Raw genomic sequence first — 55590 nt, 5'->3', positions numbered from 1 at the left:
TATGAAAATTCCTGGCAGCGGGCGACGTTCGACGCGTTGGCCGATTCCGATTGGTTTTGTTCCGGCGGCTTCGAGGCCGTATAGGCTTCCCTGTCCGTCAAAGGGATCGAGTCAGCTGGATCTGAGTGCGCCACGCCTTTGCGCGCAACAGGTTCGCGTACTTGCCACCGCGCCGTCCAGCAGATCGCTTGAGCGCTGCAGACTGCGTTCGAGTGACGGCATTCGGCGAACACGGCCATTCGACGGTTCGAACCTGAGCGACCGCACCCGGTCTGAAGCGGAAGCTCCCCCCAACAGCCGCTCAGTAGTATCGAACGCGCCGTGGTTCGCCGCAAAGACGAATGGTGTCGTCCCGAAGGGGGTCTGGCTTCAACAAGCCCTCGATTTTTTGACACTCTGTTAGGAACGCATCACGACGAAATCTGATGGCGCTTTCAGATTTAACACTCTGCAATCAAGGGCCACTGGTCGGAAGGGCGCCAAACCCAATAGAAACGTCGATTTTTTTAACACTCTGTTAGGGATCACTACCCTGCCAAAGTCCCGAAACTGCCTGTGCCCACCGCGCTCACCGCGTTCCGTGCAGCTCAGCGCGCGGACTCCACATCGTCCTCGACCATCTCCACGAGCCTCGGCGCCGGCATCGGCCGGCCCAGCAGGAAGCCCTGCACCTCGGCGCAGTGGTCCTCGATCAGCGTCTGCAGCTGCCCGTCGGTCTCCACGCCCTCGGCCGTGACCGACAGCCCCAGCGCCTTGCCCAGCGCCAGGATCGCCTTGACCACGTCGCGGCTGCCGTCGCGCAGCTCGATGTCGGCAATGAACTGCCGGTCGATCTTGATGACGTCGAACGGAAAGCTGCGCAGCGAGCTGAGCGACGCATAGCCGGTGCCGAAATCGTCGATGGCCAGCTTCACGCCCATCGCCTTGAGTTCGCGCAGCACGATGCCCGCGCCCTCGGCGTCGTCCATCAGCACGCCTTCGGTGATCTCGATCTCCAGCCGCTCGGGCGCCAGGCCGGCGCCGGCCAGCACCTCCCTCACGCGCTGCACCAGCCGGCCGTCGCGAAACTGCACCGGCGACACGTTGACCGACACGCCGATCTCCGGCCACTGCACCGCGGCCTCGCAGGCGGTCTGCAGCACCCAGTCGCCCAGCGGCAGGATCAGGCCGCTCTTTTCGGCCAGCGGAATGAAGTCGTCCGGCCCGATGCGCCCGCGCTGCGGATGCGCCCAGCGCACCAGCGCCTCGGCGCTGCGGATCGATTGCGTGCGCGCGTCGAAGCGCGGCTGGAAGTCCAGGTAGAACTCGCCGGCCGCGATGCCGCGGCGCATCTCCTCGATCATGCGGCGGCTGGCCGTCACGCGGTCGTTCATCTCGTTGGCGAAGAAGCAGTAGGTGCCGCGGCCGTTGTGCTTGGAACGGTAGAGCGCCGTGTCGGCCGATCGCAGCAGCTCGTCGGGCGTGGTGCCGTCGGCCGGCGACACCGCCACGCCGATCGACACGCCGACCTCCAGCAGGCCCACGTCGTTGCGGATGGGCTCGGCGATCGCCTCCAGCAGGTGCTGGCAGTAGGCGTCGATCTCCTCGTCCGCCAGGTTGGGCGCGGCAATCACGAACTCGTCGCCGCCGATGCGCGCGGCCAGCTGGTCGCTCTTGAGCGAGCGGCGCAGCCGGTCGGCTATTTCGCCCAGCACCTTGTCGCCCACCGGATGGCCGTAGGTGTCGTTGATGGGCTTGAAGCGGTCCAGGTCCAGGTACAGCACCACCAGCCGCGCCTGCGGATGCGTGAGCGCCGCGGCCATGAAGGCCGACAGCCGCGTGCGGTTGGGCAGCGAGGTGGCCGCGTCGTGCTGCGCCTGGCGCTGCGCGTCCTCGAACGCCTGGGCCAGCGCCACGTCGGAGGTGACGTCGCTCGCGAACTTGATGATCCTCGTGAGCTGGCCGTTCAGGTCGTACACCGGGTTGTAGGAGGCCTGCAGCCACAGCTCGCGGCCGTCCTTGCCGATGCGCTTGTGGCGCCCCGACACGAACATGCCCGCGCGCAGCGTCTGCCAGAACTGCGCGTACGACTCGGTCCCGGCCACGCCGGGCTCCATCAGCATGCGGTGGTGGCGGCCCACCACCTCGTCCAGCCCGTAGCCCAGGGTCGCGAGAAAGTTCGGGTTGGCGTCGAGGATGGTGCCGTCGGTGGCGAAGGTGATCACGCCCTGCGACTTGTTGATGGCCTCGATCTGGCTCTGGAAGTCGGCCTGGCGCAGCTTCTCCTGCGTGATGTCGGTGGCGTACTTGACCACCTTCCGCACGCGCCCCGTGGGGTCGAAGATCGGGTTGTAGGTGGCCTGCAGCCAGACCTCGCGGCCGTCCTTGCCCAGACGCCGGTACTCCGCCGCATGGTGGTTGCCGCCGGCCAGCGCCACCCAGAAGGCGGCGTACTCCGCGCTGGCGGCATGGGCCGCGTCGACGAACATGCGGTGGTGCCGCCCGACCACCTCGGCCAGCTCGTAGCCCATGGCCTCGAGGAAGCGCGCGTTGGCATCGAGCACCGTGCCGTCGAGCGCGAACTCGACCACCGCCTGCGACACGTTGATGGCCTGGATCTGCCCGCGGTCGTCGGCGGCCTTGAGCACGCGCGAGGAAATGTCGCTGGAGATCTCCACCACCTGCCGCACCACGCCGTCCGCATCGGCCAGCGCCGTGTAGAAAGCCTGGACCCAGCGCCGGGCGCCGTCCTTGTGCAGGCGCATGCGCTCGACCACGCGCTGCTCGCCGCGCAGCACGCTGTCCCAGATGTCGGACGGGCTGGCCGCCAGGCCGTCGCCGGGGCTGATGTCGAGAAAGTCGCGCCCTTCGAGTTCGCCGGGCTCGTAGCCCCAGGCACGCACGAAATGGTTGTTGGCCCGCAACACGCGGCCCCGCGCGTCGAGCGTCAGCGTGGCGAAAGCGCTGTTGAGCGCCTGCAATTCCACCGGCATGGGCGGCGTCGGCGACACCTGCCCTGCGTCTTCAGGCACTGCGAAGGCAGTGCCACTCTCCCCATCCATCCACGCGTCTTGCATCTTGCACACCGGCATTCATCGAACAGAAGAACTGCACAGAGAGTCATCCCCCCTCGACGCGCGCTCTGATGTTGCTTTGTCGATGCTTGAAGCGATTTACGGATGTTTTACTCAGAAATGCAGGGTAAACCGCAATGATCATACGGCAGCTTGAAACAAAAGTTAACCGTTTCAGTGCTTGTCGAAGTACGGAATGAAGATGTCGTTGGCGCCCACGCCCACCTGCTTGACCCAGTCCAGCGAGAAATGCTCGCCCAGGCGGCGCAGGTCGCGGCTGAAGAGGTAGGGCACCGGCTCGGTCTTCACGCCGTTGCGCCGCAGCTCGTCCATCGAGCGGGCCGCGGCCGTGGCGCTGGCGGCCCAGCCGCGCAGTTCGGCGGCGGTGGCCGCCTTGCCCAGCGCGTCGCGCGACGGCGCCGCCAATGCGTCCCAGGCCTGGGCGTTCGCGAACACGAGGTTCTTGGGGAACCAGGCGTTGACCTCGTAGAAGTAGCGCATCGACTGCCACACGCGGCTTTCGACGCCGGTCACGGCCGAGGTCATCATGCAATCGATGCGCCCGTCCGCCAGCGCCTTGTCGAGCTCGGTGGCTGGCACGTCGACCGGCACCGCGCCCATCAGCGTGGCAATGCGCGCGGTGGTGGCGTTGTAGGCGCGCATGCGCATGCCGCGCAGGTCGGCCATGGCGCCGAGCGGCCGGTTCGCATACAGGCCCTGCGGCGGCCACGCCACCGCGTAGAGCACGCGCAGCCCGCGCTGCGCGAACGCCTTCTCGATCAGCGGCCGCTGGATGCGCCACAGCCGCTGCGCGTCGTCGTAGCTGCCGGTGATGAAGGGCACCGAGTCGGCGCCCGCGATCGGCACGTCGGCGACCAGGCTGCTCATGATGGCTTCGCCGGCCTCGACCTTGCCTTCCTGCACCGCCGCGCGAATGGCGTTCAGCGCGAACAGCGCGCCGCCCGGGCGCACCTCGATGCGCAGCTGTCCGCCGGTGGCCAGCTCGGCCTCGCGCGCCATGGCCACGAGGTTGACCGTGTGGAAGTTCTCCGCGGGGTAGCCGGTGGCCAGCCGCCACACGGTGGCGCCGGGCGCCGAGAAGGCCGAAGGCGCGGCGGACCACGCCGCCGCGCCGCAAGCCAGCGATGCGAACGTCCGGCGGCTGAAAGCTCGGCGGTCGGTGGTGGCGCGGTCCATGCGCGTCAGCCGATGGTCGCGAGCGCCGCGCCCGCGGCCACGTAGCCGCCCGCCGCCACGGCGAAGGCGATGCGCCCGGCGCGGTGCGCGACGACCTGCATTTCCATCTTCATCGCCTCCATCACGGCGACGACGGCGCCCTCGGCAACCTCGTCGCCATCGGCCACCTTCCAGCCCTGCAGCGTGCCCGAGACCGGCGCGGCCACGGCGGCGGCATCGGCCACCGCAGCTTCGGCCCGCGCAATGCCACCGCCAGCCACCACCGACGACAGCCCGCTGAGCAGCACGCCCGGCAGGCCCAGCGCCAGGCGCCGGCCGTCCACTTCGATCGCCGTGCGCACCAGCGCCGCATCGGGCAGCAGGTCGGGGCGCATGGCCGGGGCCTCGCCGTTGGCGAAGTCGGTCTCGATCCAGCGCGTGTGCACCTTGAAGGCGTCGCCCGACACGAAGTCCGGGTGCGCCATCACGGCGCGGTGGAACGGCAGCACCGTGGGCAGGCCCTCGATGCGGAATTCCTTCAGCGCGCGGCGCGCCCGCGCAATCGCCTGCGCGCGCGTGGCGCCGGTGACGATGAGCTTGGCCATCAGCGAGTCGAAGGTGCCCGGCACCTGCGAGCCCGCGTCCACGCCCGTGTCCACGCGCACGCCGGGGCCCGAGGGCGCGTCGAACACGTTCACCGGCCCGGGCGACGGCAGGAAGCCGCGCCCCACGTCTTCCGCATTGATGCGGAACTCGAACGCATGGCCGCGCGGCGCGGGCGTCTGCGTGATCGACAGCGGCAGGCCTTCGGCAATGCGCAGCTGCTCGATCACCAGGTCGATGCCCGTGGTTTCCTCGGTCACCGGGTGCTCCACCTGCAGCCGCGTGTTCACCTCGAGGAAGGAGATCGCGCCGCCCGCGCTCAGCATGAACTCGACCGTGCCGGCGCCGGTGTAGCCGGCTTCGGCGCAGATGTCGCGCGCCGACCGGTGGATGCGCTCGCGCTGCTCGTCGCTCAGGAAGGGCGCGGGCGCCTCTTCCACCAGCTTCTGGTTGCGCCGCTGCAGCGAACAGTCGCGCGTGCCGAGCACCACCACGTTGCCGTGCGTGTCGGCCAGCACCTGCGCCTCGACGTGGCGCGGGCGGTCGAGGAACTGCTCGACGTAGCACTCGCCGCGTCCGAAGGCCGTCACGGCCTCGCGCACCGCCGATTCGTAGAGGCCTTCGACCTCGTCGAGCCGCCACGCCACCTTGATGCCGCGCCCGCCGCCGCCGAACGCGGCCTTGATCGCGACCGGCAGGCCGTGCTGCTCGGCAAAGGCGAGCACCTCGGCCGCGCTGTTCACCGGGTCGGCCGTGCCCGCGACCAATGGCGCGCCGACCTTCAGCGCGAGCTTGCGGGCCTGCACCTTGTCGCCCAGCGTCGCGATGGCCGCGGGAGAAGGGCCGACCCAGGTCAGGCCCGCGTCGATCACGGCCTGCGCGAACGCGGCGCTCTCGGACAGGAAGCCATAGCCCGGATGCACCGCGTCGGCACCGGCGCGTTTGGCCACCGCGAGCAGCTTGGCGATGTTCAGGTAGGTGTCGGCGGGCTTGTTGCCTTCGAGCCCGTAGGCCTCGTCGGCCATGCGCACGTGGAGCGCGTTCAGGTCGGCGTCGGCATACACGGCGACCGACTGCACGCCGTGATCGGCACAGGCGCGCGCGATGCGCACGGCGATTTCGCCGCGGTTGGCGATCAGGAGTTTTTTCATCGGAGGGCTTTCACTGTGTGCGGGGTGCGTTGGGTGCGCTGGGTGCACTGGGAGCGACGGGGCCGGGAGCGGCGATCGGGTTGAAGCGGACGCGGGCGTTCACGGGGATCTGCCCCGCGCGGTCCAGGTGGTGGGTGGCGACGGAGGCGATCACGGGATAGCCGCCGGTCAGCGGGTGGTCGGCCAGGAACAGCACGGGCTGGCCGCTGGGCGGCACCTGGAGCGCGCCGTAGGCCGTGCCCTCGCTCGGCAGCTCGGCATGGTTGGCGCGGGCCAGCGGCACCTCGCCCGCCAGGCGGATGCCCACGCGGTTCGACTGCGGCGTGACCGCCCACGACTGGCTGCACAGCAGCGCAACGGCCTCTGGCGTGAACCAGTCGGTGCGCGGGCCGAGCACGATGTCGAGCACCACCTCCTGCTGCACGGTGGGCAGGCCGGCTGGCGCTGCTTCGGCGCCGCCCACCAAGGCGCCTGCGCTCACGGCACGCACGGGCAGCACGTCGCCCGTGGCCACCGCGGGCGGGCCGATGCGTGCGAGCGTGTCGGTCGACAGGCTGCCGAGCACCGGCGCCACGTCGAAGCCGCCGCGCACGGCCAGGTAGCTGCGAATGCCGGCCTGCGGCTCGCCGAGCGAAAGCACGTCGCCGTCGGCCAGCGCGACGGGCTGGTAGCGCGGCAGCGGCCACGCCGCGCCGTCGGCACGCGTGAGCGTGACGGGGCCGTCGGCGCCGGTGACGGCCACCACCGCGTCGCCGCGGCAGGCGAGCTGGAAGCCGCCGTAGGCGATCTCGATGCAGGCCGCGTCCGAGGCGTTGCCGACCAGCCGGTTGGCCGCCTGCAGCGAGCGCCGGTCCATCGCGCCGGAGGCGGACACGCCCTGCTTCGCCTGGCCGTGGCGGCCGCCGTCCTGCAGCAGCGCCTGGAGCCCGGCCGCGCGAATCTCGAAAGCGCAACCACCTGGCGCTGCGGCAGGCTGCGAAGGCGCAGCAGTCGCGGCCACGGGCGCTGCGTGCGGCTGCGCCGTGACATCCACGAAGCGCACCGTGTCGCCCGGCTGCAGCAGCGCGGGCAACGCGGGGGCCGCGCGCGACAGGTCCCACATCGGCGCGTCGGTGATGCCGATGATCTGCCAGCCGCCCGGGCTGGCCTGCGGGTACACGCCGCTGAAGCTGCCCGCGAGCCCCACGGCGCCCGCCGGGATGCGCGTGCGCGGCACCTTGCGGCGCGGCACGTTCAGGCTCGGGTGGCCGCCGGAGAGGTAGGCGAAGCCGGGCGCGAAGCCGGTGAAGGCCACCGTGTAGTCGCTGCCGGTGTGGCGGCGCACCACTTCGTCGGGCGTGATGCCCAACAGCCCGGCCACCTCGGCCAGGTCTTCGCCGTCGTAGCGCACCGGAATCTCGATGCGCTTGTCGATGCGCGTCTCGCGGGCGTCCAGGCTGCGCTGGCCGATGCGGCGCACCAGTTCGTCCGCCGCGATGGCGGCCGGGCGGAAGCTCACGAGCAGGGTGCGCGCGGCGGGCACCAGCTCCTCGATGCCCGCGATGGGGTCGGCGCGCAGCGAGGCCAGCAGCGCCAGCGTCTGCGGCAGGTCGTCGAGCTCGACCAGCACCGCGTTCAGGTTGACCGGCAGGAAGCGCATCGGCATGGTCATGCGGCGTCCACGAAGGAACGGATCGTCACGCCCGCCTGCTCCAGCCGCGCGCGCACCTGCCGCGCCATCTCGACCGCGCCCGGGCTGTCGCCGTGCACGCAGACCGACTCGGCCTCGATGCGCACCGTGCTGCCGTCGATGGCCGTGACCACGCCGTCGGTGGCCAGCCGCAGCATGCGCCCGGCCACTTCATGCGCGTCGTGCAGCACCGCGCCGGGCTCGCGGCGCGACACCAGCGTGCCCTGGGGCGTGTAGGCACGGTCGGCAAAGGCTTCGGCCACCGCGCGCAGGCCTTCGCCGCGCGCCCAGCCCAGCAGGGACGAGCCCGCCAGCGCCACCAGGCACAGGCCGGGGTCGGTCTCGCGGATGGCGGCGATCACGTCGCGCGCCTGGCGCTCGTCGTGGGCGATGGTGTTGTACAGCGCGCCGTGCGGCTTCACGTAGCGCACGGTGGTGCCGGCGGCCGCGGCCAGGCCCTTGAGCGCGCCGATCTGGTAGATCACGTCGGCGCGCAGGTCGGCGCTGTCCACGTCCATGTTGCGGCGCCCGAAGCCCACCAGGTCGCGGTACGCCACGTGGGCGCCGACCGCCACGCCGCGCTCCCTGGCCTGGCGCAGCGTGCGCAGGATGCCGGCCGGGTCGCCCGCATGGAAGCCGCAGGCCACGTTGGCGCTGCTCACCAGCGACAGCATGGCGGCGTCGTCGCCCATGCGCCATACGCCCAGGCTCTCGCCGAGGTCACTGTTCAAGTCGATGTTCATCGTGTTCTCCGGCGTGCGCGGGCGCACGCCTCAAGGGTCAATGCGGGATCAGTGCAGCCGCCCGGCGGTCTCTCGCACGTCGTCGCGCACGGTCAGCGCGGTGCGTATCGCCACGCGGAAAGCCTCCACCTGCGCGGCCAGCGCCATGCTCGCCACGCCCGGCTTCGGCGCGGCCTGCTCGGGCAGGTAGGGCACGTGCACGAAGCCGCCGCGCGTGTGCGCGAGCGCGGGCCGCGTGGCGAGCCGGTGCATCAGCGCATAGAAGATGTGGTTGCACACGAAGGTGCCGGCCGTGTTCGACACCGCCGCCGGCAGGCCCGCGGCGCGCATGTCGCGCACCATGGCCTTGATGGGCAGCGTCGAGAAATACGCCGCCGGCCCGCCGGCCACCACCTCGGTGTCGATGGGCTGGTAGCCGGCGTTGTCGGGAATGCGCGCGTCGTCCACGTTCAGCGCGGCACGCTCCATCGAGATCTCGGTGCGCCCGCCCGCCGCGCCCACGCACAGCACCAGCCGGGGCGCGGGCCCCACCAGCGCGGCGTCGAGGGTGTCGATGGCGCGGCCGAACACGCAAGGCAGCTGCACCGCCTGCACCACCGCGCCCTCGCAGGCCCAGCCGTCGAGCGCGCGCGCGATCTCCCAGGCGGGGTTGACGGGGTCGTTCTCGAAGGGCTCGAAGCCCGCGACCAGCACGCGCGGTGCGTGCGGCGCGCGGGCCTGGGTGGCATCTGTGGTCACGCGCGGCACCTCAACGGAACATCAGGAAGTACAGCAGGAAGATGTTGACCACCAGCAAGGCGGCGGCGGTCGGCACCTGGACCTTGATCACCGCATTCTTATCGGGCAGCTCCAGCAGCGCCGCCGGCACGATGTTGAAGTTGGCCGCCATCGGCGTCATCAGCGTGCCGCAGTAGCCCGAGAACATGCCGATGGCCGCCATCACGGCCGGGTCGCCGTGGTACACGCCCACCAGCACCGGCACGCCCACGCCGCCCGTCATCACCGGGAAGGCCGCGAAGCCGTTGCCCATGATGATGGTGAACAGCGCCATGCCCAGCACGTAGACCACCACCGCCACGAAGCGGATGTCCATGTTGATGTAGCTGGTGGTGATGTACGCCACGGCCTTGCCCACGCCCGCGTCGGAGAACACCAGGCCCAGCATGCCCAGCATCTGCGGCAGCACCACGGCCCAGCCCAGCGCGTCGGTCAGGCGGCGCGACTCGCGCATGCCCTGCACCGGCGTCTCGCGCGTCAGCCAGCAGGCCAGCGCCAGCGCCACCACGCAGCCCACGCCCAGGCTCACCAGCGTCGTGTTCTTGGGGTCGAGCAGGAAGGCGTCGCCGATCTTCACCTTGCTCATGAGCACGGTGCCGATCACGGTGACCAGCGGAATGGCCAGCGCGGGCATGAACAGCTTGTTGCCCAGGCGCTTGGCGCTGGCGGCGTACTCGGCGACCGAGGGCTCGCGGTGCTTGCCCGCACCCACGCCGCGCAGGCCGGCAATGACGGCCATGGCGATGGCGCCCACGCCGACCCAGGCCGGCGGCAGCTTGTCGCCGACCAGGAAGACCATGGCGTAGAGCGCCCAGAACAGGCCGCTGGTGTAGCGCTTGGGGTGCTGGCGGTCGGTCAGGGTCATGATGGCCGTGATCGCGAGGATCAGGCCCACCAGGATGTAGAGGTGCTGGATCGAGAGAATCATGATCAGCGGCCCTCCTGCGCGGCGACGGCGGGCACGGCCGGCTCTTCCTTGGCGCCTTGCATTTCACGGGCGATCGACTGGTCGAGGCGGCGCAGGCGCCAGGCGTGGATGACGAAGGCGGCGATCGCGGTCGGGATGCCCCACAGCGCGATGTGCAGCGGCTCCACGTCGATGCCGGCCTCGTGCAGGAAGGTGCTCATCAGCACGATGGCGCCGAAGGCCACGAAGATGTCTTCGCCGAAGAACAGGCCCACGTTGTCGGTGGCCGCGGCATAGGCGCGCAGCTTGTGGCGCAGGCGCTCGGGCAGCTTGCCGTAGCGGGTCTCGGTGGCGCCTTCGGCCATCGGTGCCAGCAGCGGGCGAACCATCTGCGGGTGGCCGCCCAGGCTGGTGAGGCCCACGGCGGCCGTGAGCTCGCGCGCGGCCAGGTAGACGATCAGCAGGCGCCCGGCGGTGGCCGACTTGATGCGGCTGATCCAGTTCTGCGCGTGCTGGCGCAGGCCGTGGCGCTCGAGCAGGCCGATGACGGCCAGCGGCAGAAGAATGATCAGCGGCAGGTTGCGCGTCTTGATGAACCCGGTGCCGATGGCCGTGAGGATGGCCATGGGGCCGAAGCCCGCGGCGGCCGCCGTCACGATGGCCGTGACGATCACCACCAGCATCGGATTGAAGCGCAGGATGAAGCCCGCAATGATCACGGCCACGCCGATCAGCGGCCACAAATGAGGGATGTCAGGAGTCATGTTGGTCTTTCGTTTTGGGATTCAGAGACACCTTGCGCGGGGGCGCCGGTCATTCGCTTGATGCAAACCTCGTGCCAATGAATGAGCAATCGATTTCTTCTGAATCACTCATTTGTCCACGATTGTTGAACAATTGTGGTGAGTGTGCCCAACAACAGTGCCTGGCCAACCCCATGGAAACCCTGAGCGCGGGCGCCTTTGGTGCGCGCGCAAGCGGGGTGGCAAGCGCGGCGATAAACGGGGGGGAAACGGCGACCCGGCGGGCGGAATCTGCTAAAAACGCGCGGCTTTCCCCGCTCCTTCGGCTTTTCCCATCCCCCTTCCCGGCATGACCTCACTGGCTTCCCCGACCTCCCCTGCCGCGCCGGCCGCCGGCACGCAGACGCTCAACGACCGGGTCGCCGAGCTGATCCGCCAGAAGATCGTGAAGGGCGAGTTCTCGCCCGGGCAGCGGCTGTCGGAGGCGGCGCTGGCCGACAGCTTCGAGATTTCGCGCAACACCCTGCGCGAGGTGTTCCGCACGCTGACCAAGGAAGGGCTGCTCAAGCACGCGCCCAACCGCGGCGTGTTCGTGGCGGTGCCCAGCATCGCGTCGATCATCGACATCTACCGCGTGCGCCGGCTCATCGAATGCCAGGCGCTGGCGCAGGCCTACCCGCGCCACCCGGCCAAGAAGCACATGCGCGAAGCCGTGGAAATGGCCCTGAAGTGCCGCGACGCCGGCGACTGGCTGGGCGTGGGCACGGCCAACATGGAGTTCCACAAGGGCATCGTGGAGCTGGCGGACAGCGAGCGGCTGAACATTTTGTTCGCCCACATCCTGGTCGAGCTGCGGCTGGCCTTCGGCCTGCTCAAGGACCCGGAGTTCCTGCACGCGCCCTACGTGGACATGAACACGAAGCTGCTCGAGCTCATCGAGGCCGGCAAGTTCACCGAGGGCTCGGCGTCGCTCAACGAGTACCTGATCCACTCCGAACGCATCGTGCTCGCCGTGTATGCGCGGCAGATGCCCGAAAGCGGCATCGACAACTGAGCGGGCCGGGGGCGAGACGCCTCGCCCCCTCACCCCCTTCGCCCTTCCCCCCTTCCTGCCTCACCACTTCACGCGCATGCCCAGGCTGGCGTCGATGCCGCTCTTGACGCGCGCGCCGCCGCCCGACGCGAACAGCTTCCCCAACTCGGCGTACACGCTGGTGCGCTCGCCGAGCGCCAGGGTCGCACCGCCCACCAACCCGGTGCTTGTCCCGCCGGTGCGGCTGCCGATGGCGCTCGATCCGGCCGGGCCCACGAAGGTCGCCGTGTCGGTGCCGCCGGTCGTGCGGTAGACGTTCAGGCGTGCATACGGCTGGAGCATGCCCGCCGCGGTGACCAGTTGCCCGCGCAGGCGCAAGCCCGCGCGCACGGTCCAGCCGCTGTCGCCGTCCTGCGATACGCGGGCGCCGACGATGTTCACGTCGTCGATCGCCAGGCTCTGGCGCACCAACTGCAGCTGCGGCTCGATCGTCCAGCGACCGCCCAGCGCGAAGCTCTGGCCCACTTCCAGCGACACCAGCGTGCTGCGCCCCTTGCCCGAGGCGCCGCCCGCGCTGTCGAGCAGTTCCGCCGTGTAGCGATGCCGTCCGCCCTGCAGCACCGCATCGGCATGGAACCCGGTGTCGTTCATGAAGGCGCCATACGCGCCGAGGTAGTCGCCGCGCAGCGAGTTGCGCCCCACGCCCAGGTCGAGCACGCCGCGCGCGAAACCGCGTGTCCTGGCATCGCCCTCGAGCCAGCCGGCGTACACGCCGGCGCGCCAGTTGCGGTTCGCCCACAGGTCGGTGCCGGCCTGCAGGCCCGCCATGCGCCCGCTGCTGCTCTGGCTCACGGTGCCTGCCTGGCGGATGTCCAGTTGGCTGCCGATGACGCGCCCCCAGGCGCTGCGCCGGGACAGATCGTCGGCATCGCCGGCATCGTTGCGGCCGGCACCCGCATCGTCGTCGCCCATGCGCACCCGCAGGCCGCCCAGCATCGCGAGATTGCCCTGGCGCAACTGCTCGGGCAGCGCGGCGAGCAGCGGCACCTCCGCGCGGTAGGCGGGGACTTGCAGGGGCGCCGGCCCGGCAGGTGTCGGCACCCCTGCAGATGTCGGCGCCCCGGCAGGTGCCGGCGGCGCCACCGCCACCGTGGAGCGCAGGTACCAGTTCTCGCCCGCGCCGTTGGCATCGGCCGCGTGCAGGCGGTACTCGTACGCCCCTGCATCGACGTGGCCGCCCGCGAGCGCGAAGGCGTCCCTGGTGCCTTGCGCCGTGGTCGTCGCGCCGTTGAGCCCGCTGACGAGCTCGATGCCGCTGCCCGCGGTCAAGGCGCCGAGGCCGCCGAGGTTGGCCACCTGCACCGTGGTGCGTCCGCTGGCGTTCGCACCCGCGCCGTCGAGCACCAGCCGGTCGCTCGCGCTGCCGCTGTCGCCGAGCGCGGTGCCCAGGCGAAGGGTGCCGTTGTCGCCCACGTAGGCCCCGGTGACGGTGAGCGCGGTCCCCGGCACCGTGCCCGCCAGCGAAACCAGGCCGCTGTTCCTGAGCGAGGGCAGCCTCTGGCCGAAGCCCGCAAGGTCGAGCGTGCCGCCCGCACCCACGATGTGGGCCGACGAGCCGCTGAACGCATGGGCGGCACCCGCCCTGAGCGTGCCGCCATGGACGGCGGTGTTGCCCGTGTAGCTGTTCTGGCCGCTCAGGGTGAGCGTGCCGGCGCCGCGTTTCTCCAGGCTGCCTTCATAGACCCGGGCGCCGCGCGCGGCTTCGCGGGCCACGCCGGTGGCGTACTCGCTGCGGTCGGCGTCGCTGGCGCCGGCCGGCAGGCCCGCGGTCCAGCCCTTGGCCTGCCGGGTCGCGCCCCAGGCCACGGCCTCATTGGCGTCCTCGGTCCTGCGCGCCTTGAGCGCGATGTCGGAGATGCTGTTCGACCAGGTGTCGCTGCGGCCCTGCGTGTCGACCGCGAAGGGCCCCAGCAACTGGCCCGGGCCGTTCATCGCGCGGCGCAGGCTCGGCGTGCCCCAGCCGTTGACCACGTCGGGCACCTTGACCTGCTGGCCGGCCTCGGGGTTGGCGAGCGTGCCCGGCCCGGCCGGATTGGGGATGGTGGCGTTCTGCGTCGCCGTGGTCTTCAGCACCGTGAGCACCTGCTCGTTCGTCAGGTAGCTGAAGCGCTCCATGACCAGGGCCAGCGCGCCGGACGCGTGGGGCGCGGCCATCGAGGTGCCCGACAGCGACGCGTAGCCGCCGGCCAGCACGGTGCCGTTGACGCCTACGCCCGGCGCCGTGACGCAGGACCACTTCGCCACGCCGCACTTGTTGAAGTTCTGCGTGCCCGGCACGTTGACCGAGCCGTCGGCGTTGAGGGTCTGCCCCGCGGTGCTCAGGGCCGACACGGCGAGCCAGTTGGCTTCGAGCTTGGGGTCGAAGTACGGCGCCGCGGCGCGCGCGCTGGGATTGAGCCAGCCGCCATTGCCCGCGCTGAAGACCATCAGCGTGCCGGTCTTCGCGGCGTCGAACGCGCCCTGCATCCAGGTGGTGTTGGCAACGTAGTAGCCGTTGGCGGCATGGAGCTGCGCCATGGTGTCGTAGCGCTCGCCGGCCGGCGGGCTGCCCCAGCTGGTGCTGATGATGCGCACGCCCTGCGCGTTCGCCTGCCGGTAGGCATCGGCGATGTGCCGGTCGTCGGCCGTGAGGGCCACCGACTGGCCGGGGGGCGGCCGGCCGAAGTTGGCGCTGTCGCTCCTTGCGGTGTTGACGACATGGAGGTCCGCGTTGAATGCCACGCCGTGCATGTTGGCCGTGGCGCTGCCGCCGTCGCGGCTGGCGGCGATGCTGCCGCCGACGTGCGTGCCATGGCGGTCGTTGTAGACGCCGTTGTAGGCGCCGGGCACCGTGCCCACCAGGACACCGTGGAAGCGCGAGACCGGAAACTCGGGATGCGATGCGTCGTAGCCCGAGTCGACCTCCCCCACCTTGAGTCCCATGCCGCTGAAGCCCGCCGCATAGGCGTACTCGGCGCCCATGGCGCGCAGGCCCCAGTCGCGCACGAACTCCGGCGTGCGCCAGCTCGCCGGCGAACCGAGCATGCCCGGATCTCCCGCGTAGCTCTGAATGGCCCATGCCTGGTGTGTCGCAAGGCCGGCGAGTGCCATGGCCAGTGCGAATTTCTTCATCCTTTTCGAAGTCATGATTCGACCTTCCTCCCTGTTGATTTGTTGTTCGAACAGACAGCGGCAAGCCGCAACGGCCCGTGTGCAAGACGCGAGCCAAAAGGCGAAACATGAACAACTGTTTCCCACGGCAGCGCGGTGGAGATACCGGTGCCAGGCGAAGTAGTCGAGGAAGCATTGCCCATGGCGGCAGCTGCTCATGTCCCCGACAGGAAATGCCGCACGCCACGCGACAGCATGTGCACGCAAGCTCTCGAGCTAATGCACTGATGTTGCGTTTGTTTGCCTTCGTCAACGTGCGGGGCGTGCTGCGGATAATGGCGAACCTTCTTGGTCCCTTCCGTCATCTCAGAGCCTGGATGCCCCCATGACCCTGTCTGCCTACCTGCTGTTCCTGCCGGCCTGCTTCGCCATCAACATGGCCTTCGGCCCCAACAACCTGCTGTCGGTGACCAACGGCGCGAAGCACGGCGTGTCGCCGGCCGTGATCGCGGCCGGCGGCCGGCTCGTGGCCTTCGCGATCATGATCGCCATCGCGGGGCTGGGCATGGGCGCGGTGCTGGTCGCGTCGGAGCTGGCCTTCGACGTCATCAAGTACATCGGCGCGGCCTACCTGGTGTGGATCGGCGTTCGCCTGCTGCGCGCACCGGCGCCCATGGCCGAAGTGCAGCAACGCGACGCCGGCGCACCGCCCTCGCTGCGCGCGCTGGCGCGGCAGGAGTTCACCGTGGCGGCCGGCAACCCGAAGGCCATCCTGGTGTTCACCGCCTTCTTTCCGCAGTTCGTGGTGCCGGGCGCCTACGCCTCCAGCTACCTGCTGCTGGGCGTGACCTTCCTGGTGTTCGAGCTGGTGGCGATCGCGCTGTACGCCATGCTCGGCGCGCGCATGCGCCGGCTGGCCGACGGCAGCCGCGCGATGCGCTGGTTCAACCGCGTGAGCGGCAGCATGATGGTCGGCTTCGGGCTGGTCCTTGCGTTCACGCGCCGGCCCGCGGGCTGACACGCCTTCCGGCTTGGCTGAGCGTTCTCAGGCCTTGAGGTACTCGGCCTTGGTGCCGAGCCAGCGGTCGATGTGCCGCTGCGCCAGCTCGGGGTGCTTCTCGAGCATGACCGGTGCCAGCTCGCGCGCCCAGTCGAGCAGCAAGGTGTCGGTCGCGAGGTCGGCGAAGCGCAGCAGCGGCGCGCCCGACTGGCGCGCGCCCAGGAACTCGCCGGGCCCGCGAATCTCGAGGTCGCGCCGCGCGATCTCGAAGCCGTCGCCGGTCTCGGCCATGGCTTTCAATCGCGCGCGCGCCGCCTCGCCCACGCGCCCGCTGTCGCCCGGCGCATAGAGCAGCACGCAGGCCGAGGCCGCCGCGCCGCGCCCCACGCGCCCGCGCAACTGGTGCAGCTGCGAGAGGCCGAAGCGCTCGGCATGCTCGATCACCATGAGCGAGGCATTGGGCACGTCGACGCCCACTTCGATCACGGTCGTGCTCACCAGCACCTGGATCTCGTTGGCGGTGAACGCGGCCATCACCGCCTGCTTCTCGGCCGTGGGCATGCGCGAATGCAGCAGGCCGACCTGGATCGGCTCGCCCAGCGTGCCGGCCAGTTCCTCGCGCGTCTCGGTCGCGTTGCGCAGGTCGACCGCCTCGCTCTCCTCGATCAGCGGGCACACCCAGTACACCTGCCGGCCCTGCGCGATCTGCGAATGGATGCGGTCGATGACCTCGTCGCGCCGGTGGTCGGCCACCAGCTTGGTGACGATGGGCGTGCGTCCCGGCGGCAACTCGTCGAGCGTGGACACGTCCAGGTCGGCGTAGTAGCTCATCGCCAGCGTGCGCGGAATGGGGGTGGCGCTCATCATCAGCAGGTGCGGCTCCAGGTCGCCGACAGCCTTGCCGCGCAGTGCCAGGCGCTGCGCGACGCCGAAGCGGTGCTGCTCGTCGATGATGGCCAGCGCGAGGTTCTTGAAGCGCACCTTCTCCGAGATGACCGCGTGCGTGCCGATGACCAGCGCGGCCTGGCCGCTCTCCACCGCCGCCGACATCTCGTCGCGCTCCTTCTTCTTCTGGCTGCCCGTGAGCCACGCCACGCGCTGGCCGCGCGCGGCCAGCAGAGGGTCGAGCCAGCCGACCAGCTTGCCGAAGTGCTGGCCCGCGAGGATTTCGGTGGGCGCCATCAGCGCGCACTGGAAGCCCGCGTCGATGCAGCGCGCCGCCGCCAGCGCGGCCACCACGGTCTTGCCGGAGCCGACGTCGCCCTGCAGCAGGCGGTGCATCGGGATCGCGCGGTGCAGGTCGGCCGTGATTTCTTCGCCCACGCGCTGCTGCGCGCCGGTCAGGCCGAAGGGCAGCACCGCGAGCAGTTGCGCATGCAGCGAGGTGGCCACCGGCTCGGCGGTCGAGGGCAGCACCGGCGCGCGTTGCGCCGCGCGCTCCAGCCGCGCCTGCAACTGCGACAGCTGCTGCGCGAGCAGTTCCTCGGCCTTGATGCGCTGCCACGCCGGGTGGCTGTGGTCTTCGAGCGCGGCAATGGACACGTCGGGCGTCGGGTAATGCAGGAAGCTCAGCGAGGCGCGCAGGTCCCATGCGCCGCGCAGGCCGATCTGCACCGGAATCGTTTCGTCGAGCACCGCGCGCGCCAGCCCCGAGCGCACCTCGCGCCGCAGCACCGGCTGCGCCAGCCCGGCCACGGTCGAGTAGACCGGCGTGAGCGCATTGGGCAGCGCGGTGCCTGCCGCCTTCACCGTGGGATGCATGATCTGCCGGCCCACGAAGCCGCCGCGCATCTCGCCGCGCACGCGCACGCTGGCACCCACGGCCAACTGCTTCTGCTGCGACGGATAGAAATTGAAGAAGCGCAGCTGGCAGGTGTCGCTGCCGTCGTCGATGGTGGCAATCAGCTGGCGGCGCGGTCGGTAGACCACCTCGCATTCGGTGACCACGCCCTCGACCTGCGCCATGTCGCCGTCGCGCGTGTCGGCCAGTCGCACGATGCGCGTCTCGTCCTCGTAGCGCATCGGCAGGTAGAGCGCGAAGTCGATGTCGCGCACCAGGCCGAGCTTGCGCAGCGCGCGCTGCACGAGGCTCAGGCCGCTGCCGGGCGGGCCCGCGGGCGCAGGCACGGCGGCGATCGCGGCATTCGCTGCAGTAGCGGCCTTGGCAGGGGACGGGGTTTTCTTGGCGGGCACGAACTGGGCTTCTAGCGCGGGCGGCAGAGGTCCGTCAAGGCGCTGCGCGCATCGGGGAACAGGAAGCTGAAGCCGGTGCGCAGCAACTGCGCGGGCACCACGCGCTGGCCTTCGAGCAGCAGGTCGGCCTGTTCGCCGAGCAGCAGCTTGACGGGCGCGGCCGGCGTGGGCATCCAGCAGGGGCGGTGCAGCACGCTGGCGGCGACGCGGGTGAATTCCTCCTGGCTCAGCGCGCCGGGCGCGGTGAAGTTGAAGGCCTGCACCGTCGCGGGGGCCGCGGCCTGCTCGGTCACGCTCCACACATGCGCCATGGCGCGCACCAGGTCGTGCACATGCACCCACGACAACCACTGCCGCCCGCTGCCCAGCCGTCCGCCCATGCCGAGCTGGACCGGCATCAGCAACTGCGGCAGCGAGCCCTGGTGGCCCAGCACGAAGCCGAAGCGCATGCAGGCCACGTGCACGCCGTGCGCCACCGCCGCATGCGCCGCCTGCTCCCAGCGCTGGCACAGCTGAGACATGAAGATGGCTTGCGGCGGCGCGTCTTCGGCGAGCTCGGCGGCATCGCCCTGCGGCTGCACGCCGTAGTAGCCGATGGCCGAGCCCGACAGCAGCAGCCAGGGCTCGCGCGGCCGCGCGGCGATCCACGCCACAAGCTGCTGCGTGAGCCCTTCGCGGCTCTTGAGCAACTGCTGCTGGCGCCGCTCGCTCCAGCGCATGCCCAGGATGCGCGCGCCCGCGAGGTTGATGACCACGTCGATGTCGTCGGCCGCCGGCACCTGGTCGAGCGACTGCACGCAGCGCACCGCGCCGCCGAAGCCCCAGGCGGCGGCGCGCGCGTCGCGCGTCCACACCGTCACCGCATGGCCGTCGGCCAGCAGCTGGCGCACCAGCAGCTGGCCGATGAAGCCGGTGCCGCCCGTGACCAGCACGCGCTGCGGCTTCGTGCCGAAACGCACCGGCGCCTGGGCGTCGCGCACCTGCGCCTGCTTGCGCTGCTTGAACAACGCGCGCGCCGCGAAGCCGTCGCGCAGCCCCGACACCCCCACGCCCACGCCGCACAGCGCCAGGAAGGCACTGAGCCATCCGTACGGCTGCCACACCATCGCGGTCGGCTGCGCGGCCCAGTCCACCGCGTTCATCGCCAGCAGCGCGATGAACGCGCCGGCGTTGATGGCCAGCACCGTGTGCGTGACGCGCTCGGTGGGCGGCAGCAGGCGGCTGTTGTCCTCGACCACGAAGTCCCACAGCGTGAGCACGATCTCGACGCCGAACACCGCCAGCAGCACCCAGGCCCATGCGCCGTGCCAGGCCCAGGCCGACAGCCCGATGAACATGGCGCAATAGATCGACGAGCGCGTCGCGTGGATCGACAGCTCCAGCCCCGCCGCGCCGCGCCGCGGCAGCGCCTCGGTGCCTTCGTGGTGGTAGAGCGTGTCGAACGCGCCGAGCGCGCCCTGGGCGGCCATGAGCTGCAGGGCCAGCAGGTGGGTGTCGAGCGTCATGCGGCCACCGTCTTCGGATCGGTCACTTCCTCGAACACGCCGACCTGCGTGAAGGTCGTGCCCATCAGCCAGTGCCGGATCTCGATGCGGATGTTGAAGCGCTCGGGCGTCTCGTTGTGGTGCCAGAGAAAAGTCTTGCCCGGCGTGAACAGGCCGGGCAGCGGAATGCGCCAGCCGAACACGTCCCAGAAATAGCCGTCGCTCTCGAAATGCAGGCTGCCGTTTTCCACGCTCAGCACCAGCTTCATGCCCAGGCCCATGCCGACGTACTCGAGCACCTCGCCGCGTTCGCTCTCGCGCATGAAGCTGGTGAACTGGATGGGCTTGCGGCCGTGCAGGCGGTAGATGCGCTGCTTGTAGATGGCCGGGTCCTGCGGCTTGGCGTAGACCTGGATCTCGACCGGGAAGTTGCTGTCGCTGTACGGAATCAGCGCGCCCTGGATCATCGGCTGCGTCAGGTGGCCCAGCAGCTTGCCGAAGCGCGAGCAGCGCAGTTCGCTGAGCGCGCCCAGGTAGTGCAGTGCCTTGCCCGGCGAAGGGTTCTTCTCGAAGCGGCGGCGGATGTCGGGGTGCAGGCCGAGCCAGGTGTTGCCCATGATCTTCTTGAAGAGCTCGCCTTCGGAGGGACCGGGTGGAACGCCGGCTTCGGGCCCCGGTGAAACGCGTGCTGCTTGTGAATCGACCATGCGCCGATTCTGCCTTGGCAACTCGTGCGCAACCTCACGCAGCGAGGCGGTTTTCGTGGCGTGGGACAATCCCGGCCGTCTTCCTTGGAACGGGCCCGTCCGGCCCTCAAGCACACGGGCCGTCCGGCCCCCAAGCACCATGCGCGCTTTCACGCTCTCCGATTTCGATTTTCTCTTGCCACCCGACCTGGTGGCACAACACCCGGCCACCGAACGCACCTCCTCCCGTCTGCTCGACGGCACAGGCCCCGCCCCGGTCGACCGCATCTTCAAGAGCCTGCCCTCGCTGCTGCGCGAAGGCGACCTGCTGGTCTTCAACGACACGCGCGTGGTCAAGGCGCGCCTGTTCGGCGAGAAGCCGACCGGCGGCAAGCTCGAACTGCTGGTCGAGCGCGTGCTGCAGGGCCAGGAGGTCGTGGCCCACATGAAGGTCAGCAAGAAGCCGCCTGTCGGCACCACGCTGCAGATGGTCGGCGGCTTCCGCGCCACGCTGCTGGGCCGCTGGCCCGAGGAAGACGGCGCACTGTTCCGCTTCGGCTTCGAGAGCGACGCGGGCGAGAACCCCTACATGCTGATGGAGCGCTGCGGCCACGTGCCGCTGCCGCCCTACATCACGCACACCGATTCGGCCGACGACGAGAGCCGCTACCAGACCGTGTTCGCGCGCGTGCCCGGCGCGGTGGCCGCACCCACCGCCGCGTTGCATTTCGACGAAGGCCTGCTGGCAGAGCTCGAAGCGCGCGGCGTGCAGCGCGCCAGCGTCACGCTGCATGTGGGCGCCGGCACCTTCCAGCCGGTGAAGACCGAGAACATCGCGGAGCACACGATGCACGCCGAGCGCTACGAGGTGCCCGAGGCCACGCAGCGCGCCATTGCCGATTGCAAGGCGCGCGGCGGCCGCGTGGTGGCCGTGGGCACGACCACGGTGCGCACGCTCGAGTCGTGGGCCAAGAGCGGCGAGACCGCGGGCGACACGCGCATCTTCATCACGCCGGGCTTCGCGTTCGAACACGTCGACCTGCTGGTGACCAACTTCCACCTGCCCAAGAGCACGCTGATGATGCTGGTCTCGGCCTTCGCGGGCTACGAGCGCGTGATGGCGCTGTATGCCCACGCCATTGCCAACGGCTACCGCTTCTTCAGCTACGGCGACGCCATGCTGCTGCAGCGCCAACAAGACTGAGACGACGACCATGCTGAACTTCGAACTCCTGAAGACCGACCCCGACAGCCACGCGCGCCGCGCCACGCTCACGCTCAACCACGGCAAGGTGCAGACGCCGATCTTCATGCCCGTGGGCACCTACGGCACCGTGAAGGGCGTGATGCCGCGCAGCCTGGAAGAGATGGGCGCGCAGATCATCCTGGGCAACACCTTCCACCTGTGGATGCGCCCCGGCCTGGACGTGATGGCCAGCTTCGGCGGGCTGCACCAGTTCGAGAAGTGGAGCAAGCCCATCCTCACCGACTCGGGCGGCTTCCAGGTGTGGTCGCTGGGCGCGATGCGCAAGATCAGCGAAGAGGGCGTGAAGTTCGCGTCGCCCGTCAACGGCGACAAGCTGTTCCTCACGCCCGAGGTCTCGATGCAGATCCAGACCGTGTTGAACAGCGACATCGTGATGCAGTTCGACGAGTGCACGCCCTACGACACCAAGGGCCACATCACCACCGAGGCCGAGGCACGCACCTCGATGGAGCTGAGCCTGCGCTGGGCCAAGCGCTGCCAGGGCGAGTTCGCGCGGCTGGAGAACCCGAACGCGCTGTTCGGCATCGTGCAGGGCGGCATGTTCGAGAACCTGCGCGAGGAGTCGCTGGCCGCGCTGGTCGACATGGACTTTCCCGGCTACGCCGTGGGCGGCGTGAGCGTGGGCGAGCCCAAGGAAGAAATGCTGCACATCATGGGCCACACGCCGCACCGGCTGCCCGCGAACAAGCCGCGCTACCTGATGGGCGTGGGCACGCCCGAAGACCTGGTGCAGGGCGTGGCCGACGGCGTGGACATGTTCGACTGCGTGATGCCCACGCGCAACGCGCGCAACGGCACCATGTTCACCCGCTTCGGCGACCTGAAGATGCGCAACGCGCGCCACAAGACCGACCCGCAGCCGGTCGACCCGAGCTGCACCTGCCATGCGTGCGCGGGCACCTCGGGCGTGTCGTGGAACGACGGCGGGCGCGAAGGCTTCAGCCGCGCCTACCTGCATCACCTGGACCGCTGCGGCGAAATGCTCGGGCCGATGCTGTGCACCATCCACAACCTGCACTACTACCTGAACCTGATGACCGAGATCCGCGCGGCGCTGGACGCGGGCACGTTCACCGAGTTCCGCGCTCGCTTCAAGTCGGAGCGCGCGAGGGGCGTCTGACGCCCGGCGCCTACCCGTCTACTTGACGGGCTGGACCGGCAGCGGCGAGCTGTAGGGCTCGATGCGCAGCAGCTCGTTCCTGAAGACCACGATCTGCTTGAGCGGCGCCTGCACCAGCGCGCCGCTCGCGTCCTTGTGCGAGGCGTACTGCCACAGCGTGAGCTGGCCCTTGGCCGCCAGCTGCGCGGCCAGCCGTTCCACGGCGGGGTTGCTGCCCGCGCCGAGCTGCGACGCCTCGACGCCCACGATCACCTCGTCGCGCGGCGAGACCACCTTGAAAAGCTGGACGGGCGCGCTCGCCTGCGCACGCACGGCGCGCACCGCCAGGGCCGCGGGAAGGAGCGCGAGCGCCAGCATGGCGCGGCGGGGAAAGGTCTTCGTCATGGAGGGCAAGCGTAGCCACGAGGGCGCACCTTGCCCATTCGCCGGAAGCCATACGCCGACCGGTTGCCCGCCCCTCGCTTCCCCTCGCTTCGGGCGCGTTCCTCCGGTACGCTAGCCGTCCGTTCTCACTGCTGTTGCCGCATGCCCATGACCAACGCACCTTCTTCCCACACCGCCCCCTACACCGCGCGCTACCCCTCGCTGGCCGGGCGCACCGTGTTCATCTCCGGCGGCGCCAGCGGCATCGGCGAATCGCTGGTGCGGGCCTTTCACGCGCAGGGCGCGAAGGTCGGCTTCTGCGACCTCGACACCGCCGCCGGCAGCGCGCTCGCGGCGCAGCTGCAGGGCGAGCATCCGGCGCTGTTCGTGCCCTGCGACGTGACCGACACGGCCGCGCTCACGGCCGCCATCGACGCGGTGCGCCAGCGCTTCGGCCCGATCGCCGTGTTGCTGAACAACGCCGCCAACGACCGCCGCCATGAGATGGCCGACGTGAGCAGCGACGACTTCGACCGCCTCGTGGCCGTCAACTTCAAGCACCAGTTCTTCGCCGCGCAGGCGGTGGCCGACGACATGCGCGCGCTGGGCGGCGGCTCGATCGTCAACTTCGGCTCGATCAGCTGGATGATCAAGGGCAAGGGCTACCCCGTGTACCAGGCCTGCAAGGCGGCGGCGCGCGGCCTCACGCGCTCGCTGGCGCGCGACCTGGGCAAGCAGGGCATCCGCGTCAACTCGATCGTGCCGGGCTGGGTGATGACCGAGCGGCAGATCAAGCTGTGGGTGAAGCCGGAGTCGGGCGCGGAGATCGACGCGGCGCAGTGCCTGCCGGGCCGCGTGATGGCCGAAGACATCGCGGCGATGGCGCTCTTTTTGGCGGCCGACGACTCGCGCATGTGCACCGCGCAGGACTACGTGGTGGACGCCGGCTGGACCTGAAGCCTTCGGTCTTAGATACAAAGCAAAAAGCCCGGCATGCCGGGCTTTTTGCTGGGCGTTGCGAACGCGCGGATCAGTCGCGCAGTTCGGCGGGGACCTTGCCGCCGTTGGCGGCCAGCTTGGTCATCACCTGGCGATGCAGCCAGATGTTCATCTTGGCGCTGTCGCTGGTGTCGGCGCCGTAGCTCAGCTCGGCGGCCAGTTGCTTGCGCGCGTCCAGGCTGCTGTCCAGGCCCAGGAGCTTCATCAGGTCGACGATGGAGGTGCGCCAGTTCAGGCTGCTCGCGCCGGGCATGCCGTCGAGCAGGGCCTCGACGTCCACCACGGTGATGGCGGGCGGCGGCGCTGCGGCGGCAGGAGCGGCGGAAGCGTCCGCGGGTGCCGCGGCGTCCGGCGCTGCAGGGGCAGGCGCAGCGTTTGCCGAGGGGAAGATCTTGGAAAGGATGCTGCCGAAAATGCTCATGCGAGTACTCCGTGGATGAGAGGGATTGCAAACTTGCGGCAACATTTGTGTCGCAGCCGGCGTTGTAGCACGCCCGTGCGGCGGGTCCGCTACACGGTGTGTCGAACGAGGCCCGCGGTGTGACCTAGTTCGCAGGCGGCATCGCGGGCGTGCCGCCGTCGAGCGGTGGCAGCACGCGCGGTGCGGCCGAGCAGCCGCAGGCATGGCAGAACTTGGAGAACGCGCTCTTGCGCGTCTCGCACAGGCCGCAGTGGTCGAACAGGCCGATGCCGCAGTGCGGGCAGAAGTCGATCTCGCCGTTCTTCAGGTCCACCGGCCGCTCGCAGCCGGGGCACACGCCCTTGCCCAGGCGCGTCAGCGCGGTGTCGTAGCTGAGCTCCTCGCGGCGCACCTGGTCGGGCTGCTGCTCGGCGAGCTTCTGGCGCGCCAGGTAGCTGTTGAGCGCGAGGATCGCGTAGCGCCCCACGATCACCGTGACCACGATGCCCACCACGTAGCGCACATAGCCGCCGTAGCTCGGCAGGTAGGGCACCAGCTCGACGAAGAACGCGAACAGCGCGAAGAAGATGAAGCCCCACACGAACGGCCAGTACGTGCTCTTGCGCTTCTTCGCGAACAGCCAGCCGGCCACCACCAGCAGCGGCAAGGTGAGTGCGAGGCGGTAGGCGAACACGCGCAGCTCGATGCGGCGGTATTCGGCGTCGAGCTTCTTCTGCGCATCGCGCTCCAGGTCGGCCAGCGCGGTGCGCGCGCGCTGCTCGGCCTGGCGCGCGTCGAGCATGATCTGCTGCTGCGCGCTGACCCGGCGCTGCACGTCTTCTTCCTTCTGCTTGAAGGCATCGAGCGCCTTGGTGCGCGCGATGAGTTCGGTGTCCTGGTCGGGCTGCGCGGTGGCGCGGCGCGTGGCGAGCCAGTTGCCGAAGGTTTCGCGCGCATTGGCGTTGGCCTGCTGCGCGGCCTGCAACTGCAGGCGGACCTGGTCGAGCTCGCGCGCGGCCTGCTGCTCCGCCGTCTCCGACGTCTTGATGACGGCGCGCAGCGGCTCCGCCGCGGGCTTGTCGATGAAGTCGTCCAGCACGCGCACGCGCTCGACCTGCGGCAGGTCGCTCACCACGGTGCTGCCGAGCCCGATCAGGAAGCTCGCGAACACGAAGGCCACGAGCCAGAGGCCGCGGCGAAACCATTTCTCTGACAGGCGCAGTGATTTGCTCATGTCGTTCTCTCCTCTGTTTTCCTTGTCTTCTCTGTCTTATTGAAGCTTCAGCGTCACCGGCGCCGCGCCCAGGCCGGCGCGCGGCAGCCAGGCGAACACCGAGTCGACCGTGACGGTCTCGATGCGGTCGCTGAAGCGCTTGTCGTTCGGGTGGTCGTCGAAGGCGACGTTGGCCGAGCCCACGCGCCCGCCCAGCCGCGTCAGCGGCCCGAGCTTCAGCGTGGTCGGCTCGTAGCCCTTGAACTGCATCCACGCCTGTGCCTGCGCGCGGGTGTTGATGGTGGCGGGCTCCATGGCGGCGGCCAGCGTCTCGACGGCCCACTGGTTGGACTGCTGGTACTTCTGGCCCCACGCGTAGCTCACGATGCTGTAGGGCGCGGTGTGCAGCCGCACGATGCGCGTGGGCGGCTCGGTGAGCACGGCCATCAGCTGCGCCTGCACGGCCGGCGTGGGCACGACCCACGCGGCCTCGTAGCGCCACAGGTCGTCGAGAAAGAACTCGCCCAGGCCCTGGCGGTAGATGTCGGCCACGGCGGTGCCGCACTGGTTGAGCTTGTGCACCACGCGCCACGGGCCGGCCTCGGTCTTGTAGGCAAGCCCCAGGTGCGAGTAGCGCAGGCCGTACTTGCTCAGGTCCTGCCCGGCGCGCGCCAAAATCACCACGCGCGCGCCGCTGGCGTCCAGCGCCTGCGAGGTGCGCTCGGCCAGTTGCATGCCCTTGGTGATGACCGCGGGCGTGGGCTTGGCCTGCTCGCACGAGCGGCCGGCCTGCGCCTGCAGTGGCAGCAAGGCAGCGGCGGCAACGACGGCAACAACGGCGAGCGTGGCGAACGCGGCGGGCACGCCCGCGAGGGGCCGCGCGCGCTTCACGACAGCCTCTCGTTGTAGAGCAGCGCGCGGCCGATGGCGTTGGGCACGAAGGCGAGCACCTCGCCGGCGGCCGACAGCACCACGCCCGAGCCGATCACCGTGACCAGCACGCTGGTGCCCACGGCGTTCGACACGCCGCGCGTGGCGCGGCCCGCCACCTTGATGCTGGCGCGGGCGCCGTCGGAGGCGCGCTCGAGCACGTACACCGTGCCGTCGGCCGAGGCTTCGACCGCGACCACCGCAAGCGTGGAGCCGCCCGCCGACAGCGCGGCGGGCACCGCCACCACGGCGGTGGCCGAAGCGCCGACGGCCGAGCCGGCCACCAGCACCGAGGCCACCGGCATCATCGACAGGGCCACGGAGGCGTCGCTCTGCGCCTGGGCCTGCAAGGGGGCCGCGACACCGGCGAAGGCGGTGCAGACGGCGACGAGGACAGCGGCAAATTGCTTTTTCATGACGGTCTTTCGTGGTTCGGGCACAGGCTTACTCGGCGGTGGTGGCAGCTTCGGCGCGGGCCATGCGGCGGCCTTGCAGGCGGGCTTCGGCCATGTCGGCTTCATGGCGGTCGCGCAGCGTCTTGGCCAGCGTGAAGGCCGAGCTGACCAGGAACAGCCAGCTCACGCCCAGGAAGGCCTTGTACGAGTCGTTGATCTCCATGCGCACCAGGCCCCAGGCGGTCAGGCCCATGGCGGTGAAGAAGCTGCCCCAGACCACCACGCGCCACATGGGCACGTCGCGGCTGGCGGTGGCTGTGGCCGAGGCGGCCTGTTCGCCGTCGCGGATGAACTTGGACAGCATGAAGGCCGTGCTCAGGCAGAACACGTAGCCCATCACCATGAACGCCCGGTCCAGCGCCTCGCCCGGCAGCCAGCTCAAGCCGGTGGCGCACAGGAAGACGGCGATCGCGAACGAGGCCCAGGTCTGGAACTGCCAGGCCCGCGTGTCGCGATGGATGGAGACGGTCGTGGATGAAAGGGGTTGCATGTGTGCCTCGCGGCGTAGTGAAGGTGGGCGAATGATGGTTCGCTCCCGCACCGCGAGGCTTGAATGCTTGCACCAGTGGCGGCCGGCGGCGCCACTGGTATCTCAGGACGGTACTTTCAGGCGGCGAGCAGGCCGCTCACGCGCTGGCGCAGCACGTCGGGCTGCACCTCGGCCGGCGGCACGGCACCGCCGACGTTCAGGCCCACGCGGCTGTAGAAACCACGGCGAAAGGGCTTGGCCATGGCCACGTTCTGGCCGCCGCGCAGCTCGATGCGGCTGAAGTACGAGCCCCACAGGTTGGTCAGCGCCATCGGGATCACCGGCGGCTCGAGGCCTTCGGCGCGCGCGCTCTCGATGATCTTCATCACCCCGCCCTTGAAGGGCTGCAGCTCGCCGTCGCGGGTGATCGCGCCCTCGGGGAAGATGGCGAGCAGGTCGCCCTCGCGCAGCACCTCCAGCGCCTTGGCGAAGGCGGCCTCGTAGGCGGCCGGGTCGTCCTTCTGCGAGGCGATGGGAATGGCCTTGGCCAGCTTGAACAGCCAGCCCAGCACCGGCACCTTGAAGATGCGGTGGTCCATGATGAAGCGGATGGGCCGCGGGCTCGCCGCCATCAGCAGCACCGCGTCGATGAAGCTCACGTGGTTGCACACCAGCACGGCCGCGCCCTCGGTGGGAATGTGCTCGTCGCCCTTGATGTCGAAGCGGTAGACGAAGCGCGACAGCACCCAGGCCACGAAGCGCAGCAGGTACTCGGGCACCAGCAGGAAGATGTAGAACGCCACCACCGCGTTGGCGATGCCGGTGAACAGGAAGATCTGCGGAATGGTGAAGCCCGCGCCCAGCAGCGCGCCGGCGATGACCGAGCTGCCGATCATGAACAGCGCATTGAGGATGTTGTTGGCCGCGATGATCCGCGCGCGGTGCGTGGGCTGGCTGCGCAGCTGGATGAGCGCGTACATCGGCACGCTGTACAGCCCGGCGAACAACGACAGCAGCGCCAGGTCGGCCATCACGCGCCAGTGCGCGCCCTGGTGCACGAACGCGCCGATGCCCATCTCGGGCACCTGCGGCAGGCCGCGCGAGGCAAAGTACAGGTCGATCGCGAACACGCTCATGCCGATGGCGCCCAGCGGCACCAGGCCGATTTCCACCTGCCGGCGGCTCAGCGTCTCGCACAGCAGCGAGCCCACGCCGATGCCGATCGAGAACACCACCAGCAGCAGCGAGGCCACCTGCTCGTTGCCGTGCAGCACTTCCTTGGCGAAGCTGGGGAACTGGCTCAAAAACACCGCGCCGAAGAACCACATCCACGAGATGCCCAGCAGCGAGCGGAACACCACCACGTTGCCGTGCGCGAGCTTGAGGTTGCGCCAGGTCTCGCTGAACGGGTTCCAGTTGATGACCAGCGCGGGGTCGGTGGCCGGCGCCTGCGGAATGGCCTGCGCCACGCCCCGGCCCACCAGCGCCAGCAGCACGCAGGCCACGGCCACGCTCATGTGGCCGACCTGCGGCAGCGCCACCAGCAGCCCGCCCGCCACCTGGCCCAGCAGGATGGCCACGAAGGTGCCCATCTCGACCATGCCGTTGCCGCCCGTGAGCTCGCGCGCGTCCAGCACCTGCGGCAGGTAGGCGAACTTGACCGGCCCGAACAGCGTGGAGTGCAGCCCCATGAGGAACACGCAGCCCAGCAGCACCACCGCGTCGGCCCGCACGAAGCCCCAGGCCGCCAGCACCATGATGGCGATCTCGAGGTTCTTCACGAAGCGGATGATCTTCGTCTTGTCGAACTTGTCGGTGAGCTGGCCGGCCGTGGCCGAGAACAGCAGGAACGGCAGGATGAACAGCGCCCCGATCACCAGCCCCGCCATGGAGGGCGACATCCAGCTCAGCTGGAGCTGGTAGGTCACCATCACGGTGAAGGCGAACTTGAAGAGGTTGTCGTTCGCCGCGCCCGCGAACTGGGTCCAGAAGAAAGGCGCGAAGCGCCGCTGCTTGAGGAGGGCGAACTGGTTGGCGTGGGCGTTCGCTTCGTGAGCCACGGGTGTGGCGGCAGCGGCGGGGGTTGTCATTCGAAGGATTCTCCTCAGGCGGCCACGGCGGCGGCGCCCGGATTGTGCCGCAGCGCGGCCTGCCAGTGCATCTCGAGCTTGCGCAGCGCGAACACCACGGGCAGGCCCGCCAGCGAGGCCGTGAGGTGCTTGAGCGAATGGCCCGAGATGGTGTGCTGCGTCAGCTCGTAGATCGGCTGGTCGGCCAGCTCGAAGCCCTTGGCCACCACGTAGAAGAAGATCACCCAGCCCAGCTTCAGGCCGACCGACTTGCGCATCGGGGTGGACAGCGCCAGCGTCAGCACCAGCGCCATGCCGCCGAACTGCACCAGCGCCCAGGGCATGACGTTGCCGGTTTCCTGGAACACCTCGGCCGACAGCAGCCCAGCCGTCAGCACGAACCAGGCGGCCGGCCAGCCGGCGCGCTGGCTCACCCGCTCGCACACCGCCACGCCGATCAGGCCGGCAAACGCCACCGCCATGCCGGCGCGGTCGGCGGCCAGCCGGGGGCCGTCGGGCACGAGGTGGAAGAAGGCCGAGCCCGCGGCGGTGGCGATCAGGCCGGCGAAGAAGAGCCAGGCGCAGTCCAGCGTGTTGTCGGGCGGGTCGCTGGCCGGCGGCGCCAGCGGGAACACCGACAGCGCCTGCTGGTGCGAGCGGTCGATGCGGTTGAGCCGGTACAGGCCCCACAGGCCGATCACCAGGAACGGGATGTTGCTCAGCACGTCCATCGCGTTGGGCATGCCGTGCCAGGCGCGGTCGTCGGCGAACACCGAGGCGATGGCCACTTCGGCCGCCGGCAGCTCGGGGCCGAAGAAGCCGATCAGCAGCAGCAACGCGAAGGTGAAAAGCAGTCCGCGTTCGCGGCGGCTGAGTCGGCTGGCAAGAGGCAGAAGCATGGCGGTCCTCGGTGGGTGGGGTAACAAGCCGCGGATTCTGGTTGCCAGCCTCCCTGTAGGCATCGAGAATCGATACGAGGTACTAATTCACACCCTTCGGTATCTTCTTTCAATACCCTTCGCCCGACCTGCACCCTCATGAGCACCACCGTCGACCTTGTCCAAGCCCTCAAGAACGAACTCAAAAGCGCCCGCATGACCTACGCCGACCTGGCCCGGTCGCTGGACATGGCCGAGTCCAGCGTGAAGCGCATGCTGGCCAAGAGCGACATGCCGCTGTCGCGCGTGGACGCCATCTGCCGGGCGCTGAAGATCGACTTTGCCGAGCTGGCCCGCCGCGTGGCCGACGCCCAGCCGCTGCTGAAGGAGCTGACGCACGAGCAGGAAAAGGCCGTGGTGAAGGACAAGAAGCTGCTGCTGGTGGCCATCAGCGTGCTGAGCCAGTGGACGCTGGAGCAGATCGTGACGGCCTACCGCATCAGCGAGGCCGAGTGCATCGGCTGCCTGGCGCAGCTGGACCGCATCGGCATCATCGAGCTGCGCCCGCTGAACCGGTACCGCCTGAAGCTGGCCAAGACCTTCCGCTGGCGCCCGCACGGCCCGGTGATGGAGTTCTTCCGCGAGAACGTGGTGCTCGACTACTACCGCGGCGGCTTCGACGGCCCGGCCGAAGGTCTGCTGCTGGTGCACGGCTCGATCAGCCGTTCGCTGGCGCCGGCCTTCCTGGAGCGCCTGCAGCGCGTGGCGCAGGACTTTGCGCAGCAGCACCAGACCGACCAGAAGCTGTCGGCCAAGGACCGCGAGGGCTACACGCTGCTGCTGGGCATGCGCAACTGGGAGTTCGAGCTGTTCACCCGGCTGCGTCGAGCCTAGGCCTGAAGGTTCAGGCCTTGGCGGCTTCCAGCGCGTCGCGCGTGGTGCGCGCGGCGTTCTTCGCGGCTTCGGCGAAGTCTTCGCCCGACGACGCGTAGATGATCGCGCGCGACGAGTTCACGATGATCGGCGCGTCGGCACGCCAGCCTGCGCGCACCGTCGCCACCGCGTCGCCGCCCTGTGCGCCGACGCCCGGAATCAGCAGCGGCACCGTCGGCGCGAGTTCGCGCACGCGCTCGATTTCCGCCGGGTAGGTCGCGCCCACCACCAGCCCTAACTGGCCGTTGAGGTTCCACGGGCCCTGCGCCAGCTTCGCGACGTGCTCGTACAGGAAAGGCTGGCCCTCGACGTCCGCCAGGCGCTGGCCCTGCAGGTCGGAGCCGCCGGGGTTGCTGGTGCGGCACAGCAGGAAGGCGCCCTTGCCCTCGTGCTTGAGGTAAGGCGCCACCGAGTCGAAGCCCATGAAGGGCGACAACGTGACCGCGTCGGCGCCGTAGCGCTCGAAGGCTTCCAGCGCGTACTGCTCGGCGGTGGAGCCGATGTCGCCGCGCTTGGCGTCCAGGATCACGGGCACGTGGGGCGCGTTGCGGCGCAGGTGCTCCATGAGCTGCTCGAGCTGGGCTTCGGCGCGGTGGGCGGCGAAGTAGGCAATCTGCGGCTTGAAGGCGATGACCAGGTCGGCCGTCGCGTCGACGATGCGCGCGCAGAAGTCATAGATGCGGCTGGCGTCGCCCTTGAGCTGCCCCGGGAATTTGGCTGGCTCTGGATCGAGCCCCACGCAGAGCAACGAACCGTTTTTTTGCTGCGCGGCGGCCAGCTTGTCGAGGAAAGTCATGGGGCGGGATTTTAGGCGGCCCGCTTCCAGCCCCTGTTCCAGCCCTGTTTCAGGCGGTCAGCCCGGCGTGGGCGTGTGCTGCTCGGCGGCCAGGCACAGGTCGGCCCAGGCGCGTGCCTTGTCGGCCGGGTTGCGCAGCAGGTACGCCGGGTGGTACGTGGCCACCACGGGCGCCCCGCCGGCCGCGGCCAGCGGCACGACGCGGCCGCGCAGCTTGCCCAGCGGGTCGCCGCTTTGCATCAGGCTTTGCGCGGCCAGCGGGCCCATGGCCAGCACGACGCGCGGGGCGAGCGCCGCCGCGTGCGTGTCGAAGGCCTCGCTCATCGGGCGCGGGCTGCCGGGCTGGCCGGCGGCCACGCCGCGGTGGGTGCGCAGCAGGTGCACGGGCGTCTTGCCGTCGTGCAGCTTCAGGGCGCGCAGCATGTTGTCGAGCAGGCGGCCGGCGTCGCCCTCGAAGGGCTCGCCGTGGCGGCCGTCGGGCTCGGGGGGCATGTCGGCGATGACCAGCCAGCCGCCCTGCACGGCGCCATCTTCGGCGGCACCGGCGTACAGGCGGCACGGGTCGTCGACCAGCACGGCGGCGCCTTGGGACAGCGGCGCGGCCGCGGGCCGCGGCGCCGGGGCCGGCGTGGGGGCCACCACCGGCCGGGCCACGGGGGCCGGCGCGGCGACCGGCCTTTCGGCCTCGAATCGCTCGCTCACGGGCGCCGGTTCTGTGTATGGCGCTACTGTTTCAGGAGCGACAGCGACAGCAGCGACAGGCGCCAGCTCCGCAACTTCCGCGACTTCCGCAACCTCGGGCACCGGCCACCAGACCTTCACACCCATCTCGTCGAGCATCGCGCGCTGGCGTGCGTCGAGTTTCAATGTCTGCACCGCGCTCATCGCAAGGCTCCCCAGGCGGTGCCTGTTTCATTCAATCGCAGGCTCATGACCACGGCGTCCTCGCGCTTGTTGTCGTGCGCCGGGTAGTAGCCCTTGCGCACGCCGACGCTGCGAAAGCCCTGGCGCAAATAGATGTCCAGCGCGCGCTGGTTGCTCTGGCGCACTTCGAGCCAGAGCCACTGCGCGCCCTCGGCGCGCGACCAGCCGCCCAGCGCCTCGAGCATGAGCGGCGCCCAGCCCTGGCGCTGGAACGCCGGCGCCACGGTGATGTTCAGCAGGTGCACCTCGTCGACGCCCTTCATGGCGACGAAATAGCCGATCAGCGTCTCGCCCAGTTCGGTGACCGGCGACACGACGCCCGGCGCCGGGCCGGGTGCCAGCAGGCACTGGCAGTGGTAGCCCACGGCCATGGAATCGGTGAAGTTGGCGCGCGTCCAGGGGTGGCTGTAGGCCGTCAGCTCGACCGCGCAGACCGCATCGATCCGCTCGACGGTGAGCGGTTCGAGGCGGGCTTCGACGGGCTGGAGGACGGCGCTCATGCGGCTGGAATCAGGTGGCGGAAGCGGCGGCCGCCGCCTTGATGGCGGCGCGTTCTTCCGTGGTTTGCGCCACTTTATCGCGAACATAGAGCGGCCAGGCCTGCGCCGCGGGCACGGTCCGACCGGCGGCAAGCAGCGCCGGGGCCAGCCGCAGCATGGCCTCGGCGCCCGGCAGCACCTCGTGGCGCGCGCCGGTGGCGGCCAGGCGAGGGCCGTAGGCGGCGAAGGCATTGCCCGCCAGCGCCCAGCCGGCGGGCACTTCGAGGGCTTCGGGCGACAGCAGCAGGGGCTCGTCGTCGCCGCCCAGCGGGCCGTGGGCAGCGAAGTCGTAGCGCGCGGCGTAGACCTGGTCCATGCGGGCGTCCAGCACGGCCACCAGCTGTTGCGCGCCGGACACATGGCGCGCCTCCTCGGCAACGGCCAGCAGCGTGTCGACCGGCAGCAGCGGCACGTTGGCGCCGAAGGCCAGGCCCTGCGCCACGGAGCAGGCGGTGCGCAGGCCGGTGAACGAGCCCGGCCCGCGGCCGAAGACGATGGCGTCGAGCCCGGACAGCGCGAGCCCCGCGTCGCGCAGCAGTTGCTGGATCAGCGGCAGCAGCGTGGCCGAGGCCTGGGCGCCGCCCGCGCCGTGGTGGGCGAGCACCTGCTCGCCGTGGCGCACCGCCACCGACAGGTGTTCGGTGCTCGTATCGAAAGCCAGCAGCTTAGACATTGGTGGGGCGCCCCATGACGGGGGCGGAAGAAGAAGCAAGGGGAACAAGGGGAAGCGCACGCGCCGGTGCGCTTTTCTGCACGCCGAACAGGATGCCGGCCGTGACCAGCAGCAGCCCGGCGACCAGGTTCCAGTAGAGCGGCTCGCCCAGCCAGATCACCGCGCCGAAGGCCGACAGGCCGGGCACCAGCGCCGTGATCATGGTGGTGCGCACCGGGCCGAAGTGCTGGACCATCCGGGTGAAGGTGATGCCCGAGATCACCACCGAGCCGCCGCCCTGGAAGGCCATCTGGAACGCCACCTCGCGCCACGGCGCGGTGCCCAGGTGGCTCGCCACCTGCCCGCCGGCCACGAGCAGCGCGTACACCGGCACGTAGGTCATCAGCGCGAACACGGTGATGGCGATGGTCGCGCGCACGGCGTCCAGGCCGTGGCGGCGCGCCACCACGCTGTAGCAGGCCCAGCAGAAGGCGGCGGCCATGAAGAGCAGGTCGCCCTTCCACACCTCGCCGCCTTCGAAGGCGTGCAGCAGGCTGCGCCCGCCGACCACCAGGTCGCCCGCCACGATCATCGCCAGGCCGAGCGCGCGCATCGGCGTGATGCGCTCGCGCAGCACCAGCGCGGCCAGCAGCGTGGTCCACAGCGGCAGGCTGCCGGGCATCAGCACCGAGGCATGGCCGGCCGGCGCGAAGAAGAAACCGCTGTAGGCCGCCATGGCATAGGCCACGCCGCCGAAGATGCCCGCCGCCGCGGTGACGCGCAGCGACAGCGGCGACAGGCCGAAGAACGAGGACACCGCGGCGCCCGCCTGCCCTTGCCGGGCTGCGCGCCGGCCCTTCATGACCAGCCACGCGCCCCACGGCACCAGCACCAGGCTGGCGCCGCAGATGCGCGCGCAGGCCAGGTCGAACGGGGTGAGCGAGCGGCCGGCCGAGGCGCGCGCGATGACGATGAAGGCGGTCCACACCAGCACGGTGACGACGGCCGCGCCGATGCCGAGCATGCGCGGAGACAGCAAAGGCGAAGGCGGTGGGGAAATCGTCGGGGACGCGGCGGGCATCCCGGCATTATCGAGGCCGCCCACCGGCCGCGCCGGCGGCGGGCGAATCAGCCGGCCGCGCCTTCAGGTTCGGCCCGCAGGATGGCCAGCCCCGCCTTGCGCAGCGGCGCCAGCGCCTTGGCCGGCGCGTCCGGCGACACCAGCAGGCTCGCGGCCGCGCCCACCGGGTTGACCACCCAGGCCGAGGCCGCGCCCAGCTTTTCGGACGACGCCAGCACCACCGTCTCGGCCGCCGCGGCCATCAGCGCGCGCTTGATCTCGGCCTCTTCCAGGTCGCCCGTGGTCAGCCCCGCCTCGGCGTGGACGCCGGTGACGCCCATGAAGTAGGTGTCGGCATGGATGCGCGCAATGGCCGCCATGGCCGCCGCGCCGACCGCCACCATCGAATGCCTGAAGAGCCGCCCGCCGATCAGCACCACCTCGACGCCGGCGTGCGCCGCCAGCTCGGTGGCCACCGACGGGCTGTGCGTGACCACCGTGGCCCGCAGCGCGCGCGGCAGGTGGCGCGCGAGCTGCACGGCGGTGGTGCCGCCGTCGATGAACACCACCTGCCCCGGCTTCACCATGCGCGCCGCGGCACGGCCGATGGCCACCTTCTCGCCCGGCGCCAGCTGCTGGCGGCCCGCGAAGTCGGCCTCGGCCGCGGCCATCGGCAGCGCGCCGCCGTGCACGCGCTGCAGCAGGCCTTCGGCCGCCAGCTCGCGCAGGTCGCGCCGGATGGTGTCTTCCGACAGGCCGAGTTCGTCGCTGAGCGCCTTCGCCACGACGTTGCCGTCGCGCTGGAGCACCGAGAGGATGTGTTGCTTGCGCTGGCGGGTGAGCATCGGGCGATGGTATCGGCCTGCGCGCTTGATTGCACGAATTTTCTTGTTATTGCACGAACATGCACATATGCTCGCCGCCATGACCTTGCAAGACCGCGTCCGGGTGCACGAAGTCACCCTGCTTTCCGACCACTGGTACACGCTGCGCACCACCGCCTTCGACTGGCGGCGCAACGACGGCCAGTGGCAGCGCATGCACCGCGAGACCTACGACCGCGGCAACGGCGCCGCGCTGCTGCCGTACAACCTCGCGCAGCGCAGCGTGCTGCTGACGCGGCAGTTCCGCTACCCGGCCTTCGTCAACGGGCACGACGAGCTGCTGATCGAAGCGGCCGCCGGCCTGCTGGACGACGCGGCGCCCGAGGAACGCATTCGCGCCGAGGTCGAGGAAGAGCTGGGCTACCGGCTCGGCGGCGTGCAGAAGATCTTCGAGTGCTTCATGAGCCCGGGCTCCGTCACCGAGAAGCTGCACTTCTTCGTGGCGCCCTACGAGCCCTCGATGCGCATCGGCGCGGGCGGCGGGCTGGCCGAGGAAGGCGAGGACATCGAGGTGCTGGAGCTCGGCATCGGCGAGGCGCTGGCCATGGTGGCCGACGGGCGCATCGCCGACGCCAAGACGGTGATGCTGCTGTACCACGCGAAGCTGCACGTGTTCGCGCCGTAATGCCTCTCGTCATTCGCGTCGGGAATTCGCGTCGGGATAATGGGCGGATGCCTTTTGCCTTCCGCCGCGCCGCCTGCGCACTGACTCTCTTCACGCTGGCCTCGGCCGGCGCTTTCGCCCAGCAAGCCCTCCCCACCCAGGTCGACGCCGCCCTCGCCCGCGCCAAGGTGCCGCGCGAGTCGGTCACCATGCTGGTGGCCGAAGCCGACGGCACGCGCCAGCCGCGCCTGGCGTGGCGCACGCAGGTGCCGGTGAACCCGGCGTCGATCATGAAGCTGGTCACCACCTACGCCGCGCTCGACATGCTGGGCGCCGCCTACAACTGGACCACGCCGGTGTACGTCGAGGGCACGGTGGCCAACGGCGTGCTCAACGGCAACCTGTACATCAAGGGCCAGGGCGACCCCAAGCTGGTGCTGGAGCGCGTGTGGCTGCTGCTGCGCCACGTGCAGGGCCTGGGCATCACCACGGTGAGCGGCGACATCGTGATCGACCGCAGCGCCTTCGAGACCACGGTCGAGGGCGACCCGGGCGCCTTCGACGGCGAGCCGCTGCGCCCCTACAACGCCTCGCCCGACGCGCTGCTGGTGAACTTCAAGTCGGTCAACATGACCTTCGCGCCCGACCGCGCCGGCCAGATCGCGCGGGTGAGCTACGAGCCCCCGCTGGCCAGCGTGGCCATGCCGGCCACCGTGCCGATGGTGCCCGGCGAGTGCGGCGACTGGCGCACCGGCCTGCGCGCCGACTTCACCGACGTGAACCGCATCCGCTTCAACGGCGGCTTCCCCACCGCCTGCGGCGAGAAGAGCTGGGCCGTGGCCTACGGCGACCCGCGCACCTACGCCATGCGCGCCATCGGCGGCATGTGGGCCGAGATGGGCGGGCGCGTGGGCGGCCAGATGCGCGAAGGCCGCGTGCCGGCGGGGCTGAAGCCGGCGTTCGAGTTCGAGTCGCCGCCGCTGGCCGAGGTGATCCGCGACATCAACAAGTACAGCAACAACGTGATGGCGCAGCAGCTGTTCCTCACGATCGGGCTCACGCAGAAGAACCGCGGCACCTTCGAGGCCTCGCGCACCGCGCTGGGCCAGTGGTGGAAAGACCGCATCGGCACGGGCGAGGCGCAGCCGGTGTTCGAGAACGGCTCGGGCCTGTCGCGCGACGAGCGCATCAGCGCCGCGGCGCTGGGCAAGATGCTGCAGGTGGCCTGGCGCTCGCCGGTCATGCCCGAGCTGATGTCTTCGCTGCCCGCCATGGGCGTGGACGGCACGCTCAAGCGGCGCACGCTGCGCTCGGGCGGCTCGGCCCACCTGAAGACGGGCACGCTGCGCGACGCCTCGGGCGTGGCCGGCTTCGTGGACGGCGCCAGCGGCCGGCGCTACGTGCTGGTGGCCATTGCCAACGGCGAGAACGCGGGCGCGGCGCGCGCGGCGTTCGACGCGCTGGTCGACTGGGCCTCGCAGGACAACTGAGCGGCGTCCGCGCGCCACCCCATGGCTCGCACGGCAAGCGTTCTGTAGGCGAACACCGATTGCGTGGGACTGCCCGGCTGAACAGAATCGGACGCTCGTTCGATTCCAGATTCCAACCCGACGCAGGAGACACCCCGTGCAAAAAACACAAGCTTCCTCCATCCAGCGAACACGGCTGAACAGGCCCGTTTCACTCGCGGCCCTCGCGGGCACCACGGTGCTGCTCGCGGCCTGCGGCGGAGGGGGCGGCGGGGGTGGGGGCGGCATCGGGGTGGGCTTTCCGCCGCCGGTGGCCGACACGGGGCGCGGCTCGGTCGTCACCAACCCGCCGGAGCAGACCGCCAGTCTCACGGCCGACCAGTTCAACGCCAGCCTGCAGGGCAGCGCGCAGGGCAAGACGCTGCTGCAGATCGCGGGCACGCCCAAGTGCGGCGTCACCCTGCGCTCGCTCGAGTACCGCACCATCGGCGCGAAGAACGAGGCCACCAACGCCACCGCCGCGATCATGGTGCCCACGGGCAGCGACGTGGCCTGCGGCGGCCAGCGCCCGGTGGTGCTGTACGCCCACGGCACCACGGCGGCGCGCAACTACAACCTCGCGAAATGGACCGACGCCACGCAGGCGGCCGCCGGCGAGGGCCTGCTGGTCGCGGCCATGTTCGCGGCGCAGGGCTACATCGTGGTGGCGCCCAACTACGCGGGCTACGACAAGTCGACGCTGCCCTACCACCCGTACCTGGACGGCGACCAGCAGGGCAAGGACATGGTCGACGCGCTCACCGCCGCGCGCAAGACCTTCTCGAACATCGGCGCGAACGACGCCGGCTCGCTGTTCATCACCGGCTATTCGCAGGGCGGCTACGTGGCCATGGCGGCGCACCGCGAGATGCAGGCCACGGGCAAGGCGGTGACGGCCTCGGCGCCCCTGTCGGCGCCCTCGGCCATCAGCCTGCTGACCGACTACACCTACCAGGGCTGGCCGGCGCTGGGCGCCACGCTGTTCGTGCCGCTGCTGTCGACCAGCTGGCAGCAGCAGTTCGGCAACGTCTACAACGCGACCACCGACATCTACGAGTCGCAGTACGCGAACGGCATCGACACGCTGCTGCCGAGCCTGACGCCCGACACGCTGTTCAGCTCCGGCAAGCTGCCGCAGCTGGCGCTGTTCCCGGCGAACGCCACGCCGGGGCCGGTCAACAGCCAGCTGGCGATCTTCTACGGCGCCAACAACCTGATCCGCCAGAGCTTCCTGACGCAGGCGGCCACCGACATCCAGTCGAACCCCTGCCCCGGCAATGCGCTGCCGCCCACGGCGGCCTCGCTGAGCACGGCCACGCCGCTGAACTGCGCGCCGTCCACGGGCTTCCGGAAGGCGGCCGTGGCGAACGACCTGCGCAACTGGGTGCCGACCCGGCCGATGCTGATGTGCGGCGGCGCGAACGACCCGACCGTGAACTTCATCAGCACCCGCGCCACCTCCGGCTACTTCAGGGCCAAGGGCGTGCCGGCCAGCGCGCTGACGGTGGTCGACCTGGAGGATTCGGCCGCGATCGACGCCTACTCGAACGCCCGCGCGGGCTTCGCGCAGGCCAAGGACCTGCTGGCGCAGGGCACCTCGGGCAGCGCGGCGGACAAGGCGCAGGCGGTCACGCTGGCGTACCACGGCACGCTGGCGCCGCCGTTCTGCCTGGCGTCGGCGCGCGGGTTCTTCCAGGGCGTGTTGGCGGCGGGGGGCTGACCAGGCCCCACCCGGCGCGCGGAATCAGGCCGCCGAGGCGCGCTGCAGGCGGTCTTTCACGCCTTCCCACTCGGGCGCTTCAGGCGGTGTCTCGACCCAGATCAGCTTGACGCCCTGCGCGTCGAACTCGCGCAGCACCGCGAAGAGCTGCTGCGCGCCGGCCGCCGCGTCGTCGGGCATGCGCCGCAGCACCAGGCGCTGCGAGCGCGTGCGGACCGCGGTGCGGGTCCACACGGCAATGTGCGCGGCGTTGGCGCCGAGCACGTCGAGCCCGGTCTGGATCGCCTTGGCGTCCATCAGGCGCACCTTGGCGTTGGGCGCGTAGTGCGCCTCCAGCGTGCCCGAGGCGCGCGGGTCGGGCGTCTCGAGCATCTCGCGGCCGCTGAGCTTTTCGCCGCAGGCGGCCTCGATCTGCGCGCGCGTGATGGCGCCCGGGCGCAGCAGCACCGGCGCGCCGCGGCTGCAGTCGACGATGGTCGACTCGATGCCCACCTCGCAGGCACCGCCGTCGAGCACCGGGACGGCCTCGCCGAACTCTTCGAACACATGCTGCGCCGTGGTCGGGCTGACGCGGCCGAAGCGGTTGGCGCTGGGCCCCGCGACGCCCGGCACGCCCTGTTCGGCGCAGGCCTCCAGCAGCGCCTGCGCCACCGGGTGCGAGGGGCAGCGCAGGCCGATGGTGTCCTGCCCGCCGGCCGCGGCCGCGCCCACGCCGGGTTGGCGCGTGACGATCAGGGTGAGCGGGCCGGGCCAGAAAGCCTGCACCAGCTTCTGCGCGAACGGCGGCAGCGGCTGCGCGAAGCGCGAGAGCGCCTCGGTGCCCTTGGTGCCGGCCGCCACGTGGACGATCAGCGGATGGTCCGCCGGCCGGCCCTTGGCCTCGAAGATGCCGGCCACGGCCGTGTCACTGGTCGCGTCGGCGCCCAGTCCGTAGACGGTTTCGGTCGCGAAGGCGACCAGCCCGCCCGCGCGCAGCACGCGCGCGGCCTCGGCAATGCCCTCGGGCGACCGGCCGTCCAGGATCATGCGATGCCGGCGCCGGTCACCGCCGGCAGGCCCAGCAGCAGCGCGGCCTGCGAGGCGGTGGCGCGCACGGCTTCGAGCGTGGGGCCGGTGAAGGTCAGGTGGCCCATCTTGCGGGCGCGCCGCGGGTCCATCTTTCCGTAGAGGTGCAGGTGGGCGCCGGGCAACGCGAGCACCTCGCTCCAGCGCGGCGTCACGGGCGTCACGGGCGTGGCAGGCTTGTCGGCCTTGCTGCCATCGCCTGCGCCATCCGCCTCGGGGAACCACAGGTCGCCCATCAGGTTGAGCATGATCGCGGGGCTGTGCTGGCGCGGCGCGGCCAGCGGCAGGCCGGCGAGCGTGCGCACCTGCAGCTCGAACTGCGACACGTCACAGGCTTCCATCGTGTAGTGGCCGCTGTTGTGCGGGCGCGGCGCCATCTCGTTGACCACCAGCGAGCCGTCGGCCAGCGCGAAGAACTCCACGCACAGCACGCCCACGTAGCCCAGGCCGTTGGCGATGCTCCTGGCCGAATTGATGGCGCCCTGCGCCACCGTCTTGGGCATGTTCTGCGCATGCACCTCGGTCACGGCCAGGATGCCGTCGCGGTGCAGGTTGCGCTGCGGCGGGAAATGCACGATCTGCCCGTCGCGGCCGCGCGCCACGATCACCGAGCACTCGAACTCGAGCGGCAGCATCTTCTCGAGCACGCAGGGCACGCAGCCCGTGGCCTGCCAGGCCTCGACCAGCTCGGCGCGCGTCTTCACGCGCTGCTGGCCCTTGCCGTCGTAGCCCAGGCGGGCCGTCTTCAGGATGCCGGGCAGCAGGTGGTCGTCGACGGCGGCGAGCTGCGCCGCGGTCTCGATGGCCGCGTAGGGCGCGCAGGGCACGCCGCAGCGCGTGAAGTGCGCCTTCTCGGCGATGCGGTCCTGCGCGATGGCGATGGCCGGCGCGGCGGGCGACACCGGGCGGGCGACCGCCAGGTGCTCCAGCGAGGGCGCGGGCACGTTCTCGAACTCGGTCGTGACCGCGTCGGCCAGGCCGGCCAGGCGGGCCAGGCCGTCGATGTCGCTGTAGTCGGTGTGGATGTGGTGGTGGCTCACGCGGCCGGCGGGGCTGTCGGCGTCGGGGTCGAGCACCGCCGTGAAATAGCCCATGCGCTGGGCCGCGTGGACGAACATGCGCCCCAGCTGGCCGCCGCCGAGCACGCCGAGCGTGGCGCCCGGAAGGATGGGCAGGTCAGCGTTCTTGCTCACAGGGCACCTCCGCCTTGCGGCGAGAAAGGAGAGACGGGGGGCGCGGGAGGCACGGGAGACGCCGGCGCAGCGTCGCCGGCCGGGGCCGGCGGCAGCGTCATGGCCTCGGCGGCGGCGGTCTGCGCCGTGCGGAAGGCGTCGAGCCTGGCGCGCAGCGCCGGGTCGTTCACCGCCAGCATGGACACCGCGAACAGCGCCGCGTTGGCCGCGCCCGCGCTGCCGATGGCGAAGGTGGCCACCGGCACGCCCTTGGGCATCTGCACGATGCTGTAGAGCGAATCGACGCCCTGCAGGTGCCGGCTGGCCACCGGTACGCCGAGCACCGGCACCGTGGTCTTGGACGCCAGCATGCCCGGCAGGTGGGCCGCGCCCCCCGCGCCCGCGATGATCGCGGCGAGCCCGCGCCCGGCGGCGCTTTCGGCATACGCAAAGAGCGCATCGGGCATCCGGTGGGCCGAGACCACCTTTGCTTCGTGGCTGATTCCGAATTGCTGGAGAATCTCGACCGCGTTGCGCATCGTCTCCCAATCGGAGCTCGAGCCCATCACTACACCGACCTGAATGGTTTCGTTCATGGTTTCAATTTTACGTTTCACCCTCAGTTGGTTCCGATGATCGACATCACTCTCGAAAATTTCCAGGCCGAACTGATCGAAGGCTCCGTCGGCGCGCCGGTGCTGCTGGACATCTGGGCCGAATGGTGCGGCCCCTGCAAGCAGCTCGGCCCGGTGCTCGAAAAGCTCGAGGTCGAGTACGCCGGGCGCTTCACGCTGGCCAAGCTCGACGCCGACAAGGTGCCGCAGATCTCGTCGCAGCTCTCCGAGATGTTCGGCGTGCGCAGCATCCCGTTCTGCGTGATGTTCAAGGACGGCCAGCCGGTCGACGGCTTCGTCGGCGCCATTCCGGCCGAGAAGATCCGCGAGTTCCTCGACAAGCACGTGCCCGGCGCCGACGAGGCCGAGGCGGCCTCCGAGGAAGCCGCGGCGCAGGAAGCGCTGGCCGAGGGCGACACCCTGGGCGCGCTCGAGAAGCTGCAGCACGCCGTGGCCACCGACCCGGCCAACGACGACGCCCGCTTCGACTACATCAAGCTGCTGTTGCAGGAAGGCCGCGTCGACGACGCCAAGGTCGCCTTTGCGCCGGTGATCGCCAAGACCACGCTGGTGCGCCGCTTCGACGCGCTGCAGCGCTGGATGGATGCTATCGATTTCGCAGCACCCCACGCAGGTGCGGCGCCCGCGTTGGCCGATTTCGACGCCAAGATTGCCGCCAACAAGCGCGACTTCGACGCCCGCTTCGCCCGCGCCCGCCTGCTGATGGCCGCGCAGCGCTGGACCGACGCCATGGACGAGCTGCTCGACATCCTGATGCGCGACAAGGCCTGGAGCGAAGAGCTCGCCCGCAAGACCTACATCGCGATCCTCGACGTGATCGAGCCGCCGAAGATCAAGGTGGCCGACGGCCAGATCCCGCCGGACGATCCGGTCGTGGCCACGTACCGCCGCCGCCTGAGCAGCGTGGTGCTGAGCTGAGCCCACGGCCCGGCCCGCCCGCCCTGCATGCCCAAGCGACCTCCGGGTCGCTTTTTTCATGGCCGTTCGGCGTACGGCATGGCATTGGCGCGCCGCGCGGCGTCGCATACGATCACGCCCGATTCAACTTGTTGCAGATTGCAAAAGGAAAGACCGGCCATGCGTTCCTCAGCCCGCCTTGCGCGCCCTGCCAGCCCCGCCCGCCGGACCGCGCTTCCCGTTCTCGCCGCCATGGTCACCGCCCTTGCCGCGCTGGCCGGTTGCGGCAGCGGCATCAGCCTCGACGAACCGATCGAAGGCCCGGCCTGGCGCCTGGTGCAGCTGGGCGACGAGCCCATTGCGCCGGGCGGCGAGGCGCAGGTGCAGTTCGACCGCAGCAGCGGCCGCGTGAGCGGCTCGGGCGGCTGCAACCGCATCTCGGGCACCTTCACGCGCAGCGGCAGCACGCTGAGGATCGGCCAGATGGCCGCGACCCGCATGGCCTGCCTCGACCCGGCGCGCGGCGGCTCCGAGGCGCAGTTCGTCTCCGCGCTGCAGAGCACCGCGAGCTACCGCCTGGCCGGCCCGGGCCGGCTGGCGCTGCTGGACGCGAGCGGGCGCACGGTGGCGCTGCTGAACAGCGGCGGGCGCTGAAATGAAAAAGACCGGCCTCGGCCGGTCTTCCCCTTGTGGCGTTGCAGGGCCCTGCAGGCCCCCAGCCGTTCAGCCCGTGAGCCGCTCCAGCGCCTCGCGGTACTTGGCGGCCGTCTTCTCGATCACTTCGGCCGGCAGGCGCGGCGCCGGGGGCGTCTTGTCCCAGGGCTTGCCGTTGATCTTGGTGGCCTCGAGCCAGTCGCGCACGAACTGCTTGTCGTAGCTCGGCGGGTTGGCACCGGCGGCCAGCGCGTCCTGGTAGCCCTCCACCGGCCAGTAGCGCGAGCTGTCGGGCGTGAGCACCTCGTCCATCAGCACCAGCGTGCCGGCCTCGTCCAGGCCGAACTCGAACTTGGTGTCGGCAATGATCATGCCCTTGGCCAGCGCGATCTGCGCGGCGGTTTCGTAGATGGCGATGCTGGTCTCGCGGATCTGCTGGGCCAGCTTGGGGCCGACGATTTCCACCACGCGCTCGTAGCTGATGTTCTCGTCGTGCTCGCCGGCGGCGGCCTTGGCGGCGGGCGTGAAGATCGGGCGCGGCAGCTTGCTGGCGTTGGTGAGGCCTTCGGGCAGCGGCACGCCGCACACCGACCGGCTTTCCTGGTATTCCTTCCAGCCGCTGCCGGCCAGGTAGCCGCGCACCACGGCTTCGACGGGAATGGGCTTCAGGCGCTTGACCAGCATCGAACGGCCGGTGACCTGCGGCACTTCGGCCTCGGTCACCACGCTCTCGGGCGCCTCGCCGGTCAGGTGGTTGGGGCAGAGCTGGCCGAGCCGCTCGAACCACCACAGGGCCATCTTCGTGAGGATCTCGCCCTTGCCCGGAATGGGCTCGCCCATGATCACGTCGAAGGCGCTGAGCCGGTCGCTCGCGACCATCAGGATGCGGTCTTCGCCGACGGCGTAGTTGTCGCGCACCTTGCCGCGCGCAAGCAGGGGCAGGCTCTGGATGGAGGAGGTGTGGACGGTGGTCATGGGAGCAACAACAAATGCGGTGAGAAACGTGGGAACGGTGAAAGCGGATTGTGCGCGCAGAAAAAAGCCACCGCGAACGGTGGCCTTCGAATCGCCCGGAAGTTTTAGACCACGGCCTGCGCGAGTTCGCCGGCGGCGTACCTGGCGGCGACCACCTGCAGCGTGTCGCCCTTGATCTTGGCGCCCTGGCCTTCGCAGCCGAACTCGATGTAGCGCTGCTTGCAGATCAGCTTGGCGGCTTCGCGCGCCGGCTTGAGCCACTCGCGGGCGTCGAACTTCTCGGGGTGCTCGGCCAGGAACTTGCGCACCGCGCCGGTCATGGCCAGGCGGATGTCGGTGTCGATGTTGATCTTGCGCACGCCGTGCTTGATGGCTTCCTGGATTTCCTTCACGGGCACGCCGTAGGTTTCCTTCATGTCGCCGCCGTACTGGCGAATGATGGCCAGCAGCTCCTGCGGCACGCTCGACGAGCCGTGCATCACCAGGTGGGTGTTGGGAATGCGGCGGTGGATTTCCTTGATGCGGTCGATCGCCAGGATGTCGCCGGTGGGCTCGCGCGTGAACTTGTAGGCGCCGTGGCTGGTGCCGATGGCGATGGCCAGCGCGTCGATCTGGGTGCGCTTGACGAAGTCGGCGGCCTGCTCGGGGTCGGTCAGCAGCTGCTCGCGCGTCATGGTGTCGTCGGTGCCGTGACCGTCTTCCTTGTCGCCCTTCATGGTTTCCAGCGAACCCAGGCAGCCGAGCTCGCCTTCGACGGTGACGCCCAGGCGGTGGGCCATGTCCGACACCTTCTTGGTGACGTCCACGTTGTAGTCGTAGCTGGCGATGGTCTTGCCGTCGGCCTCGAGCGAGCCGTCCATCATGACCGAGCTGAAGCCCAGGTCGATGGCGCCCTTGCAGACGTCGGGGTTCTGGCCGTGGTCCTGGTGCATGACCAGCGGGATGTTCGGGTACTGCTCGATGGCGGCCTGGATCAGGTGCTTGATGAAGGCTTCACCGGCGTACTTGCGGGCACCGGCGCTGGCTTGCAGGATGACGGGCGCGCCGGTTTCCTTGGCGGCCTCCATGACGGCCTGGACCTGTTCGAGGTTGTTGACGTTGAAGGCCGGGATGCCGTAGCCATTGGCTGCGGCATGGTCGAGCAGTTCGCGCATCGAGACGAGTGCCATGGGGAAATACCTCGCGGGAATTAGGGAAAGAAGAAGGCGGAAAGACGAGAGAAAACTACCGCAATTCTACCGAGGGCCCTTGTCGGACTGCACTGACGTCAACCCGAGGAAGTCCATGACCGGCGGCAGCACCGGTCCACCCAGCCACTGGATGGGCTTGCCGAAGGCGCCGATCAGCGTCACGTGGCTCAGGTTGTCGAACAGCTTCACCTCCACCGGCACGCCGGCGGCGCGCAGCGCGGCGGCCATCTGCAGGGTGTTGCGGTCGGGGTAGACCAGCTTGTCCTTCGAGGCCGCCATGAGCAGCGCGCGCGGCGACGCGGGCGTGACGTGCGCCAGCGGCTGCGAGTCGCGCGGCGTGTCCGGCCAGTTGAAGGCGGCCTGCGCCTGCGGGTCGCCGATGGGCAGGAAGTCGTAGGGGCCGGCCAGGCCGATCCAGCCCGCGAGCTGCTTCGGGCTGGCGCCGACCTCGCCCAGCCAGCGGGCGTCCAGCGCCACCATCGCGGCGTTGTAGCCGCCCGAGCTGTGGCCCATCACGTAGACCTGCTTCGGATCGGCGCCGAGCCGCTCGGCGTTGTCCAGCGCCCATTTGACGGCCAGCGCGCTGTCGCGCACGAACGCCGGGTAGGTGAAGGCGGGCGACAGGCCGTAGTCGGGCACCACCACCACCGCGCCGCGCGCGGCCAGCGCCTCGCCCACGAAGCGGTAGCTGGCGCGGTCGCCGGTGGTCCAGGTGCCGCCGAAGAAGAACACCACCAGCGGGCGCGCGCCCCGGGCCGGCGCCGTGGACGGCAGCGGCTGGTACACGTCGAGCACCTGGCGCGGCGCCTTGCCGTAGGCCAGGCCGCCCTGGAACTGGTAGGTGTCGGTGGGCACCAGCCCGTTGAGCACCTTGACGGGGGAGCAGGCCGACAGCGCGGCGGCGGTGGAGACGGAGAGGGCCGCAAAAGAGAAGCGAAGGGAACGGAAGGTCATCGTCACAGTACGCACGCCGCCGGCCGCCGGTTTCGTCAGATGGGAAGCTGCGTGGTCGACAGCACCTGCTTGAGAACGACGAAGGTGCGGATCTGCCGCACGCCCGGCAGGTAGAGCAGCTGCTCGGCATGCAGGCGGTTGAAGCTGTCGTTGTCGCGCGTGCGCACCAGCATGAAGTAGTCGAACTCGCCCGTGACCACGTGGCATTCGAGGCAGCCCGAGACCTTCTGCGCGGCCTTCTCGAAGTCGGCGAACGAGTCGGGCGTGGAGCGGTCGAGCACCACGCCGATCATCACGAGCATGCCCAGGTCGAGCGCGTCGGGGTCGAGCAGCGCGACGATGCCCTTGATGAGCCCGGCCTCCTTGAGCCGCTCCACCCGGCGCAGGCAGGCGGCGGCGCTCAGGTTCACCTTGGCGGCCAGCGCCACGTTGGAGAGCGAGGCGTCGCGCTGCAGGGTGCGAAGGATGGCGCGGTCGGTGCGATCGAGCTCCGGGGGGGAACGCAATTTTGTTGTGCCCATGCCTTGTTTTCCGGCTTGAAAGTTTCAACTCTGCCCATCGTGCCTTCTTTTGTTCCGATAAGCCAGAGAACTTCGCAAGCACGTTGCGAGCCCTTCTTCCTACGATTCAAGGCTTCAACCTCCTGGAGCCGCACCATGAACCTGAAGAAGTTTCCCCGCCACGCCCTGACCTTCGGCCCCTCGCCGATCCACCCGCTGAAGCGGCTGAGCGCGCACCTCGGCGGCAAGGTCGAGCTCTACGCCAAGCGCGAGGACTGCAACAGCGGCCTGGCCTTCGGCGGCAACAAGACGCGCAAGCTCGAGTACCTGATTCCCGAGGCGCTCGAGGGCGGCTACGACACGCTGGTGTCCATCGGCGGCATCCAGTCCAACCAGACGCGCCAGGTGGCCGCGGTGGCCGCGCACCTCGGGCTGAAATGCGTGCTGGTGCAGGAGAACTGGGTCAACTACTCCGACGCACTGTACGACCGGGTCGGCAACATCGAGATGTCGCGCATCCTGGGCGCCGACGTGCGGCTGGACGCGGCGGGTTTCGACATCGGCATCCGCAAGAGCTGGGAAGAAGCCATGGCCGACGTGCGCAAGGCCGGCGGCAAGCCGTTCCCCATCCCGGCGGGCTGCTCCGAGCACCCGCGCGGCGGGCTCGGCTTCGTGGCCTTCGCCGAGGAGGTGCGCCAGCAGGAAGCCGAGCTGGGCATCCGGTTCGACTACGTGGTGGTCTGCTCGGTCACCGGCAGCACGCAGGCCGGCATGGTGGTGGGCTTCGCGGCCGACGGCCGGGCCGACCGCGTGATCGGCATCGACGCCTCGGCCAAGCCGCAGCAGACCTTCGACCAGATCCTGCGCATCGCGAAGAACACGGCCGAGCTGGTCGAGCTGGGCCGCGACATCACCGAGAAGGACGTGGTGCTCGACCGCCGCTTCGGCGGCCCCGAATACGGGCTGCCGAACGACGGCACGCTGGAAGCCATTCGCCTGTGCGCGCGCTTCGAGGGCATGCTGACCGACCCCGTGTACGAGGGCAAGTCGATGCACGGGATGATCGAGAAGGTGCGGCTCGGGGAATTCCCGGCCGGCTCGAAGGTGCTGTATGCGCACCTGGGCGGGGTGCCCGCGCTGAACGCCTACAGCTTCCTGTTCCGCAACGGCTGAGCGGGCGCCCGGCCGGGCGGGTTCAGCTCGCGCGGCAGATCTTCAGCATGTTGGTGCCGCCGGGGGCACCCATGGGCTCGCCGCAGGTGATGGCGTAGACGTCGCCGGTCTGCACGATGCCGCGCTTCTTCAGGTGGGCCTCGGCCTGTTCGAGCGCGGTGTCGCGGTCGGTCTGCGAGTCCATCAGCAGCGGGCGCACGTTGCGGTACAGCGCCAGCTTGCGCTGCGTGGTCAGGCGCGAGGTCAGCGCGTACATGGGAATGTGCGCGCGGTGGCGGCTCATCCACAGCATGGTGGAGCCCGACTCGGTCAGCGCCACGATGGCCTTGGCGCCCAGGTGGTGCGCCGTGAACAGCGCGCCCATGGCGATCGACTGGTCGATGCGGCTGTAGGTCTTGCCGCTGAAGTCGGCGTCCAGCGTCTTGTCTTCCGCGGCCTCGGCGGCTTCGCAGATGCGGCTCATCTCCTGCACGGTTTCCAGCGGATAGCGCCCCGAGGCGGTCTCGGCCGAGAGCATCACGGCGTCGGTGCCGTCGAGCACGGCGTTGGCCACGTCGCTCACCTCGGCGCGGGTGGGCACGGGGTTGGTGATCATCGACTCCATCATCTGGGTCGCGGTGATGACCACCTTGTCCATGTCGCGCGCCATGCGGATCATCTTCTTCTGCAGCGCGGGCACCGCGGCGTTGCCCACTTCCACGGCCAGGTCGCCGCGCGCGACCATGATGCCGTCGCTGGCGCGCAGGATTTCTTCCAGGCGCGGAATGGCTTCGGCGCGCTCGATCTTGGCGATCATGCCGGGCTTGTGGCCGTATTCGGCCGCGGCCACGTTGCACAGCTGGCGCGCCATTTCCATGTCGGTGGCGTTCTTGGGAAAGCTCACGGCCACGTAGTCGGCCTGGAAGCTCATCGCGGTCTTGATGTCTTCCATGTCCTTGGCGGTCAACGCGGGGGCGGTGAGGCCGCCGCCCTGCTTGTTGATGCCCTTGTTGTTCGACAGTTCGCCGCCGAGCTTGACGGTGGTGAGCACCTGGTCGCCCTTGACGGCGTCGACCGTCAGCACGATGAGGCCGTCGTTCAGCAGCAGCTTGTCGCCGGGCTTCACGTCGCGCGGCAGGTCCTTGTAGTCGAGGCCGACGCAGTCGATGTCGCCGGGCTCGGTGCGCGAGGCGTCGAGCACGAACTTGGCGCCCGGCTCCAGCCAGACCTTGCCCTGCGCGAACTTGCCCACGCGGATCTTGGGGCCCTGCAGGTCGGCCATGATGGCCACTTCGCGGCCCGCCTTGCGGGCGGCTTCGCGCACCATGGTGGCGCGATCGATGTGGTCCTGCGCCGTGCCGTGGCTGAAATTCAGCCGCACCACGCTGACCTTGGCCTGGATCATCTGCAACAGCAGTTCAGGGGTGCTGGACGCCGGACCGAGCGTGGCAACGATCTTGGTGGCGTGGCGGGGGATGCGGTCCGTGCTCATGAGGGTAGTCTCCGTTTTGTATTCGCTACTGTATACACTTTGTGTGTCCGACGGAAGTCACCCGTGACGGGCTTTCGTCTCGCCGCCCGCCGCGCCGGCGATCAGGCGGCCGCGCGCTTGGCCAGGATTTCGAAGGCCGGCAGGGTCTTGCCCTCCAGCACCTCGAGGAAGGCGCCGCCGCCGGTCGAGATGTAGCCGACCTGCTTTTCGATGCCGTACTTGGCGATGGCCGCCAGCGTGTCGCCGCCACCGGCGATCGAGAACGCGCTGCTCTCGGCGATGGCCTGCGCAATGGCCTTGGTGCCGCCCGCGAAGGCGTCGAACTCGAACACGCCCACCGGGCCGTTCCAGACGATGGTGCCGGCTTCGCGCAGCTGCGCGGCCAGGATCGCGGCCGTCTTCGGGCCGATGTCCAGGATCAGGTCGTCGTCGGCCACGTCGTTCGCGTCCTTGACGGTGGCAGCGGCGTCGGCCGCGAAGGTCTTGGCCGTGACCACGTCCACCGGAATCGGCACGTCGGCGCCGCGCGCGCGCATGGCGTCGATCACCGCCTTGGCGTTGTCGACCAGGTCGGGCTCGGCCAGCGACTTGCCGATCTTCAGGCCCGCCGCCAGCATGAAGGTGTTGGCAATGCCGCCGCCGACGATCAGCTGGTCCACATTGGCCGACAGGCTCTTCAGGATGGTGAGCTTGGTGCTGACCTTCGAACCCGCCACGATGGCCACCAGCGGACGCTTGGGTTGCGCCAGCGCCTTGGTGATGGCGTCCATCTCGGCCGCCAGCAGCGGGCCGGCCGCGGCAATCCTGGCGAACTGGGCAATGCCGTAGGTGGTGGCTTCGGCGCGGTGGGCGGTGCCGAAGGCGTCGTTCACGTAGATGTCGGTCAGCGCGGCGAGCTTGCGCGCCAGGCCTTCGTCGTTCTTCTTCTCGCCCTTGTTGACGCGGCAGTTTTCGAGCAGCACGACCTGGCCGGGCTTCACGTCGACGCCGTCGACCCAGTTGGCGACCAGCGGAACTTCACGGCCGAGCAGTTCGCCCAGGCGCCTGGCCACGGGCGCCAGCGAGTCCTCGGGCTTGAATTCGCCCTCGGTCGGGCGGCCCAGGTGCGAGGTGACCATCACGGCCGCGCCGGCGTCCAGCGCGAGCTGGATGCAGGGCACGGAAGCGCGGATGCGCGTGTCTTCGGTGATGTTGCCTGCGTCGTCCTGCGGCACGTTGAGGTCGGCACGGATGAAAACGCGCTGGCCGGCGGCTTTGCCCTGTGCGCAGAGGTCGGTGAATCGAATGACGTTCATGGATCTGGAGGAGGTGGAAGACGGGTCGGCCTGCATTGTAGGTTTCGCCCCGCCGCGGCACTGCGCGCCTCTTGCCGTGTTCTGATGCTTTTCGGCCTTCCCCGGCCCTTCCCCGGCCCTTCCCCGGCCCTTCCCCGGCCCTTTCCCAGTCCTTCCCCGGTCCCGTCGCCCGCTCCTTGCGCTACCCCTTCGGCTGCGCCCTGGCGAAGCCCTCCAGGATCTCCACGAAGCTCGCCGCCGCCGGCGACAGGGTGCGCCGCGCCGCGCTGTAGACGCACACCTCGCGGTGGAAATCGGGCGATTCGAGCCGCACCATCTGCAGGCCGTGGGCGCGCACCAGCGGCGCGGAATAGGTCGGGCACACCGTGAGCCCGAGCCCCGAGGCCACCATGCCCAGCGCGGTCGTCATGTACGACACCTCCTGCGTGCCCGCGCGCAGCATGTACTCGCGCTCCTGCGCTCCCAGTTCGGGCAGCACGCGCTGGCGGAAGTCCCGCGTGGGCGCGATGAAGGTGTAGGGCGCCAGTTCGTGCCAGCGCACCTTGCGGCGCTTGGCAAAGGCGTGGTCCGGCGGGCAGATCAGCCAGTGCCGGTCGCGGAACAGCGTGCGGCGCTCGATGGCGCCGTCCACGGCCACGTCCTGCCCCACGGCCAGCTCCACGTCGCCGGCCATCACGCCCGCCAGCAGGTGCTCGGGCAGCGTGTCGGCCAGGCGCACGTCGACGTCGGGGTACTGCGCGCGGTAGACCGCGATCACGCGCGGCATCAGCGTGCAGGCCATGAGCTGCGGCGCCGCAAGCCGCAACAAGCCTTTCTTCTTGTCACGCAAATCCGTGACGCCGGCCACCGCGCTGGTGAGGTCGCCCAGCAGCCGGTGCACCGACGGCAGGAACTCGCGCCCCGCTTCGGACAGCTGCACGCTGCGCGTGTTCCGGTCGAGCAGCTGCACGCCCATTTCGCGTTCGAGTTCGCGCACCAGCACGCTGAGCGCCGACTGCGTGAGGTGCAGCTGCTGCGCCGCGGCGGTGAAGCTGCCGCTTTCGGCCACGGCGGCGAAGGCGCGCAACTGGCGCAGGGTGAGGTTCATATATATGGTTATTTCATCAATCGATGAATTAATTTCGATTGCATCATAAGACGCGGCATCGCCCAATCGCGGCTTACCGGAGACACGAGCCATGCCAACACCGCCACCGCCCATTCGCGGGCTGCACCACTTCGCCTGGCGCTGCCGCGACAGCGAGGAAACCCGCCGCTTCTACGAAGACCTGCTGGGCCTGCCGCTGGCCCACGTCATCAAGAGCGACCACGTGCCGAGCACCGGCGAGTACTGCCCCTACGTGCACATCTTTTTCCAGATGCGCGACGGCTCGTACATCGCCTTCTTCGACCTGGGCGACGATGTGGCCGCGCTGCCCTCGCCCAACACGCCGGCCTGGGTGAACCACATCGCGCTGCGCGTGGACGCGGTGGCCGACCTGCTGGCCGCCAAGGCGCGGCTCGAAGCCGCGGGCGTCGAGGTGCTGGGCGTGACCGACCACCACATCATCGAGTCGATCTACTTCTTCGACCCCAACGGCATCCGCGTGGAGCTGACCACGCCGACCGTGCCGCAGGCCGAGATGGACGCGCACGCCTTGCGCGCGCGCGCCGACCTCGACGCGTGGACCGTGCGCAAGGCGGGGCTTCGTGCCGCAGCCGCAGCATCGGAAGGCGCGCCGAATGTCTGAGCTGCAACTCGCCGTCATCGACGTGAAGCCCGGCGCGGCCATGGAGAGCCAGTCGGGCCTGCAGATGCTGCGCCCGCGCATCTACGGCGCCTTGCGCGCACCGCAGGGCCCGAAGAAGGTGGCGGCCATCGTGATGCACCCGACCAGCAACTTCATGGGCCATTACCTGATCGGCCCGCTGGCCGAGCGCGGCATCTGCTGCATGGGGCTGAACTCGCGCTTCGTGGGCAACGACACCGTGCTGCTGATGGAACGCGCCATCCAGGACCTGGGAGCCGGCGTGCAGCACCTGCGCGCGGCGGGCTACGAGAAGGTGTTTCTCGTCGGCAATTCAGGCGGCGCGGCGCTCGCGGCCTTCTACCAGGCGCAGGCCGAGAAGCTCACCGCCACGCACCTGCCCGACGGCGACCCGACGCACCTGCACCCGGGCGACCTGCCGCCGGTGGACGGCATCGCGCTGTGCGCCGCGCACCTGGGCCGCACGCGGCTCATGCGCGACTGGATCGACCCCTCGGTCACCGACGAGCACGACCCGCTCTCGGTCGACCCCGAACTCGACATGTACGACGCGCGCCACCGCGTGCCCTACGACAGCGAATTTCTCGCGCGCTTCAGCGCCGCGCAGAAGTCGCGGCTCGACCGCATCGAGCGCTGGGCCGTCGACCGGCTCGCGCTGCTGCGCCGCACCCCGGGCGCGCCGCGCGACCAGGCCTTCGTCATCTACCGCACGCACGCCGACCCGCGCTGCGTGGACCTGTCGCTGGACGCGAACGACCGGCTGCCCGGCAGCGTGTGGGGCGACGCGCGCCAGGTGAACTACTCGGCCAACGCGATGGGGCGCACCACCTCGCTGACCGCCTTCCTCTCGCAGTGGTCGTCGCGCTCGCAGGCCGACGGGCCGACCAACCTCGCGCGCACCACGGTGCCCAAGCTGCTGCTGACCTACACGGGCGACCAGTCGACCTTTCCGAGCACGCGGGACGCGTGGATGGCGGCGGGCGGCGCGCGCATCCGCAATGTCGACATCGTGGGCGGCAACCACTACCTCGCGGGACAGCCCGGGCTGGTGCCGAATGCGGCGGACGCCATCGCCGAATTCGCGCACGCGCTGTAAGCCTTCCTTCAGCCCCTTACAGAGCCATGGAAAACTTTGCATTCGCGCCGGCCTACGAACTGCCGAGCTGGCCGTTCACGCCGCCGCCCGAACTGGGCAGCACAACGCCCGTGCGCCACCCGATCGTGATCGTCGGCGCCGGGCCCTCGGGCCTCACGCTGGCCTGCGACCTCGCGCAGCGCGGCGTGCATGCCGTGCTGCTCGACGAGGACGACACCGTGGGCGTGCGCGGCGCCTCGTCGCGCGGCATCTGCTACGCGCAGAAGAGCCTGGAGATCTTCGAGCGCCTGGGCATCTACGAACGCATCGCGGCCAAGGGCATCACCTGGTCGTTCGGGCGCACCTTCTCGGGCGAGCAGGAGGTCTACAACTTCAACCTGCAGGCCAACAGCGTCTCCAGGCAACCGCCGTTCATCAACCTGCAGCAGTTCTACATCGAGTGGTTCCTGGTCGAGCGCATTCTCGCGCTCGGCCTGACCGACGTGCGCTGGAAGAGCCGCGTGACCCATGTCGAACAACTGGCCGACGGCGTGCGGCTGAGCATCGAGACGCCCGCCGGCAGCTACACCCTCGAGGCCGACCGGCTGATCGACGCCACGGGCGCCAACAGCCCG

Annotated in this window: 51 protein-coding genes and 1 pseudogene (2 of these 52 running past the window's edge); 16 read left to right on the top strand and 36 right to left on the bottom strand. The window is 70.0% G+C overall.

What is annotated here, in order from left to right; translation table 11 throughout:
• Window positions 1-84: the end of a hypothetical protein gene (locus BM013_RS18660; RefSeq protein ID WP_093129162.1), read on the top strand. The gene continues 762 nt to the left of window position 1, outside the view; 84 of the gene's 846 nt are visible here — the last part of the coding sequence; its start codon lies off the left edge, out of view; its stop codon occupies window positions 82-84.
• A 503-nt stretch (window positions 85-587) separates the two neighbouring features.
• On the opposite strand, the gene BM013_RS18655 is transcribed toward BM013_RS18660, so the two are convergent.
• From BM013_RS18655 to BM013_RS18620, 8 genes are all read right to left on the bottom strand, one after another.
• Complete coding sequence (locus BM013_RS18655) at window positions 588-3011, bottom strand: sensor domain-containing protein (RefSeq protein WP_177225500.1); 2424 nt, start codon at window positions 3009-3011, stop codon at window positions 588-590.
• Between the two features lie 216 nt (window positions 3012-3227).
• A complete protein-coding gene (locus tag BM013_RS18650) occupies window positions 3228-4250 on the bottom strand; it encodes a TRAP transporter substrate-binding protein (RefSeq protein ID WP_093129115.1) in 1023 nt (340 codons plus the stop codon).
• Between the two features lie 5 nt (window positions 4251-4255).
• Window positions 4256-5983 carry an acetyl/propionyl/methylcrotonyl-CoA carboxylase subunit alpha gene (locus BM013_RS18645; RefSeq protein WP_093129114.1) on the bottom strand — a complete coding sequence of 576 codons (1728 nt, stop codon included), beginning with the start codon at window positions 5981-5983 and terminating at the stop codon, window positions 4256-4258.
• A 10-nt stretch (window positions 5984-5993) separates the two neighbouring features.
• A complete protein-coding gene (locus BM013_RS18640; RefSeq protein WP_093129161.1) occupies window positions 5994-7622 on the bottom strand; it encodes a 5-oxoprolinase subunit B/C family protein in 1629 nt (542 codons plus the stop codon).
• Window positions 7623-7630: 8 nt separating this feature from the next.
• Window positions 7631-8395 carry a LamB/YcsF family protein gene (locus BM013_RS18635; protein ID WP_093129160.1) on the bottom strand — a complete coding sequence of 255 codons (765 nt, stop codon included), beginning with the start codon at window positions 8393-8395 and terminating at the stop codon, window positions 7631-7633.
• A 48-nt stretch (window positions 8396-8443) separates the two neighbouring features.
• Window positions 8444-9133 (bottom strand): pyroglutamyl-peptidase I, encoded by a 690-nt coding sequence (gene pcp, locus BM013_RS18630; protein ID WP_093129159.1) that lies wholly within the window; start codon window positions 9131-9133, stop codon window positions 8444-8446.
• Between the two features lie 10 nt (window positions 9134-9143).
• A complete protein-coding gene (locus BM013_RS18625; RefSeq protein ID WP_093129113.1) occupies window positions 9144-10100 on the bottom strand; it encodes a DUF979 domain-containing protein in 957 nt (318 codons plus the stop codon).
• Window positions 10101-10102: 2 nt separating this feature from the next.
• Window positions 10103-10843 carry a DUF969 domain-containing protein gene (locus BM013_RS18620; protein WP_093129112.1) on the bottom strand — a complete coding sequence of 247 codons (741 nt, stop codon included), beginning with the start codon at window positions 10841-10843 and terminating at the stop codon, window positions 10103-10105.
• A 328-nt stretch (window positions 10844-11171) separates the two neighbouring features.
• On the opposite strand from BM013_RS18620, the gene BM013_RS18615 reads away from it, so the two are divergent.
• On the top strand, window positions 11172-11876 hold the full coding sequence (locus BM013_RS18615; RefSeq protein WP_093129111.1) for a GntR family transcriptional regulator: 705 nt from the start codon (window positions 11172-11174) through the stop codon (window positions 11874-11876).
• Between the two features lie 60 nt (window positions 11877-11936).
• Here BM013_RS18615 and BM013_RS18610 read toward each other — a convergent pair whose 3' ends face one another.
• The gene (locus BM013_RS18610) at window positions 11937-15041 is read right to left on the bottom strand and encodes an autotransporter outer membrane beta-barrel domain-containing protein (protein ID WP_177225499.1); all 3105 of its coding nucleotides are present in this window, start codon (window positions 15039-15041) and stop codon (window positions 11937-11939) included.
• Window positions 15042-15390: 349 nt separating this feature from the next.
• Between BM013_RS18610 and BM013_RS18605 the strand changes: the two genes are divergently transcribed.
• Entirely contained in the window at window positions 15391-16023 is a 633-nt protein-coding gene (locus tag BM013_RS18605) for a LysE family translocator (protein ID WP_093129109.1), read from the top strand.
• Window positions 16024-16050: 27 nt separating this feature from the next.
• Here the strand turns inward: BM013_RS18605 and recG are convergent, their stop codons facing one another.
• Genes recG through BM013_RS18590 form a run of 3 tightly spaced genes read right to left on the bottom strand, consistent with a single transcriptional unit; the run spans window position 16051 to window position 20389 of the window.
• Window positions 16051-18198 carry an ATP-dependent DNA helicase RecG gene (gene recG / locus BM013_RS18600; protein WP_177225498.1) on the bottom strand — a complete coding sequence of 716 codons (2148 nt, stop codon included), beginning with the start codon at window positions 18196-18198 and terminating at the stop codon, window positions 16051-16053.
• An 11-nt stretch (window positions 18199-18209) separates the two neighbouring features.
• Entirely contained in the window at window positions 18210-19703 is a 1494-nt protein-coding gene (locus BM013_RS18595) for a TIGR01777 family oxidoreductase (RefSeq protein WP_093129108.1), read from the bottom strand.
• Window positions 19700-20389, bottom strand: coding sequence for a DUF4166 domain-containing protein (locus BM013_RS18590; protein WP_093129107.1), 690 nt, complete (start codon window positions 20387-20389; stop codon window positions 19700-19702). Before BM013_RS18590 ends, BM013_RS18595 begins: the two co-directional genes overlap by 4 nt.
• Before the next feature lie 139 nt (window positions 20390-20528).
• On the opposite strand from BM013_RS18590, the gene queA reads away from it, so the two are divergent.
• Both queA and tgt read left to right on the top strand, forming a co-directional pair.
• Window positions 20529-21572: a tRNA preQ1(34) S-adenosylmethionine ribosyltransferase-isomerase QueA gene (queA, locus tag BM013_RS18585; protein ID WP_093129106.1), complete on the top strand. Its 1044-nt coding sequence runs from the start codon at window positions 20529-20531 to the stop codon at window positions 21570-21572.
• A 10-nt stretch (window positions 21573-21582) separates the two neighbouring features.
• Complete coding sequence (gene tgt, locus BM013_RS18580) at window positions 21583-22755, top strand: tRNA guanosine(34) transglycosylase Tgt (RefSeq protein ID WP_093129105.1); 1173 nt, start codon at window positions 21583-21585, stop codon at window positions 22753-22755.
• 18 nt (window positions 22756-22773) lie between these two features.
• Here the strand turns inward: tgt and BM013_RS18575 are convergent, their stop codons facing one another.
• Window positions 22774-23139, bottom strand: a complete 366-nt coding sequence (locus BM013_RS18575; protein WP_093129104.1) for a hypothetical protein — start codon at window positions 23137-23139, stop codon at window positions 22774-22776.
• A 147-nt stretch (window positions 23140-23286) separates the two neighbouring features.
• On the opposite strand from BM013_RS18575, the gene BM013_RS18570 reads away from it, so the two are divergent.
• Window positions 23287-24075 (top strand): SDR family NAD(P)-dependent oxidoreductase, encoded by a 789-nt coding sequence (locus BM013_RS18570; RefSeq protein ID WP_093129103.1) that lies wholly within the window; start codon window positions 23287-23289, stop codon window positions 24073-24075.
• Window positions 24076-24148: 73 nt separating this feature from the next.
• Here BM013_RS18570 and BM013_RS18565 read toward each other — a convergent pair whose 3' ends face one another.
• From BM013_RS18565 to BM013_RS18535, 7 genes are all read right to left on the bottom strand, one after another.
• Complete coding sequence (locus BM013_RS18565; protein ID WP_093129102.1) at window positions 24149-24538, bottom strand: DUF3597 domain-containing protein; 390 nt, start codon at window positions 24536-24538, stop codon at window positions 24149-24151.
• Between the two features lie 124 nt (window positions 24539-24662).
• The gene (locus tag BM013_RS18560; RefSeq protein WP_093129101.1) at window positions 24663-25751 is read right to left on the bottom strand and encodes a zinc ribbon domain-containing protein; all 1089 of its coding nucleotides are present in this window, start codon (window positions 25749-25751) and stop codon (window positions 24663-24665) included.
• A 36-nt stretch (window positions 25752-25787) separates the two neighbouring features.
• On the bottom strand, window positions 25788-26594 hold the full coding sequence (locus BM013_RS18555; protein WP_093129157.1) for a DUF2145 domain-containing protein: 807 nt from the start codon (window positions 26592-26594) through the stop codon (window positions 25788-25790).
• 23 nt (window positions 26595-26617) lie between these two features.
• Window positions 26618-27076, bottom strand: a complete 459-nt coding sequence (locus BM013_RS18550; protein WP_093129100.1) for a hypothetical protein — start codon at window positions 27074-27076, stop codon at window positions 26618-26620.
• 28 nt (window positions 27077-27104) lie between these two features.
• Window positions 27105-27605, bottom strand: coding sequence for a YiaA/YiaB family inner membrane protein (locus BM013_RS18545; RefSeq protein WP_093129099.1), 501 nt, complete (start codon window positions 27603-27605; stop codon window positions 27105-27107).
• Between the two features lie 116 nt (window positions 27606-27721).
• Window positions 27722-29674 carry an MFS transporter gene (locus BM013_RS18540; protein ID WP_093129098.1) on the bottom strand — a complete coding sequence of 651 codons (1953 nt, stop codon included), beginning with the start codon at window positions 29672-29674 and terminating at the stop codon, window positions 27722-27724.
• Window positions 29675-29688: 14 nt separating this feature from the next.
• Window positions 29689-30552: a hypothetical protein gene (locus tag BM013_RS18535; RefSeq protein ID WP_177225497.1), complete on the bottom strand. Its 864-nt coding sequence runs from the start codon at window positions 30550-30552 to the stop codon at window positions 29689-29691.
• A gap of 138 nt (window positions 30553-30690) precedes the next feature.
• On the opposite strand from BM013_RS18535, the gene BM013_RS18530 reads away from it, so the two are divergent.
• A complete protein-coding gene (locus tag BM013_RS18530) occupies window positions 30691-31425 on the top strand; it encodes a helix-turn-helix domain-containing protein (RefSeq protein ID WP_093129097.1) in 735 nt (244 codons plus the stop codon).
• A 10-nt stretch (window positions 31426-31435) separates the two neighbouring features.
• On the opposite strand, the gene pyrF is transcribed toward BM013_RS18530, so the two are convergent.
• The 6 genes from pyrF to BM013_RS18500 form a co-directional block, all read right to left on the bottom strand.
• Entirely contained in the window at window positions 31436-32260 is an 825-nt protein-coding gene (pyrF, locus tag BM013_RS18525; RefSeq protein ID WP_093129096.1) for an orotidine-5'-phosphate decarboxylase, read from the bottom strand.
• Window positions 32261-32317: 57 nt separating this feature from the next.
• Window positions 32318-33145 (bottom strand): uracil-DNA glycosylase family protein, encoded by an 828-nt coding sequence (locus tag BM013_RS18520; RefSeq protein ID WP_093129095.1) that lies wholly within the window; start codon window positions 33143-33145, stop codon window positions 32318-32320.
• Window positions 33142-33684 carry a ribosomal protein S18-alanine N-acetyltransferase gene (gene rimI / locus BM013_RS18515; RefSeq protein ID WP_093129094.1) on the bottom strand — a complete coding sequence of 181 codons (543 nt, stop codon included), beginning with the start codon at window positions 33682-33684 and terminating at the stop codon, window positions 33142-33144. The genes BM013_RS18520 and rimI overlap by 4 nt, the downstream gene beginning before the upstream one ends.
• A 10-nt stretch (window positions 33685-33694) precedes the next feature.
• Window positions 33695-34396, bottom strand: coding sequence for a tRNA (adenosine(37)-N6)-threonylcarbamoyltransferase complex dimerization subunit type 1 TsaB (gene tsaB / locus BM013_RS18510; RefSeq protein WP_093129093.1), 702 nt, complete (start codon window positions 34394-34396; stop codon window positions 33695-33697).
• Window positions 34389-35399, bottom strand: a complete 1011-nt coding sequence (locus tag BM013_RS18505) for a DMT family transporter (RefSeq protein WP_256219942.1) — start codon at window positions 35397-35399, stop codon at window positions 34389-34391. The genes tsaB and BM013_RS18505 overlap by 8 nt, the downstream gene beginning before the upstream one ends.
• A 104-nt stretch (window positions 35400-35503) precedes the next feature.
• Window positions 35504-36280: a DeoR/GlpR family DNA-binding transcription regulator gene (locus BM013_RS18500; protein WP_093129091.1), complete on the bottom strand. Its 777-nt coding sequence runs from the start codon at window positions 36278-36280 to the stop codon at window positions 35504-35506.
• A gap of 79 nt (window positions 36281-36359) precedes the next feature.
• Here BM013_RS18500 and BM013_RS18495 point away from each other — a divergent pair, with 79 nt between their 5' ends.
• The 3 genes from BM013_RS18495 to BM013_RS18485 all read left to right on the top strand — a co-directional run bounded on the left by BM013_RS18495 (window position 36360) and on the right by BM013_RS18485 (window position 40151).
• On the top strand, window positions 36360-36944 hold the full coding sequence (locus tag BM013_RS18495; protein ID WP_093129155.1) for an NUDIX hydrolase: 585 nt from the start codon (window positions 36360-36362) through the stop codon (window positions 36942-36944).
• Window positions 36945-36991: 47 nt separating this feature from the next.
• A complete protein-coding gene (gene dacB / locus BM013_RS18490; RefSeq protein ID WP_093129090.1) occupies window positions 36992-38413 on the top strand; it encodes a D-alanyl-D-alanine carboxypeptidase/D-alanyl-D-alanine endopeptidase in 1422 nt (473 codons plus the stop codon).
• A 160-nt stretch (window positions 38414-38573) separates the two neighbouring features.
• On the top strand, window positions 38574-40151 hold the full coding sequence (locus tag BM013_RS18485) for an alpha/beta hydrolase family protein (protein ID WP_093129154.1): 1578 nt from the start codon (window positions 38574-38576) through the stop codon (window positions 40149-40151).
• Between the two features lie 24 nt (window positions 40152-40175).
• Here BM013_RS18485 and BM013_RS18480 read toward each other — a convergent pair whose 3' ends face one another.
• The 3 genes and pseudogenes from BM013_RS18480 to purE all read right to left on the bottom strand — a co-directional run.
• Complete coding sequence (locus BM013_RS18480; RefSeq protein WP_093129089.1) at window positions 40176-41177, bottom strand: L-threonylcarbamoyladenylate synthase; 1002 nt, start codon at window positions 41175-41177, stop codon at window positions 40176-40178.
• The gene (locus BM013_RS18475) at window positions 41174-42409 is read right to left on the bottom strand and encodes a 5-(carboxyamino)imidazole ribonucleotide synthase (RefSeq protein ID WP_093129088.1); all 1236 of its coding nucleotides are present in this window, start codon (window positions 42407-42409) and stop codon (window positions 41174-41176) included. Before BM013_RS18475 ends, BM013_RS18480 begins: the two co-directional genes overlap by 4 nt.
• A 77-nt stretch (window positions 42410-42486) precedes the next feature.
• A pseudogene (gene purE / locus BM013_RS18470) lies at window positions 42487-42984 on the bottom strand (5-(carboxyamino)imidazole ribonucleotide mutase); the annotation flags it as partial.
• A gap of 36 nt (window positions 42985-43020) precedes the next feature.
• On the opposite strand from purE, the gene BM013_RS18465 reads away from it, so the two are divergent.
• A complete protein-coding gene (locus BM013_RS18465) occupies window positions 43021-43941 on the top strand; it encodes a tetratricopeptide repeat protein (protein WP_093129086.1) in 921 nt (306 codons plus the stop codon).
• 231 nt (window positions 43942-44172) lie between these two features.
• Window positions 44173-44574: an META domain-containing protein gene (locus BM013_RS18460; RefSeq protein ID WP_256221548.1), complete on the top strand. Its 402-nt coding sequence runs from the start codon at window positions 44173-44175 to the stop codon at window positions 44572-44574.
• Window positions 44575-44643: 69 nt separating this feature from the next.
• Here BM013_RS18460 and BM013_RS18455 read toward each other — a convergent pair whose 3' ends face one another.
• The 4 genes from BM013_RS18455 to BM013_RS18440 form a co-directional block, all read right to left on the bottom strand.
• Window positions 44644-45549, bottom strand: coding sequence for a phosphoribosylaminoimidazolesuccinocarboxamide synthase (locus BM013_RS18455; RefSeq protein ID WP_093129084.1), 906 nt, complete (start codon window positions 45547-45549; stop codon window positions 44644-44646).
• Between the two features lie 104 nt (window positions 45550-45653).
• Entirely contained in the window at window positions 45654-46718 is a 1065-nt protein-coding gene (gene fba, locus BM013_RS18450; RefSeq protein ID WP_093129083.1) for a class II fructose-bisphosphate aldolase, read from the bottom strand.
• Window positions 46719-46784: 66 nt separating this feature from the next.
• Window positions 46785-47693: an alpha/beta hydrolase gene (locus tag BM013_RS18445; protein WP_093129082.1), complete on the bottom strand. Its 909-nt coding sequence runs from the start codon at window positions 47691-47693 to the stop codon at window positions 46785-46787.
• A 35-nt stretch (window positions 47694-47728) separates the two neighbouring features.
• Entirely contained in the window at window positions 47729-48214 is a 486-nt protein-coding gene (locus tag BM013_RS18440) for an Lrp/AsnC family transcriptional regulator (RefSeq protein ID WP_093129081.1), read from the bottom strand.
• 135 nt (window positions 48215-48349) lie between these two features.
• Here BM013_RS18440 and BM013_RS18435 point away from each other — a divergent pair, with 135 nt between their 5' ends.
• Entirely contained in the window at window positions 48350-49366 is a 1017-nt protein-coding gene (locus tag BM013_RS18435) for a 1-aminocyclopropane-1-carboxylate deaminase (RefSeq protein ID WP_093129080.1), read from the top strand.
• A 22-nt stretch (window positions 49367-49388) separates the two neighbouring features.
• Here BM013_RS18435 and pyk read toward each other — a convergent pair whose 3' ends face one another.
• From pyk to BM013_RS18420, 3 genes are all read right to left on the bottom strand, one after another.
• Window positions 49389-50837 (bottom strand): pyruvate kinase, encoded by a 1449-nt coding sequence (gene pyk, locus BM013_RS18430; protein WP_093129079.1) that lies wholly within the window; start codon window positions 50835-50837, stop codon window positions 49389-49391.
• A 101-nt stretch (window positions 50838-50938) separates the two neighbouring features.
• Complete coding sequence (locus BM013_RS18425; RefSeq protein ID WP_093129078.1) at window positions 50939-52132, bottom strand: phosphoglycerate kinase; 1194 nt, start codon at window positions 52130-52132, stop codon at window positions 50939-50941.
• Between the two features lie 181 nt (window positions 52133-52313).
• Window positions 52314-53219 (bottom strand): LysR family transcriptional regulator, encoded by a 906-nt coding sequence (locus tag BM013_RS18420; protein ID WP_093129077.1) that lies wholly within the window; start codon window positions 53217-53219, stop codon window positions 52314-52316.
• Between the two features lie 91 nt (window positions 53220-53310).
• Here BM013_RS18420 and BM013_RS18415 point away from each other — a divergent pair, with 91 nt between their 5' ends.
• The 3 genes in view from BM013_RS18415 to BM013_RS18405 are tightly spaced (at most 26 nt apart) and all read left to right on the top strand, a layout consistent with a single transcriptional unit that may run on beyond the window.
• Window positions 53311-53862 carry a VOC family protein gene (locus tag BM013_RS18415; protein ID WP_093129076.1) on the top strand — a complete coding sequence of 184 codons (552 nt, stop codon included), beginning with the start codon at window positions 53311-53313 and terminating at the stop codon, window positions 53860-53862.
• Window positions 53855-54976 carry an alpha/beta hydrolase family protein gene (locus BM013_RS18410; RefSeq protein ID WP_093129075.1) on the top strand — a complete coding sequence of 374 codons (1122 nt, stop codon included), beginning with the start codon at window positions 53855-53857 and terminating at the stop codon, window positions 54974-54976. Before BM013_RS18415 ends, BM013_RS18410 begins: the two co-directional genes overlap by 8 nt.
• A 26-nt stretch (window positions 54977-55002) precedes the next feature.
• On the top strand, window positions 55003-55590 hold the start of the coding sequence (locus BM013_RS18405; protein WP_093129074.1) for an FAD-dependent monooxygenase. Its footprint extends 1095 nt past the window's final position; 588 of the gene's 1683 nt are visible here — the first part of the coding sequence; its start codon is at window positions 55003-55005; its stop codon lies beyond the right edge, outside the window.

This window comes from Variovorax sp. OK605, assembly GCF_900115445.1.
Lineage (GTDB): Bacteria > Pseudomonadota > Gammaproteobacteria > Burkholderiales > Burkholderiaceae_C > Variovorax.
This window is presented reverse-complemented; position numbering and strand designations above follow the sequence as displayed.

Excerpts from the sequence above, each read along its gene's own strand:
- BM013_RS18650 (WP_093129115.1), bottom strand. The coding sequence starts at position 4,250 with ATGGACCGCGCCACCACCGACCGCCGAGCTTTCAGCCGCCGGACGTTC.
- BM013_RS18645 (WP_093129114.1), bottom strand. The coding sequence starts at position 5,983 with ATGAAAAAACTCCTGATCGCCAACCGCGGCGAAATCGCCGTGCGCATC.
- BM013_RS18640 (WP_093129161.1), bottom strand. The coding sequence starts at position 7,622 with ATGCGCTTCCTGCCGGTCAACCTGAACGCGGTGCTGGTCGAGCTCGAC.
- BM013_RS18635 (WP_093129160.1), bottom strand. The coding sequence starts at position 8,395 with ATGAACATCGACTTGAACAGTGACCTCGGCGAGAGCCTGGGCGTATGG.
- BM013_RS18625 (WP_093129113.1), bottom strand. The coding sequence starts at position 10,100 with ATGATTCTCTCGATCCAGCACCTCTACATCCTGGTGGGCCTGATCCTC.
- BM013_RS18620 (WP_093129112.1), bottom strand. The coding sequence starts at position 10,843 with ATGACTCCTGACATCCCTCATTTGTGGCCGCTGATCGGCGTGGCCGTG.
- BM013_RS18615 (WP_093129111.1), top strand. The coding sequence starts at position 11,172 with ATGACCTCACTGGCTTCCCCGACCTCCCCTGCCGCGCCGGCCGCCGGC.
- BM013_RS18610 (WP_177225499.1), bottom strand. The coding sequence starts at position 15,041 with ATGACTTCGAAAAGGATGAAGAAATTCGCACTGGCCATGGCACTCGCC.
- BM013_RS18605 (WP_093129109.1), top strand. The coding sequence starts at position 15,391 with ATGACCCTGTCTGCCTACCTGCTGTTCCTGCCGGCCTGCTTCGCCATC.
- BM013_RS18595 (WP_093129108.1), bottom strand. The coding sequence starts at position 19,703 with ATGACGCTCGACACCCACCTGCTGGCCCTGCAGCTCATGGCCGCCCAG.
- BM013_RS18590 (WP_093129107.1), bottom strand. The coding sequence starts at position 20,389 with ATGGTCGATTCACAAGCAGCACGCGTTTCACCGGGGCCCGAAGCCGGC.
- queA (WP_093129106.1), top strand. The coding sequence starts at position 20,529 with ATGCGCGCTTTCACGCTCTCCGATTTCGATTTTCTCTTGCCACCCGAC.
- tgt (WP_093129105.1), top strand. The coding sequence starts at position 21,583 with ATGCTGAACTTCGAACTCCTGAAGACCGACCCCGACAGCCACGCGCGC.
- BM013_RS18575 (WP_093129104.1), bottom strand. The coding sequence starts at position 23,139 with ATGACGAAGACCTTTCCCCGCCGCGCCATGCTGGCGCTCGCGCTCCTT.
- BM013_RS18570 (WP_093129103.1), top strand. The coding sequence starts at position 23,287 with ATGACCAACGCACCTTCTTCCCACACCGCCCCCTACACCGCGCGCTAC.
- BM013_RS18565 (WP_093129102.1), bottom strand. The coding sequence starts at position 24,538 with ATGAGCATTTTCGGCAGCATCCTTTCCAAGATCTTCCCCTCGGCAAAC.
- BM013_RS18560 (WP_093129101.1), bottom strand. The coding sequence starts at position 25,751 with ATGAGCAAATCACTGCGCCTGTCAGAGAAATGGTTTCGCCGCGGCCTC.
- BM013_RS18550 (WP_093129100.1), bottom strand. The coding sequence starts at position 27,076 with ATGAAAAAGCAATTTGCCGCTGTCCTCGTCGCCGTCTGCACCGCCTTC.
- BM013_RS18545 (WP_093129099.1), bottom strand. The coding sequence starts at position 27,605 with ATGCAACCCCTTTCATCCACGACCGTCTCCATCCATCGCGACACGCGG.
- BM013_RS18540 (WP_093129098.1), bottom strand. The coding sequence starts at position 29,674 with ATGACAACCCCCGCCGCTGCCGCCACACCCGTGGCTCACGAAGCGAAC.
- BM013_RS18535 (WP_177225497.1), bottom strand. The coding sequence starts at position 30,552 with ATGCTTCTGCCTCTTGCCAGCCGACTCAGCCGCCGCGAACGCGGACTG.
- BM013_RS18530 (WP_093129097.1), top strand. The coding sequence starts at position 30,691 with ATGAGCACCACCGTCGACCTTGTCCAAGCCCTCAAGAACGAACTCAAA.
- pyrF (WP_093129096.1), bottom strand. The coding sequence starts at position 32,260 with ATGACTTTCCTCGACAAGCTGGCCGCCGCGCAGCAAAAAAACGGTTCG.
- BM013_RS18520 (WP_093129095.1), bottom strand. The coding sequence starts at position 33,145 with ATGAGCGCGGTGCAGACATTGAAACTCGACGCACGCCAGCGCGCGATG.
- rimI (WP_093129094.1), bottom strand. The coding sequence starts at position 33,684 with ATGAGCGCCGTCCTCCAGCCCGTCGAAGCCCGCCTCGAACCGCTCACC.
- tsaB (WP_093129093.1), bottom strand. The coding sequence starts at position 34,396 with ATGTCTAAGCTGCTGGCTTTCGATACGAGCACCGAACACCTGTCGGTG.
- BM013_RS18505 (WP_256219942.1), bottom strand. The coding sequence starts at position 35,399 with ATGCTCGGCATCGGCGCGGCCGTCGTCACCGTGCTGGTGTGGACCGCC.
- BM013_RS18500 (WP_093129091.1), bottom strand. The coding sequence starts at position 36,280 with ATGCTCACCCGCCAGCGCAAGCAACACATCCTCTCGGTGCTCCAGCGC.
- BM013_RS18495 (WP_093129155.1), top strand. The coding sequence starts at position 36,360 with ATGACCTTGCAAGACCGCGTCCGGGTGCACGAAGTCACCCTGCTTTCC.
- dacB (WP_093129090.1), top strand. The coding sequence starts at position 36,992 with ATGCCTTTTGCCTTCCGCCGCGCCGCCTGCGCACTGACTCTCTTCACG.
- BM013_RS18480 (WP_093129089.1), bottom strand. The coding sequence starts at position 41,177 with ATGATCCTGGACGGCCGGTCGCCCGAGGGCATTGCCGAGGCCGCGCGC.
- BM013_RS18465 (WP_093129086.1), top strand. The coding sequence starts at position 43,021 with ATGATCGACATCACTCTCGAAAATTTCCAGGCCGAACTGATCGAAGGC.
- BM013_RS18460 (WP_256221548.1), top strand. The coding sequence starts at position 44,173 with ATGGTCACCGCCCTTGCCGCGCTGGCCGGTTGCGGCAGCGGCATCAGC.
- BM013_RS18455 (WP_093129084.1), bottom strand. The coding sequence starts at position 45,549 with ATGACCACCGTCCACACCTCCTCCATCCAGAGCCTGCCCCTGCTTGCG.
- fba (WP_093129083.1), bottom strand. The coding sequence starts at position 46,718 with ATGGCACTCGTCTCGATGCGCGAACTGCTCGACCATGCCGCAGCCAAT.
- BM013_RS18445 (WP_093129082.1), bottom strand. The coding sequence starts at position 47,693 with ATGACCTTCCGTTCCCTTCGCTTCTCTTTTGCGGCCCTCTCCGTCTCC.
- BM013_RS18440 (WP_093129081.1), bottom strand. The coding sequence starts at position 48,214 with ATGGGCACAACAAAATTGCGTTCCCCCCCGGAGCTCGATCGCACCGAC.
- BM013_RS18435 (WP_093129080.1), top strand. The coding sequence starts at position 48,350 with ATGAACCTGAAGAAGTTTCCCCGCCACGCCCTGACCTTCGGCCCCTCG.
- pyk (WP_093129079.1), bottom strand. The coding sequence starts at position 50,837 with ATGAGCACGGACCGCATCCCCCGCCACGCCACCAAGATCGTTGCCACG.
- BM013_RS18425 (WP_093129078.1), bottom strand. The coding sequence starts at position 52,132 with ATGAACGTCATTCGATTCACCGACCTCTGCGCACAGGGCAAAGCCGCC.
- BM013_RS18420 (WP_093129077.1), bottom strand. The coding sequence starts at position 53,219 with ATGAACCTCACCCTGCGCCAGTTGCGCGCCTTCGCCGCCGTGGCCGAA.
- BM013_RS18415 (WP_093129076.1), top strand. The coding sequence starts at position 53,311 with ATGCCAACACCGCCACCGCCCATTCGCGGGCTGCACCACTTCGCCTGG.
- BM013_RS18410 (WP_093129075.1), top strand. The coding sequence starts at position 53,855 with ATGTCTGAGCTGCAACTCGCCGTCATCGACGTGAAGCCCGGCGCGGCC.